Source organism: Kitasatospora kazusensis (genome assembly GCF_039529945.1).
Taxonomy (GTDB): domain Bacteria; phylum Actinomycetota; class Actinomycetes; order Streptomycetales; family Streptomycetaceae; genus Kitasatospora; species Kitasatospora kazusensis.
Window position 1 is genome coordinate 54,512 of sequence record NZ_BAAANT010000012.1, and the last position, 44,541, is coordinate 99,052.

At 71.7% G+C, this 44,541-nt stretch carries 39 protein-coding genes (1 of these 39 running past the window's edge); 32 read left to right on the top strand and 7 right to left on the bottom strand.

The features are described from left to right. On the top strand, positions 1-1,208 hold the 3' portion of the coding sequence (gene thrS / locus ABD330_RS13095; RefSeq protein ID WP_344464289.1) for a threonine--tRNA ligase. It extends 772 nt beyond the left edge of the window; 1,208 of the gene's 1,980 nt are visible here — the last part of the coding sequence; the start codon falls outside the window, past its left edge; the stop codon is at positions 1,206-1,208. Positions 1,209-1,357: 149 nt separating this feature from the next. Further along, complete coding sequence (locus tag ABD330_RS13100; RefSeq protein ID WP_344464291.1) at positions 1,358-1,918, top strand: HIT family protein; 561 nt, start codon at positions 1,358-1,360, stop codon at positions 1,916-1,918. Between the two features lie 74 nt (positions 1,919-1,992). Here the strand turns inward: ABD330_RS13100 and ABD330_RS13105 are convergent, their stop codons facing one another. After that, positions 1,993-3,636, bottom strand: coding sequence for a hypothetical protein (locus tag ABD330_RS13105; RefSeq protein ID WP_344464293.1), 1,644 nt, complete (start codon positions 3,634-3,636; stop codon positions 1,993-1,995). Positions 3,637-3,807: 171 nt separating this feature from the next. Between ABD330_RS13105 and ABD330_RS13110 the strand changes: the two genes are divergently transcribed. Then, positions 3,808-4,233 carry a thiol-disulfide oxidoreductase DCC family protein gene (locus ABD330_RS13110; RefSeq protein WP_344464295.1) on the top strand — a complete coding sequence of 142 codons (426 nt, stop codon included), beginning with the start codon at positions 3,808-3,810 and terminating at the stop codon, positions 4,231-4,233. 277 nt (positions 4,234-4,510) lie between these two features. On the opposite strand, the gene ABD330_RS13115 is transcribed toward ABD330_RS13110, so the two are convergent. Beyond that, positions 4,511-6,568 carry an elongation factor G gene (locus tag ABD330_RS13115; protein ID WP_344464297.1) on the bottom strand — a complete coding sequence of 686 codons (2,058 nt, stop codon included), beginning with the start codon at positions 6,566-6,568 and terminating at the stop codon, positions 4,511-4,513. Positions 6,569-6,779: 211 nt separating this feature from the next. On the opposite strand from ABD330_RS13115, the gene pgsA reads away from it, so the two are divergent. The 17 genes from pgsA (at position 6,780) to ABD330_RS13200 (ending at position 24,993) form a co-directional block, all read left to right on the top strand. Further along, positions 6,780-7,469: a phosphatidylinositol phosphate synthase gene (pgsA, locus tag ABD330_RS13120; protein WP_344464506.1), complete on the top strand. Its 690-nt coding sequence runs from the start codon at positions 6,780-6,782 to the stop codon at positions 7,467-7,469. After that, positions 7,466-8,383 (top strand): phosphatidylinositol mannoside acyltransferase, encoded by a 918-nt coding sequence (locus ABD330_RS13125; RefSeq protein WP_344464299.1) that lies wholly within the window; start codon positions 7,466-7,468, stop codon positions 8,381-8,383. The genes pgsA and ABD330_RS13125 overlap by 4 nt, the downstream gene beginning before the upstream one ends. Before the next feature lie 10 nt (positions 8,384-8,393). Beyond that, entirely contained in the window at positions 8,394-9,575 is a 1,182-nt protein-coding gene (locus tag ABD330_RS13130; protein WP_344464301.1) for a glycosyltransferase family 4 protein, read from the top strand. Positions 9,576-9,687: 112 nt separating this feature from the next. Further along, positions 9,688-11,889 (top strand): MMPL family transporter, encoded by a 2,202-nt coding sequence (locus ABD330_RS13135; RefSeq protein WP_344464303.1) that lies wholly within the window; start codon positions 9,688-9,690, stop codon positions 11,887-11,889. 100 nt (positions 11,890-11,989) lie between these two features. Continuing rightward, positions 11,990-12,352, top strand: a complete 363-nt coding sequence (locus ABD330_RS13140) for a 5-carboxymethyl-2-hydroxymuconate Delta-isomerase (RefSeq protein WP_344464305.1) — start codon at positions 11,990-11,992, stop codon at positions 12,350-12,352. A gap of 11 nt (positions 12,353-12,363) precedes the next feature. Next, on the top strand, positions 12,364-12,909 hold the full coding sequence (locus ABD330_RS13145; RefSeq protein WP_344464307.1) for a hypothetical protein: 546 nt from the start codon (positions 12,364-12,366) through the stop codon (positions 12,907-12,909). Positions 12,910-13,144: 235 nt separating this feature from the next. Next, the gene (gene pdxS / locus ABD330_RS13150; RefSeq protein ID WP_280715516.1) at positions 13,145-14,056 is read left to right on the top strand and encodes a pyridoxal 5'-phosphate synthase lyase subunit PdxS; all 912 of its coding nucleotides are present in this window, start codon (positions 13,145-13,147) and stop codon (positions 14,054-14,056) included. An 89-nt stretch (positions 14,057-14,145) separates the two neighbouring features. Further along, positions 14,146-14,784: a pyridoxal 5'-phosphate synthase glutaminase subunit PdxT gene (gene pdxT / locus ABD330_RS13155; protein ID WP_344464310.1), complete on the top strand. Its 639-nt coding sequence runs from the start codon at positions 14,146-14,148 to the stop codon at positions 14,782-14,784. Between the two features lie 105 nt (positions 14,785-14,889). Further along, positions 14,890-15,648 (top strand): YebC/PmpR family DNA-binding transcriptional regulator, encoded by a 759-nt coding sequence (locus ABD330_RS13160; protein ID WP_344464312.1) that lies wholly within the window; start codon positions 14,890-14,892, stop codon positions 15,646-15,648. Between the two features lie 185 nt (positions 15,649-15,833). Then, complete coding sequence (ruvC, locus tag ABD330_RS13165; RefSeq protein ID WP_344464314.1) at positions 15,834-16,388, top strand: crossover junction endodeoxyribonuclease RuvC; 555 nt, start codon at positions 15,834-15,836, stop codon at positions 16,386-16,388. Next, positions 16,385-16,996, top strand: a complete 612-nt coding sequence (gene ruvA / locus ABD330_RS13170; RefSeq protein WP_344464316.1) for a Holliday junction branch migration protein RuvA — start codon at positions 16,385-16,387, stop codon at positions 16,994-16,996. The genes ruvC and ruvA overlap by 4 nt, the downstream gene beginning before the upstream one ends. A 24-nt stretch (positions 16,997-17,020) precedes the next feature. Then, positions 17,021-18,055: a Holliday junction branch migration DNA helicase RuvB gene (gene ruvB / locus ABD330_RS13175; protein ID WP_344464318.1), complete on the top strand. Its 1,035-nt coding sequence runs from the start codon at positions 17,021-17,023 to the stop codon at positions 18,053-18,055. Between the two features lie 284 nt (positions 18,056-18,339). Next, the gene (gene yajC, locus ABD330_RS13180) at positions 18,340-18,762 is read left to right on the top strand and encodes a preprotein translocase subunit YajC (protein ID WP_344464320.1); all 423 of its coding nucleotides are present in this window, start codon (positions 18,340-18,342) and stop codon (positions 18,760-18,762) included. Positions 18,763-18,906: 144 nt separating this feature from the next. After that, a complete protein-coding gene (gene secD, locus ABD330_RS13185) occupies positions 18,907-20,724 on the top strand; it encodes a protein translocase subunit SecD (RefSeq protein WP_425555520.1) in 1,818 nt (605 codons plus the stop codon). 4 nt (positions 20,725-20,728) lie between these two features. Then, positions 20,729-21,841, top strand: a complete 1,113-nt coding sequence (gene secF, locus ABD330_RS13190; protein ID WP_344464322.1) for a protein translocase subunit SecF — start codon at positions 20,729-20,731, stop codon at positions 21,839-21,841. 23 nt (positions 21,842-21,864) lie between these two features. Beyond that, complete coding sequence (locus tag ABD330_RS13195; protein WP_344464324.1) at positions 21,865-22,419, top strand: adenine phosphoribosyltransferase; 555 nt, start codon at positions 21,865-21,867, stop codon at positions 22,417-22,419. A gap of 96 nt (positions 22,420-22,515) precedes the next feature. Continuing rightward, positions 22,516-24,993 carry a RelA/SpoT family protein gene (locus ABD330_RS13200; RefSeq protein ID WP_425555521.1) on the top strand — a complete coding sequence of 826 codons (2,478 nt, stop codon included), beginning with the start codon at positions 22,516-22,518 and terminating at the stop codon, positions 24,991-24,993. Between the two features lie 122 nt (positions 24,994-25,115). Here ABD330_RS13200 and ABD330_RS13205 read toward each other — a convergent pair whose 3' ends face one another. After that, positions 25,116-26,345: a DUF349 domain-containing protein gene (locus ABD330_RS13205; protein ID WP_344464326.1), complete on the bottom strand. Its 1,230-nt coding sequence runs from the start codon at positions 26,343-26,345 to the stop codon at positions 25,116-25,118. 278 nt (positions 26,346-26,623) lie between these two features. Further along, the gene (locus ABD330_RS13210) at positions 26,624-27,448 is read right to left on the bottom strand and encodes a peptidylprolyl isomerase (protein ID WP_344464329.1); all 825 of its coding nucleotides are present in this window, start codon (positions 27,446-27,448) and stop codon (positions 26,624-26,626) included. A gap of 300 nt (positions 27,449-27,748) precedes the next feature. On the opposite strand from ABD330_RS13210, the gene ABD330_RS13215 reads away from it, so the two are divergent. The 5 genes from ABD330_RS13215 (at position 27,749) to ppk2 (ending at position 33,112) form a co-directional block, all read left to right on the top strand. Further along, positions 27,749-28,456, top strand: coding sequence for an MBL fold metallo-hydrolase (locus ABD330_RS13215; protein WP_344464331.1), 708 nt, complete (start codon positions 27,749-27,751; stop codon positions 28,454-28,456). Between the two features lie 11 nt (positions 28,457-28,467). Beyond that, positions 28,468-29,730 (top strand): histidine--tRNA ligase, encoded by a 1,263-nt coding sequence (hisS, locus tag ABD330_RS13220; RefSeq protein WP_344464333.1) that lies wholly within the window; start codon positions 28,468-28,470, stop codon positions 29,728-29,730. Beyond that, the gene (gene aspS / locus ABD330_RS13225) at positions 29,727-31,517 is read left to right on the top strand and encodes an aspartate--tRNA ligase (RefSeq protein ID WP_344464335.1); all 1,791 of its coding nucleotides are present in this window, start codon (positions 29,727-29,729) and stop codon (positions 31,515-31,517) included. Before hisS ends, aspS begins: the two co-directional genes overlap by 4 nt. 100 nt (positions 31,518-31,617) lie before the next feature. Beyond that, entirely contained in the window at positions 31,618-32,124 is a 507-nt protein-coding gene (locus ABD330_RS13230) for a GNAT family N-acetyltransferase (RefSeq protein WP_344464337.1), read from the top strand. A gap of 181 nt (positions 32,125-32,305) precedes the next feature. Then, positions 32,306-33,112 carry a polyphosphate kinase 2 gene (ppk2, locus tag ABD330_RS13235; RefSeq protein ID WP_344464339.1) on the top strand — a complete coding sequence of 269 codons (807 nt, stop codon included), beginning with the start codon at positions 32,306-32,308 and terminating at the stop codon, positions 33,110-33,112. A gap of 57 nt (positions 33,113-33,169) precedes the next feature. Here ppk2 and ABD330_RS13240 read toward each other — a convergent pair whose 3' ends face one another. Next, positions 33,170-33,670, bottom strand: coding sequence for a VOC family protein (locus tag ABD330_RS13240; RefSeq protein ID WP_344464341.1), 501 nt, complete (start codon positions 33,668-33,670; stop codon positions 33,170-33,172). A 116-nt stretch (positions 33,671-33,786) separates the two neighbouring features. Between ABD330_RS13240 and ABD330_RS13245 the strand changes: the two genes are divergently transcribed. Both ABD330_RS13245 and rpsD read left to right on the top strand, forming a co-directional pair. Then, on the top strand, positions 33,787-35,133 hold the full coding sequence (locus ABD330_RS13245; RefSeq protein WP_344464343.1) for a replication-associated recombination protein A: 1,347 nt from the start codon (positions 33,787-33,789) through the stop codon (positions 35,131-35,133). A gap of 319 nt (positions 35,134-35,452) precedes the next feature. After that, a complete protein-coding gene (gene rpsD / locus ABD330_RS13250) occupies positions 35,453-36,067 on the top strand; it encodes a 30S ribosomal protein S4 (protein ID WP_344464345.1) in 615 nt (204 codons plus the stop codon). A 208-nt stretch (positions 36,068-36,275) separates the two neighbouring features. Here the strand turns inward: rpsD and ABD330_RS13255 are convergent, their stop codons facing one another. Further along, entirely contained in the window at positions 36,276-38,402 is a 2,127-nt protein-coding gene (locus ABD330_RS13255) for an ATP-binding protein (protein WP_344464347.1), read from the bottom strand. 268 nt (positions 38,403-38,670) lie between these two features. On the opposite strand from ABD330_RS13255, the gene ABD330_RS13260 reads away from it, so the two are divergent. The 5 genes from ABD330_RS13260 (at position 38,671) to mltG (ending at position 43,983) form a co-directional block, all read left to right on the top strand. Further along, a complete protein-coding gene (locus tag ABD330_RS13260; RefSeq protein ID WP_344464349.1) occupies positions 38,671-39,147 on the top strand; it encodes a DUF948 domain-containing protein in 477 nt (158 codons plus the stop codon). Positions 39,148-39,149: 2 nt separating this feature from the next. Further along, positions 39,150-39,569, top strand: a complete 420-nt coding sequence (locus tag ABD330_RS13265) for a DUF6167 family protein (RefSeq protein WP_344464351.1) — start codon at positions 39,150-39,152, stop codon at positions 39,567-39,569. Next, positions 39,569-42,238: an alanine--tRNA ligase gene (gene alaS, locus ABD330_RS13270; RefSeq protein ID WP_344464353.1), complete on the top strand. Its 2,670-nt coding sequence runs from the start codon at positions 39,569-39,571 to the stop codon at positions 42,236-42,238. Before ABD330_RS13265 ends, alaS begins: the two co-directional genes overlap by 1 nt. Then, the gene (gene ruvX / locus ABD330_RS13275) at positions 42,238-42,723 is read left to right on the top strand and encodes a Holliday junction resolvase RuvX (protein WP_344464355.1); all 486 of its coding nucleotides are present in this window, start codon (positions 42,238-42,240) and stop codon (positions 42,721-42,723) included. Before alaS ends, ruvX begins: the two co-directional genes overlap by 1 nt. 78 nt (positions 42,724-42,801) lie before the next feature. Then, the gene (mltG, locus tag ABD330_RS13280) at positions 42,802-43,983 is read left to right on the top strand and encodes an endolytic transglycosylase MltG (protein WP_344464357.1); all 1,182 of its coding nucleotides are present in this window, start codon (positions 42,802-42,804) and stop codon (positions 43,981-43,983) included. 187 nt (positions 43,984-44,170) lie between these two features. On the opposite strand, the gene ABD330_RS13285 is transcribed toward mltG, so the two are convergent. Further along, on the bottom strand, positions 44,171-44,541 hold a 371-nt coding region (locus tag ABD330_RS13285), incomplete at its 5' end, for a hypothetical protein (protein ID WP_344464359.1).

A 44,541-nucleotide genomic window follows, 5' to 3' on the forward strand; every position in this document is an offset into this window, starting at 1 on the left:
AGCGCGACCACCGCAAGCTCGGCAGCGAGCTGGACCTCTTCTCCATCCCGGAGGAGATCGGCTCCGGCCTCGCGGTCTTCCACCCCAAGGGCGGCGTCATGCGCCGCGCGATGGAGGACTACTCGCGCAAGCGGCACGAGGAGTCGGGCTACGAGTTCGTCTACACCCCGCACGCCACCAAGGGCACCCTGTTCGAGCTCTCCGGTCACCTCGACTGGTACGCCGACGGCATGTACCCCCCCATGCAGCTCGACGGCGAGAACGACTACTACCTCAAGCCGATGAACTGCCCGATGCACAACCTGATCTTCCGCTCCCGGGGTCGCTCCTACCGCGAACTCCCGCTGCGGCTCTTCGAGTTCGGCACGGTCTACCGGTACGAGAAGTCCGGCGTGGTGCACGGCCTGACCCGGGCCCGCGGCTTCACCCAGGACGACGCGCACATCTACTGCACCAAGGACCAGATGGCCGGCGAGCTCGACTCGCTGCTCACCTTCGTGCTGGACCTGCTGCGCGACTACGGCCTGAACGACTTCTACCTGGAGCTCTCCACCCAGGACCCGAACAAGTCGGTCGGCTCGGACGAGGACTGGGCCGAGGCCACCCAGGCGCTGGCCGACGCGGCCGAGAAGCAGGGCCTGGAGCTGACCCTCGACCCCGAGGGCGCCGCCTTCTACGGCCCGAAGATCTCCGTCCAGGCGCGGGACGCGATCGGCCGCACCTGGCAGATGTCGACCATCCAGGTCGACTTCCAGCTCCCGCAGCGGTTCGAGCTGGAGTTCCAGGGCGCGGACGGCAACCGCCAGCGCCCGGTGATGATCCACCGCGCGCTGTTCGGCTCGATCGAGCGCTTCTTCGCGGTGCTGCTGGAGCACTACGCCGGCGCGATGCCGCCGTGGCTCGCGCCCGTCACCGTGGTCGGCATCCCGATCACCGACGAGCACGTGCCGTACCTCCAGGAGGTCGCGGCCGAGCTGAAGAAGCGCGGCATCCGCGTCGAGGTCGACGCCTCGGACGACCGGATGCAGAAGAAGATCCGCAACGCTCAGAAATCCAAGGTCCCGTTCATGCTGATCGCGGGTGCCGAGGACATCGCGGCGAACGCCGTCTCGTTCCGCTACCGTAGCGGCGAGCAGAAGAACGCGGTGCCGCTCGACGAGGCGATCGCCGAGATCGTCGACGCCGTGGAGCGCCGCATCCAGGTGTGACGCGAGCCCCGCACGCGCGGGGGTGACTCGGGTGTCGCGCTGGAAGATGCGACGGCCGAGATGCGGCCCCGCGCTCGCGGGGGTCAAGGTGCGGGGCGGGCTCACAACGAGTCTGCCCCGCACTGCTTTGCATCCGGCCCACGGCGAATATGCTGATCAGCATGACGAGTGAGCCGGAACTGCAGCGGGGCGTGGGGGAGCCGGATGGCTTCAGGCGTCTGTGGACCCCCCATCGGATGGCGTACATCCAGGGCGAGAACAAGCCCACCGGCCCGGCTCCGAACGACGGTTGCCCGTTCTGCACGATCCCGTCGCTCAGCGACGAGGACGGGCTGATCGTGGCGCGGGGCAGTGCCGTCTTCGCGGTGCTCAACCTCTACCCGTACAACGGCGGCCACTTGATGGTCGTCCCGTACCGGCACGTGGCCGACTACACCGAGCTGGACGAGGTCGAGACGGCCGAACTCGCGGTCTACACCAAGAACGCGATGACCGCGCTGCGCACCGCCTCGGGCGCCCACGGCTTCAACATCGGGATGAACCAGGGCGAAGCGGCGGGCGCCGGCATCGCCGCGCACCTGCACCAGCACGTGGTGCCGCGCTGGGGCGGAGACACCAACTTCATGCCGGTGGTGGGGCACACCAAGGTGCTGCCGCAGCTGCTCGCCGACACCCGCAAGATGCTCGCCGAGGCCTGGCCGCAGGGCTGAGCGGCCGGCTACGGAGCGGGGCCCGTGCCATCCGGCACGGGCCCCGCGTACGTGCTCGCCGACCTGACCGGAGGTCAGCCCGCGTCGTAGTTGTCGGCGCGGAAGGGCCGGACGCCCTGCATCTCGGACTTCAGGATGCTGCCCCGGCCGGTGAAGCGCTCGACGTTGACGTCGTGCTCCTCCAGGAACTCGATGATCGCGACGAGCACCGCGTTCACCACCGGTGTCGCGCCGTAGATCACGTCGTCCGCCTTGAACCGGCTCTTCCAGGTCGGGTCGGCCCAGGACGCCCGGAGCGAGAACGGCTCCGGCAGCTTGATCGAACCGCCGAGCCAGGTCAGCAGGGTGGGCATCCCGGCGAAGGGCGCCCGGACGGCCTGGCGGACCACCTCGTCGTTGTCGATCAGGGGCAGCTGGACGGTCCGCTCCTCCCAGAACTTGCCCGTCTTCGGGATGTTCTTCTCCTTGGGCTTGGGCTTGGCCCCGAAGAACCCGTTCAACGGCCCGAGGGCGTACCCGGAGACCGAGACCCGGAGCGTGTTGCTCATCACCGTGACGCCGATCAGCAGGGTCGAGACCAGCTGGCCGTTGTGCAGCACCAGCTGGGTCGCGAGCCGGTGCCGGCTGTCGGTGCCGAGGGACTGCCGGTTGGCGATCTGCTGGATGCCGAAGTCGCGCATCCGGTAGCCGTCCATCTCCGCGCCGCCGGGACGGCCGATCTCGTCCGCGCCCTCCGGGATGTCCAGCACGACCCACTGCTGGACGGAGACGTGCGGCATCCCCGCGCCCGCCACCTCGCTGTGGCCGAGGCCGCCGAGGCGGGCGGTGATCCGCCGGGTCAGGTCCCAGGGGTGGAAGGCCCGGAAGTCCGGGTGACCCTCGGCGGGGCGCAGCTCCTCGACGACCTCCCAGACGCCCCAGCGCATGCCCGCCCCGAGGATGCCCTTCGAGCCGGCGTAGTGCTGGATGTTGGTCTCCTGCTCGGAGGTCAGCCGGTCCAGCTGGGCCCGCAGTTCGTTCGCCTTCTTGTCCATGTCGTCACGCGGCACCGCCTTGGGGACCGTCGCGGCGAGCGCGCTGCCGTCGACCAGCCCGCCCCAGCGGTCCCGCAGGCCCTGGACGCTGCGCAGACAGATCCGCTTGGCGACGAACCACCCGGCCACCGGCACCAGCATCGTCACGCGGAAGTAGACCGCGAGCAGCCCGGTGAACGGCGGCCGGATCGCGAGCAGGACCGCCAGCCCGGCGGCCGCCAGCAGGGCCAAGGTGCTGTAGAAGCCCTCGCGGGACGGGCTGGTCCGCCGGAAGTAGGCACGCACCTCGAAGAGGGCGAGCCAGACCAGCGTGCCGGGCAGGAAGAGCAGGCCGGTGAGCAGCGTCACCAGGGTGAGCTGCTGGTCCCGCACCCGGCGCAGCTCCTCGGCGGCGAGGCAGTGCTCGACCACCATCCGGGTGTCCGTCCCGAAGGACGGCACCAGCGGGTTGCGCTTGGGACGCAGCGTCCGGTCGATCACCGCACGGCTGAACGCCTCGCCGACGCTCGGCCGGAACAGGTCGTAGAACCGGCCCTTCTTGATGGTGATCCCGCCGACGCCGTCGAGGCCCTCGACCGGGAGGTCGCGGTACGCGGCGGAGGAGAGCAGCTGGGTCACCGCGGTCTGCGGTCCGACATCCGTGCGGGGTATCTGCGCACCGGGGGTCATGTCCAACTTGGTCACGGTGGTCTCCCCTCCTCCCCTTGTCAGCGGCAGATTACCGTGAGGCCGCCCCGCCGCGCGGAGCATCGGCTGAACATCGGTCACATCCGGCCGGGTACCGGTCTTTTCTGAAGGGTGCCCACTCCGGGGTCGTATCGATCCTCCCGGCGGCCGCGGTGAGAGGATCAGGGCATGGCTGAGGACATCACGAGGGATCCGGTCCTGATCTTCGACGGGGACTGCGGCTTCTGTACGACCTGCGTCATCACGGCGGAGCGCTACCTGCGGGCGAGCCTGGACTCCGCCGGGTGGGAGGCCGTCCCGTTCCAGTTCGCCGACCTGGCGGCGCTCGACGCCCGGGCAGGCGGCCGGGGGCTGGTCAGCCGGGAGCGGGCCGAGCAGCAGATCCTCTGGGTCACGCCCGGCGGCAAGGTGTACGAGGGGGCGCAGGCAGCGGCCCGGGTCCTGATGCGGGCGGGCGGCGTCTGGGCCTACCTCGGCGCGGTGCTGACGCTGCCGCCGGTACGGCCGGTCGCGGCGGCGTTCTACCGCCTGGTCGCCCGCAACCGGCACCACCTGCCGGGGGGGACGCCGGCCTGTGCGATGCCCAAGAGGTAGGGCGACCTCGGGGGAACGTACGCACTCGGGCAACCACGGCAGCGGCGCGGGACTGTGCGGCTCAGGGCAACCACAGCAGGGGCGCGGGACTCTGCAGCTCAGGGCAACCACAGCAGGGGCGCGGGGAACTGCGCGATCAACCGTGCACGGACGTCGTGCCCTGGTCGCGCAGTTCCCCGCGCCCCTGGGGGTAACCGGTCCTGAACGGTGAACCCGCGCCCCTGGGGGTAACCGGTGTTGAAGGGTGAACCCGCGTTTCCCCGGCCCCGGGCGGAGCTCAGGACGCGTGGGAGTACTGGGCCGCGAGGGAGGCCGGCATCAGGGCGTGGCGGACGTAGGTGCGGGTGAAGTGGCCGGTGCCGTGGGAGAGGGAGCGGAGTTCGACGGGGTAGCGGGTGAGTTCCAGTTCGGGGACTTCCGCGCGGACCAGGCTGAGGCCGGGGCCGCCCGGTTCGGTGCCGAGGACGTGGCCGCGGCGGGCGGAGAGGTCGGTGAGGACCGCGCCCTGGTACTCGTCGGGCAGCAGGACCTGGACTTCGTCCACGGGTTCCAGCAGCCGGATCGAGCCGTTGGCGGCGGCCTCCCGCAGGGCCAGTGAGCCGGCGGTCTGGAAGGCGGCGTCGGAGGAGTCCACCGAGTGCGCCTTGCCGTCGGTCAGGGTGACCCGGACGTCCACCAGCGGGTAGCCCGCGCGGACGCCGTGGGCGAGTTGGGCGCGGACGCCCTTCTCGACGGAGGGGACGAAGTTGCGCGGCACGGCGCCGCCGACGACCTTGTCGACGAACTCGAAGCCGCCGCCCGGCAGGGGTTCGACGGTGAGGTCGCAGATCGCGAACTGCCCGTGGCCGCCGGACTGCTTGACGTGCCGCCCGTGCCCGCTGGCGGTGGTGGAGAAGGTCTCGCGCAGGGCGACCTGGTACGGCACGGTGTCGACGTGGACGCCGAAGCGGCTCGCCAGCCTGTCCAGCACGACGGCCTGGTGGGCCTCGCCGGTGCACCAGAGGACGAGTTGGTGGGTGTCGGCGTTCTGTTCCACCCGCAGGGCCGGGTCCTGGGCGCTCAGCTTGCCGAGGCTCTGGGCGAGCCGGTCCTCGTCGGCCTTGCTGTGCGCCTCGACGGCGGTCGGCAGGAGTGCCTCGGGCTGCGGCCAGGGCTCCAGGAACGGCTCGGCCGCCGGGTCGGCGTAGAGGGCGTCGCCGGTGCGGGCGGCGGCGAGCCTGGCGAGGCAGACCAGGTCGCCGGGAAGGCCCAGCGGGACGGGGTGCTGCTGCTTGCCGAAGGGGATGCTCAGGGCGGTGACGCGCTCGTCGGGGTGGCCGGCCAGGTGGAGGACGGTGTCGGGGCGCAGGGTGCCGGTGAAGATCCGGACCAGGCTCAGCCGGCCGACGTACGGGTCCTCGCCGGTGTGCACGACCTGGACGGCTGCGGGGGCCTCGGGGTCGCCGGGCGGCAGGCCGTCGGCGCGTTCCAGCGGGGTGGGGAAGGCCTCGGCGATCAGGTCGAGGAGTTCGGCGGCGCCCGGCGCCGGACCGGCCGGGTCGGGCGGGGGAGCGGTGACGAGGACGGGGTGCAGGGTGCCCTGGAGAAACTCGCGGCGCAGGGCTTCGGTCAGCGAGGCGGGGTCGAGCTCCTCGCCCGCGACGTAGCGCTCCAGCAGGGTGTCGTCCTCGCCCGCGATGGCTTCGACCAGCTGCCCCCGGGCCGCTTCGGTGAGGGCGGGCTCAAGGTCGCCCGGCTCGCCGTACCGGCGGCCGGTGAGGAGCTCCAGCGAGCCGGCCGGGCGGCCGCCCTGCAGCACCGGGAGGTGCAGTGGCAGGACGGTGTCGGGGTGGCCGTCGCCGAAGGCGTCCCGGCAGGCCGCGAGGGTCTCGTCGAGCCGGACGTGGGCGGCGTTCAGGTGGGTGAGTGCGATGGCGGTGGGCAGTCCGGCGGCGCGGCACTCGCGCCAGAGGGCGAGGGTGGGCAGGCCGATCGGGTCGGCGGCGGAGACCACCAGGACGGCCGCCTCGGCGGCGCGCAGCCCGGCGCCCGACTCCCCGGTGAAGTCGGCGTAGCCGGGGGTGTCGAGCAGGTTGATCCGCAGGCCGCGCCAGTTGACCGGCACCACCGAGAGCTGCACCGACCGCTGCTGGCGGTGCTCGATCTCCTCGTAGTCGGAGACCGTGGAGCCGTCGGGGACGTTGCCGGCCCGGTTGACCGCCCCGGCGGCGAGCGCGAGCGACTCGGTCAGGGTGGTCTTGCCCGCGCCGGCGGCGCCGACCAGGACCACGTTGCGCAGCTGGGCGGAGTCCCCGACAGCGGGCTCCGGTGCGTGCGGTGTTCCCCGATCCGCCATGGCTGTTCTCCTGCCGTCACGTCCAGTGAGTGCGTAAGTGCTTTCGGTGAGCGCCAGTTGTGGCCGAATGCGCGCTCGCTGGCGTGGGGCGGCAGAGCGCACGAGCGGCGTGGATACCATTGTCCAGCCGGGCGGGCCGATCCGCTCGGCCGCCTGTCGCCCGCTGGGGCCGAGGGCGGACGCCGGCAAGATCGGGGCGGTCCGGAAGGCCATGCTCAACAAGTACGCACGTGCCTTCTTCACACGTGTCCTGACGCCCTTCGCCGCTCTGCTGCTGCGCTGGGGTGTGAGTCCGGACGCGGTCACGCTGGTCGGGACGGCCGGGTCGGTCGCCGGTGCGCTGGTGTTCTTCCCCCGCGGGGAGTTCTTCTGGGGCACCATCACGATCACCCTCTTCATCTTCTCCGACCTGGTGGACGGCAACATGGCCCGCCAGGCCGGCACCTCCAGCAAGTGGGGCGCCTTCCTGGACTCCACGCTGGACCGGGTCGCCGACTCGGCGATCTTCGGCGGACTGGCCATGTGGTACGCCGGCCAGGGCGACAACGACCTGCTCTGCGCGGTCGCGCTGTTCTGCCTGGCGAGCGGCCAGGTGGTCTCGTACACCAAGGCACGGGCCGAGAGCCTGGGCCTGCCCTGCAAGGTCAACGGGCTGGTGGAGCGGGCCGAGCGGCTGGTGATCAGCCTGGTCGCGGCCGGGGTCGCGGGGCTGCACACCTTCGGCGTGGACTACGTGGAGTGGCTGCTGCCGACTGCCCTGTGGGTGGTGGCGGCGGGCAGCCTGGTGACGGTGCTGCAGCGGATGCTGACCGTCCGCCGCGAGGCATTCGAGGCACAGGAGGAAGAGGCGCGGAACACCGCGGCCCGGACCTCGGGTGCGGCAGGGGAGGGGACGGCGTGAAGGAACGACTGGTCGACTCGGCGTACGCACTGGGCTGGGCGGCGCTCAAGCACCTGCCCGAGCCGGTGGCCGCGGGCCTGTTCGAGCGGATCGCGGACTCTGCCTGGCGCAAGCGCGGCAAGCGGGTGCTCCAGCTGGAGAAGAACCTCGGCCGGGTCTTCCCCGAGGCGGACGAAGCGCGGCTGCGCGAGCTGTCGCGCGAGGGCATGCGCTCCTACCTGCGGTACTGGAAGGAGTCGTTCCGGCTGCAGACCTGGAGCCGGGACGAGCTCGCCGCCGCCGTGGACATCAAGGGCATCGAGGAGCTGTCGGCGGCCATCGAGTCCGGCCGGGGCGTGGTCGCGGCGCTGCCGCACATGGCCAACTGGGACCTGGCCGGCGCCTGGGTGGCGGCCGTCAAAGGGCACCCGTTCACCACGGTGGCCGAACGGCTGAAGCCGGAGTCGCTGTTCGACCGGTTCGTCGCGTACCGGGAGAGCCTGGGCATGGAGGTGCTGCCGCTGACGGGTTCGCAGGTGTCGGTGACCGGCACGCTCGCCCGGCGGCTGCGCGCGGGACGGCTGGTCTGCCTGGTGGGCGACCGCGACCTGTCCGAGGCGGGCCTGCAGGTCGACTTCTTCGGCGAGCCGACCCGGATGCCCGCCGGGCCCGCCGCGCTCGCGCTGCGCACCGGCGCGGCGTTGATGCCCGCGACCCTCTGGTACGACGGCCCGGTGATGCGCGGGATCATCCACCCGGAGGTGCTGCCGCCCGAGGAGGGCGACCAGCGTGAGAAGGCCGCCGCGATGACGCAGGCGATGGCGGACATCTGGGCCGACGGGATCCGGGAGCACCCGCAGGACTGGCACATGCTCCAGAAGCTCTGGCTGTCCGACCTCCCGGTCCGTGACAGCGCCGCGAACGTCCAGGGCTGAGGGGGCCGGAGTGAAGATCGGCATCGTCTGTCCGTACGACTGGGACGTCCCCGGTGGTGTCCAGTTCCACATCCGGGACCTGGCCGAGCACCTGATCGCGCTCGGGCACGAGGTCTCCGTGCTGGCGCCCGCCGAGGACGAGTCGGCGCTGCCGCCGTACGTGGTCTCGGCCGGGCGTGCGGTGGCGGTGCCGTACAACGGCTCCGTGGCGCGGCTGAGCTTCGGCATCCTGTCGGCGGCCCGGGTCCGGCGCTGGCTGAACGACGGGCGCTTCGACATCCTGCACGTCCACGAGCCGGCCTCGCCGAGCCTGTCGATGCTGGCGGCCTGGGCGGCCTCCGGCCCGATGGTCGGGACCTTCCACACCTCCAACCCGCGCTCGCGGGCGATGATCGCCGCCTCGCCGATCCTGCAGCCGAGCCTGGAGAAGATGAGCGCCCGGATCGCCGTCAGCGAGTACGCGCGGCGCACCCTGGTCGAGCACCTGGGCGGGGATGCCGTGGTGATCCCCAACGGCGTGGACGTCGGCTTCTTCGCCGACGCCGAGCCGGAGCCGCGTTGGCAGGGCGGCGCCCTGGACGGCCGCCCCGGCACGATCGGGTTCATCGGCCGGATCAACGAGCCGCGCAAGGGCCTGCCGACGCTGCTCGCCGCGATGCCCAAGATCCTCGCCGAGCGCCCCGGCGTCCGGCTGCTGGTGGCCGGCAAGGGCGACGAGGAGGAGGCGGTGGCCGGGCTGGCCCCCGAGGTGCGGGGGCAGATCGAGTTCCTCGGCATGGTCAGCGACCGGGAGAAGGCCCGGCTGCTGCGTAGCGTGGACCTGTACGTGGCGCCGAACACCGGCGGCGAGAGCTTCGGCATCATCCTGGTCGAGGCGATGTCGGCGGGCGCTCCGGTGCTGGCGAGCGACCTGGACGCGTTCAAGCAGGTGCTGGACGGCGGCGGGGCGGGCGAGCTGTTCCCGGTCGAGGACGCGTCGGCGCTGGCCGACGCGGCGGTGCGGCTGCTGGCCGACCCGGACCGGCTGGCCAAACTCCGGGAGGCCGCCTCGCGGCACGTCCGCCGGTTCGACTGGGGGACCGTCGGGGCCGAGATCCTCTCGGTGTACGAGACCGTCACGGACGGCATGCCGCCGGTGGCCGAGGACGAGCGGGTCGGCTGGCGCGAGCGCCTCGGGCTGTCCCGGGACTGACCCGGCGGCGGGCCGGGCGGGGGCCGGCCGGTGCGGTCGGTCGGCGCGCGGCCGCCCGGACCAGGACGTAATGTCACCATTTGACTACCTTTGGTGACACCTGGGAGGACCGATGCCCTCGTCCGCTGACCGGACTGCTGCCGATTCCGCCGGACGGCTCCGGCGGCTCGGGGAGTGGTGCGCGCGGCACGCCGTCGTGGTCGTCGTCCTCTGGCTGGTCGGCCTCGGCGCCCTGCACGGGCTCCAGAACAGCTTCGGCGGCACCTACTCCGACGACTTCTCGCTGCCGGGGACGCAGTCGGACAAGGGCAAGCAGGTGCTCCAGGCGAACGCCCCGGCGGCGGGCGGCACCGGCGCGCAGGTGGTGCTGCACGACGCCCGGGGGCCGCTGACCGGCGTCCAGCCCCAGGTGAACCAGGCGGTCGCCGCCCTCCAGCAGCTCCCGCACGTGCTCTCCGCCAGCAACCCGCTGCCCGCCGCCGGACAGCCGCCGACCGGCGCGCTCTCGGCGGACGGCACGATCGGCTACATCACCGTCAAGTTCAACGTCACCCCGTCCACCCTCGGCCACGCCTACGTCGCCCAGGTGGACACCGCCGTCGCGCCGCTGCGCGCGGCCGGTGTCCAGGTCGAGTACGGCGGGCCGCTCGGCGAACTCGCCCGGCCCGAGACCCGGGACTTCACCAGCGAGGCGATCGGGTTCGCGGTGGCGGTGGTGGTGCTGCTGATCGGCTTCGGCAGCCTGATCGCGGCGGGGCTGCCGCTGCTCACCGCACTGATCAGCGTGATCGTCGGGCTGAGCTGCCTGAGCCTGGTGGCGATCGCGTTCACCTTCGCGAGCGTGTCGCCGACGCTGGCGACGATGATCGGGCTCGGCGTGGGCATCGACTACGCACTGTTCCTGATCACCCGGCACCGCCAGCTGGTGATGGACGGCGAGGAACCGGCGGTGGCGGCCGGCCGGGCGGTGGCCACCAGCGGACGGGCGGTGCTGGTCTCCGGCTGCACGGTGATCGTCGCGCTGGCCGGACTGTACGTCTCCCGGGTGAGTTTCATCGGGAAGCTGGGCGCGGCGGCGGCGGTCACGGTGGTCACGGCCGTGCTCGGCGCGCTCACCCTCGTCCCGGCGCTGCTGGGCCTGATCGGGAGGCGGATCGACCGCTTCCACGTCCGGACCCCCGTGGCGGAGGGCACCGGCGGGCCCGGCGGCCAGGCGCAGGGCGGCTGGCACCGCTACGCGCAGCGGGTCGAACGGCGGCCGTGGTGGTTCCTGGTGGGCGGGGTCGTGGTGGTGGGGGTGCTCGCGATCCCGCTGTTCTCGATCCGGCTCGGGCACATCGGCGACGGCGCGGACCCGACCAGCTTCACCGACCGGCGCGCCTTCGACCTGATCAGCACCGGGTTCGGGCCGGGCGCCAACGGCCCGCTGACCGTCGTCGTCGACCAGACCGCCGTCCCGGCCCAGGACCGGGCGGCGCTCGCCGCCAACCTGCAGAAGGCCCTCACCGGCGTCCCCGGCGCGGCGAGCATCAGCCCGCCGCAGCCGACCGGCAACGGGGAGGTGCTGGTCGCCACCGCGATCTCCACCACCGCGCCGCAGGACGCGGGGACGACCCGGCTGTTCAACCACCTCAAGGACGACGCGCTGCCGCAGGCGGTCGCCGGCACCCAGGCGAAGGCGTACCTGACGGGCACCACCGCCGCGCAGGTGGACTTCCTGGAGCTGATCTCGGCCCGGCTGGCGGGCATCATCGCCGTCGTGGTCGGGCTGGCCTTCGTGATCATCCTGATCGTCTTCCGGGGCCTGCTGGTCGCGCTCAAGGCCGCGGTGCTCAACCTGCTCTCGATCGCGGCCTCCTACGGCGTGGTGGTCGCGGTCTTCCAGTGGGGCTGGGGCGGGCCAGCGCTGGGGGTGTCCGGGACGGTGCCGATCGAGAGCTACGTGCCGATGATGATGTTCGCCATCGTCTTCGGGCTGAGCATGGACTACGAGATCTTCCTGCTGTCCCGCGTGCACGAGGCCTGGGAGCGCACCGGCGACAGCAAGGGCAGCGTCGCCCACGGGCTGGAGATCACCGCGCGGGTGATCACCTGCGCCGCGCTGATCATGGTCAGTGTGTTCGCGGCGTTCGTCCTGAGTGACAACATCGTGGTGAAGATGCTGGGGCTGGGGCTCGCCGTCAGCGTCCTGGTGGACGCCACCGTCGTCCGCCTGCTGCTCGTCCCGGCGGTGATGACGCTGCTCGGCAGCCGGGCCTGGTGGCTCCCCGCCTGGCTCGACCGCCTCCTCCCGCACGTCGACACCGAGGGCTGAGGGCCCGCCCGCCGGATGGTGCAAGTTCGGGCGGGCTGCGAAGCTGCGGCGCGGCCTCTTAGGATCTGAGGGTTGCCCGCCCCGACCGCCGGAGGTTCCCGTGCCGCAGATCACCGTCGACCGCTCACCGACCCTGCGGCTGGACCGGCGGCCGTTCGCCGCCGAGCTGCACCCGCTGGTCGCCTCGGTGATCGGCTCCCCGGCGGCCGACTGCAAGACCCGCTTCCGCCGGATCGAGGAGGCCTTCATCGGTGACGGCACGCCCGAGCGGGCCATGGTCCTGCTGGAGATCCGGCTGCTGGCCGGCCGCAGCGCCGAGGTGAAGACCGAACTCGCCGAGCGCGTCCTCGCGTTGCTGGAGAAGCACGCCGTCCCCGAGCCCGGGGACGAACTGCACCTGGCCGTCGAGGTGGTGGACGTCGACCGCGCCTCCTACCGCAAGAGCGTGTCCGCGGCGCGGTAGCGTAGCGCCCCGTGACTACCTGGATCTGGGCCGCCGTCGCGGTCGTGCTGTGCGCCGTGTACCTGAGTTGGACGGCGGGGCGGCTCGACAGACTGCACGCCCGGATCGACGCGGCGCGGGCCTCGCTGGACGCGCAGCTCGTCCGGCGGGCCTCCGTCGCGTTGGAGCTGGCGACCTCCTCGACGCTGGATCCGGCCGCCTCGATCCTGCTCTACGAGGCCTCGCACGCCGCGCGGCAGGCCGAGGACGAGCACCGCGAGGTGGCCGAGAGCGAGCTGAGCCTCGCGCTGCGCGCGGTGTTCGCCGAGCCCGAGCAGGTGGCCGCGCTGGCCGCCGCGCCGGGCGGCGAGGCGGCGTTGAAGGAGCTCACGGCCGCCGTGCGGCGGGTGCCGATGGCCCGGCGCTTCCACAACGACGCGGTGCGGGCGGCGCGCGCGGTGCGCGAGCACCGGCTGGTGCGTTACCTGCGGCTGGCCGGCCGGGCGCCGTTCCCGCTGGCGTTCGAGATGGACGACGAGCCGCCGTCCGCGCTCACTCCGCACGGCGCGGCCGGTTGAGCGCACCCCGGGTGCGGGCGCCTCGACCGGCGGACTCCCGTAATGTCGCCGGTGCCCTATTTCCGCAGGCGGGGCGCCGAAGAGTTTTCTAGGTTTTACAGCCTGTTTGTCGTATCCCGAACGCCCGGCTGGACCGGGTGGCGCATGGGCGCGAGGTGTTTCGGGCCTACGATAGGGCGATAGCACTGGTACATCTGGTTCATCAGCACTGGTACATCTTCGAGTGAGGTCTCACGTGTCCACCACCCCCATCACCGCAGACCAGCCGCAGATCGGCACCGCCCGGGTCAAGCGCGGCATGGCCGAGCAGCTCAAGGGCGGTGTGATCATGGATGTGGTCAACGCCGAGCAGGCGAAGATCGCCGAGGACGCCGGTGCGGTGGCCGTCATGGCGCTGGAGCGGGTCCCGGCCGACATCCGCAAGGACGGCGGCGTCGCGCGGATGTCCGACCCCGACATGATCGACGGCATCATCAACGCCGTCTCCATCCCGGTGATGGCCAAGTCGCGCATCGGCCACTTCGTCGAGGCCCAGGTCCTCCAGGCGCTCGGCGTCGACTACATCGACGAGTCCGAGGTGCTGACCCCGGCCGACGAGGTCAACCACTCCGACAAGTGGGCGTTCACCACCCCCTTCGTCTGTGGCGCCACCAACCTGGGTGAGGCCCTGCGCCGCATCGCCGAGGGCGCGGCCATGATCCGCTCCAAGGGTGAGGCCGGCACCGGCAACGTCGTCGAGGCCGTCCGCCACATGCGGCAGATCCGCGCCGACATCAAGCGTCTGACCACCCTGGACGAGACCGAGCTGTTCGTCGCGGCGAAGAACCTCCAGGCGCCGTACGAGCTGGTCAAGGAGGTCGCCCAGCTGGGCAAGCTCCCGGTGGTGCTGTTCTCCGCCGGCGGTGTGGCCACCCCGGCCGACGCGGCCCTGATGATGCAGCTCGGTGCCGAGGGCGTCTTCGTCGGCTCCGGCATCTTCAAGTCCGGCGACCCGGCCAAGCGTGCCGCCGCCGTCGTGAAGGCCACCACCTTCTTCGACGACCCGAAGATCATCGCGGATGTCTCGCGCGGTCTCGGCGAGGCCATGGTCGGCATCAACTGCGACACCCTGCCGGAGTCCGAGCGCTACGCCAACCGCGGCTGGTAGTCCCGAACTCCCGTCGGCCCGCCGCGCAGACCTCCTGGAGCGCGGCGGGCCGGCGCACGTATTCGTCCTGCACTGAAGAGGTAGCAACCGTGTCGAGCAGCACCCCAGTCATCGGCGTCCTGGCCCTGCAGGGCGACGTCCGCGAGCACCTGGTCGCGCTGGCCGAGGCCGATGCGCTGGCCCGTCCGGTGCGGCGCGCCGAGGAGCTGGCCGAGGTCGACGGGCTGGTGATCCCCGGCGGGGAGTCCACCACCATCTCCAAGCTGGCCCTCGCCTTCGGGCTGATGGAGCCGCTGCGCGAGCGGGTCGCCGCCGGGATGCCCGCGTACGGGTCCTGCGCGGGCATGATCATGCTGGCGGACAAGATCCTGGACGGCCGGGCCGACCAGGAGACCATCGGCGGCATAGACATGACCGTCCGGCGCAACGCCTTCGGGCGCCAGAACGAGTCCTTCGAGTCCGCGATCGCCTTCCAGGGCCTGACGCAGGACCCGGTGCACGGCGTCTTCATCCGTGCCCCCTGGGTCGAGTCGGTCGGCGCTGGCGTCGAGGTGCTGGCCGAGCTGCCGGCGGCCGACGGCCCGGAGAGCAGGATCGTGGCGGTCCGTCAGGGCAATCTGCTGGCGACCTCGTTCCACCCCGAACTGACCGGCGACCACCGGGTGCACGCGTACTTCGTCCAGATGGTCGAGAACGCCGCAGCCTCCGGCGCCGGCGGGCGCTCCTGATCCGGCGCCGACGCTCCTTGCGGTGCATGCCGCGCTGACAGCGCACCCGGCACCGGTAAGATCTCTCCTGTTCATTTCCCTTTTGGCGACGTAAAGGAGCTGGTGATGTCCGGCCACTCTAAGTGGGCTACCACCAAGCACAAGAAAGCCGTGATCGACGCCAAGCGCGGCAAGCTCTTCGCCAAGATGATCAAGAACATCGAGGTGGCGGCGCGCACCGGTGGCGCCGACATGGCGGGCAACCCGACGCTGCTCGACGCCGTTCAGAAGGCGAAGAAGAGCTCGGTCCCCAACAAGAACATCGACAGCGCGGTCAAGCGTGGTGCGGGTCTGGAGGCCGGCGGCGCCGACTACCAGACGATCATGTACGAGGGCTACGGCCCGAACGGTGTCGCGGTGCTCATCGAGTGCCTCACCGACAACCGCAACCGTGCCGCCTCCGACGTCCGGGTCGCGATGACCCGCAACGGCGGCAACATGGCCGACCCGGGCTCGGTGTCGTACCTGTTCAACCGCAAGGGCGTCGTGGTCGTCCCGAAGGCGGACGGGGTCGACGAGGACAAGGTGTTCGAGGTCGTCCTGGAGGCCGGCGCGCTGGAGGTCACCGACCTCGGCGACAGCTTCGAGGTGCTCAGCGAGGCGACCGACCTGGTGCCGGTCCGCTCCGCGCTGGTGGCGGCCGGGATCGACTACGACTCCGCGGACACCAACTTCGTGGCGGACCTCCAGGTCCCGCTGGACGTGGACGGTGCCCGCAAGATCCTGAAGCTGATCGATGCGCTGGAGGACAGCGACGACGTGCAGAACGTCTTCGCCAACTTCGACATCAGCGACGAGGTCGGCGCGGAACTCGATGCGGAGTAACTCGCGTTAGCGAGTGTGCCGACAGGGGCGCGGGGAACTGCGCGACCGGGGCTCTACGGAGCTGCACGGTCGCGCGCGCAGTTCCCCGCGCCCCTGTTGTGGTTTCCGTGAGCGGTTCCCTGCGCGCTCTTGTCCGACCCGGCGGGTAGCCTTCGCTGGTCGGACGAGAAGGGTGGGGCTTCGAGGTGCGGGTGCTGGGTGTGGACCCTGGGCTGACCAGGTGCGGCGTCGGGGTGGTCGACGGCGCGCCGGGCCGTCCGTTGAAGATGGCCGGGGTCGGCGTGGTGCGCACCCCGGCCGAGGCGGAGATCGGCCCTCGGCTGCTGCTGATCGAACAGGGCCTGGAGCTCTGGCTGGACGAGTACCGGCCCGACCTGGTCGCCGTCGAGCGGGTGTTCGCCCAGCACAACGTCCGTACCGTGATGGGCACCGCGCAGGCCAGCGCCGTCGCGATGCTCTGCGCCACCAGGCGCGGCATCCCCGTCACCCTGCACACCCCCAGCGAGGTCAAGGCCGCCGTCACCGGCTCCGGCCGGGCCGACAAGGCCCAGGTCACCGCGATGGTCACCCGGCTGCTGCGGCTCGACGCCCCGCCCAAGCCCGCCGACGCCGCCGACGCGCTGGCGTTGGCCATCTGTCACATCTGGCGCGGCTCGGCGGCCGGGAAGATCGCCGCCGCCCTCGCCCAACAGCAGCAGCAGACTCCCCGCCCGACCGTCCGTCAGGAGTACCGCCGGTGATCGCCTTCGTCCAGGGCCCGGTTGCGGCCATCACCCCCGGCAGCGCCGTGATCGAGGTCGGCGGTGTCGGCATGCTGGTCAAGTGCACCCCCCGGACGCTCGCCGAGCTGCGGATCGGTCAGCACGCCCGGCTCACCACCGCCCTGATCGTCAAGGAGGAGTCACTCACCCTGTACGGCTTCGCCGACGAGGACGAGCGCGCCACCTTCGACGTCCTGCTCACCGCCAGCGGCGTCGCCGCCACCATGGCCCTCGCCATGCTGGCCGTCTTCACCCCGGACGAGCTGCGCCGGGCCGTCGCCCAGGGGGACGCCAAGTCCCTGACGGCCGTGCCCCGGATCGGTCCGAAGCTGGCGCAGAAGCTGCTGCTGGAGTACAAGGACAAGCTCGGCGTGCCGCACGGCGGCGTCCCGGCCCAGAAGCCGGTCGCCGCAGGTCCGGCGCCGTGGAGCGAGCAGCTGCACGCGGCCCTGGTCGGCCTCGGCTACGCTCCGCGCGAGGCGGACGAGGCCGTCACCGCCGTCACCCCGGACGCCGAGGCGCAGTCCGTGACCGATGTCGGCGCGCTGCTCAAGTCCGCTCTGCGCACTCTCGCCCGCACCCGCTAACACCCCTCCCAGGAGCCAGCCCCGATGAGCCCGTACGACTCCGACCCCACCGACCGCCTGCGGGCCGATCCGGTGCTGGCGGCGGCTGCCGACGGCGAGGACCTGGCGGTGGACGCGGCGCTGCGCCCGAAGCTGCTGGACGAGTTCATCGGGCAGGAGCGGGTCCGCGAGCAGCTCTCGGTGGTGCTCCAGGCGGCCCGCAAGCGCGGCAGCACACCGGACCACGTGCTGCTCAGCGGCCCGCCCGGGCTGGGCAAGACCACCCTCTCCATGATCATCGCGGCCGAGCTGAACGCCCCGATCCGGATCACCTCCGGCCCGGCCATCCAGCACGCCGGCGACCTCGCGGCGATCCTCTCCTCGCTCACCGAGGGCGAGGTGCTCTTCCTGGACGAGATCCACCGGATGTCGCGCCCGGCCGAGGAGATGCTCTACATGGCGATGGAGGACTTCCGGGTCGACGTGATCGTCGGCAAGGGCCCCGGTGCCACCGCCATCCCGCTGGAGCTGCCCCCGTTCACCCTGGTCGGCGCCACCACCCGGGCCGGCCTGCTGCCGCCGCCGCTGCGCGACCGCTTCGGCTTCACCGGGCACATGGAGTTCTACGCCCCCGCCGAGCTGGAGCTGGTGGTGCACCGCTCGGCCGCCCTGCTGGACGTCGAGATCGACCCGGTCGGCGCCGCCGAGATCGCCGGCCGCTCCCGGGGCACGCCCCGGATCGCCAACCGGCTGCTGCGCCGGGTCCGCGACTACGCCCAGGTCAGGCACGACGGTGTGATCACCAAGGAGATCGCCGCCCAGGCCCTGCGGGTGTACGAGGTCGACGAGCGTGGTCTGGACCGCCTCGACCGCGCGGTGCTCACCGCGCTGCTGAAGCTGTTCGGCGGCGGCCCGGTGGGGCTGTCCACGCTGGCCGTCGCGGTGGGGGAGGAGGCCGAGACGGTCGAGGAGGTCGCCGAGCCGTTCCTGGTCCGCGAGGGCCTGCTGGCCCGGACCCCGCGCGGCCGGATCGCCACCGCCGCCGCCTGGCGGCACCTGGGCCTCGTCCCCCCGGTCTAGACCGGCCGGCGCCTGCCGGGCGGCGGTCCCCGGACCGGCCGTGGCACGGTGATCGCACGGCCGGGACCGTTCACCGGTAGGAGGGACACCTCGGACCGACCTCGCAGGTCGCTCCGGAAACGGTGTGGTCGGAGGGTCGCCACTTTTGGCAGCAGGATGACATGCTTGGCGTTGTCCGATCAGTGCGGGTCGCCTAGACTCCGCCGGACCGCCCCTCTCACCTGATGGGCCGACGACCACCACTGGCCGCCTCGTCGGGCGGCCCGTAAAGGACTCTGGCTGCTGTGTTTAACCTCCTTCTTCCCGTCATTATGATCGCCGCGCTCTTCATGCTGTTCCGGTCGAACAAGAAGCGACAGGAACAGTCCAAGGAGATGCGTTCGGCGATGGAGCCCGGCTCCGGGGTGCGCACCATCGGCGGCATGTACGCGCTGGTGAAGGCCGTCAACGAGGAGACCGTCGAGCTGGAGGTCGCGCCGGGCGTGGTCGCGCACTACACCAAGAGCGCCATCGCCGCCGTCCTGGACCCGCAGGAGTACGACGCGATCATCAACGGCCGGCCCGAGGAGGAGGAGCTCGCGGAGCTGGACGAGTCCGAGGAGGAGACCGCCGACGAGAAGCCGCTGAGCCTCGACAAGAGCGTTTCCGACAAGAAGGACGTCTCGGGCAGCGACGGCACTGACGGCGAGACCCCGGCTACCAAGTAGTACGGTCGGGCCAGAACCCGGCCCTGCGGCACCCCAGCCGCGAGCCCCACAGGACCTCAGGGCCGCCCGCGCCGTTCCCCCTGCCCAGCCACGAGCCGGGCGGGGGCCCGGCCGCGGCGGCATGGACAGGGAGAAACGAGCAAGGTGGCAACACCCAAGTCGCGCCCGCGCGACGGTCACCCGGGACGGGCGCTTGCCCTCATCCTGGCGGTGACCGTCGGCCTGGTCGCCCTCATGTTCGGGACGGGCCACACCACGCCGCGTCTCGGGATCGACCTCGCCGGTGGTACCAGCGTCACGCTGACCGCCAAGTCGGACGACCCCTCCGCGATCAACCAGTCCAACATGGACATCGCGGTCGGGATCATCCAGAAGCGCGTCAACGGGATGGGCGTCTCCGAGGCGGAGGTGCAGACCCAGGGCAGCAACACCATCATCGCCAGCATCCCCAACGGCGGTGACCGGGAGAACGCGATCCAGCAGGTCGGCACCACGGCCAAGCTGTACTTCCGTCCCGTGCTGGCGCTCGCTCCCACCGGTGTGACCATCCCGGCTCCCTCGGCGAGCCCCAGCGCCGCCGGCTCCAAGAGCCCGAGTGCCGCGCCCTCCGGCAGCGCCTCGGCCTCCGCGAGTGCCTCCGCCGGTGCGGCCTCCGCCGCGCCGTCCGCGAGCAGCACCAAGCAGGGCCGCGCCGTCTCGGACGCGCTCACCGACACGACGGCCTCGCCGTCCGCCCCGGCGAGTGCGAACGCGAGCGCCCCGGCCGCGTCCCCGAGCGCCCCCGCCTCGGCGGCTCCCAGCATGCCGAGCAACCCGGCCGAGATCTCGGCGGCGCTCACCCAGGGCACCGTCCCGCCGGAGCTGCAGGCGCAGTACACCGCGCTGGACTGCTCCAACCAGGCGCAGCGCAAGGACTACCAGACCACCCCGGACAAGAACGCCGTGGCGTGCAGCTACGACGCCGAGTCCAAGGTCTGGTACAAGTTCGCGCTCGGCCCGGTCGCGGTGCAGGGCTCGGACGTCTCCAGCGCGCAGGCCGGCTTCGACACCCAGCACGCCAGCGGCTGGCAGGTGAACCTGTCGTTCAACGACACGGGTTCCAAGGCCTTCGCCGCCACCACCGGCAAGCTCGCCACCCAGCAGAGCCCGGCCAACCAGTTCGCCATCGTGCTGGACGGCCAGGTCGTCTCGCACCCGTACGTCAGCCAGTCGATCACCGGCGGTTCCGCCACGATCTCCGGCAGCTTCGGCCAGACCGAGGCCAAGGGCCTCGCCAACGTGCTGAGCTACGGCGCCCTGCCGCTGACCTTCGACAAGAGCGACGTCACCACCGTCTCGGCCCAGCTCGGCGGTGACCAGCTGCACGCCGGCCTGATCGCCGGTGCGATCGGCCTGCTCCTGGTCGTCCTGTACTCGCTGGTCTACTACCGCGGCCTCGGCCTGGTCTCGATCGCGGGTCTGGTCGTCTCGGCGGTCCTCACCTACGCCATCATGTGCCTGCTCGGCGCGGGGATCGGCTTCGCGCTGAACCTCCCGGCCGTCTGCGGCGCGATCGTGGCGATCGGTATCACGGCGGACTCGTTCATCGTGTACTTCGAACGCATCCGCGACGAGGTCCGCGACGGCGCCCCGCTGCGCCCGGCCGTCCAGCGCGCCTGGCCGCGCGCCCGGCGCACCATCCTGGTCTCGGACTTCGTGTCCTTCCTCTGTGCCGCCGTGCTCTACCTGGTCTCGGTCGGCAAGGTGCAGGGCTTCGCCTTCACCCTCGGCCTGACCACCCTGCTCGACGTCGTGGTGATCTTCCTCTTCACCAAGCCGCTGATCACCCTGCTGGCCCGCCGGAAGTTCTTCGCCGACGGCCACCCGTGGTCCGGCCTGGACCCGAAGCGACTGGGCGCCCGCGTCCCGGTGCGCGGCCGTCGTCGCACCTCCACCACCGCTTCCGCCGCGAAGGAGGTCTGACGCCATGTCACGCTTCAGCAATCTCGGCCACCGTCTCTACCAGGGCGAGGTCAGCTTCGACTTCGTCGGCCGCCGCAAGATCTGGTACAGCATCTCCGGCGTCATCGTGCTGGTCGCGGCGATCGGCCTGGCGATGGGCCTGCACCTGGGCATCGAGTTCAAGGGTGGTGCCGTCTACACGGTCACCAAGCCGGGTCTGACGGTCACCCAGGCGCAGGACGTCGCCAGCAAGATCACCGGTAACGCCAACAGCCTGGTGCAGTCGACCGACAAGTCGATCAAGATCCAGGTCAGCTCGGACGTGAAGGTCGACTCGGTCACCTTCATCAAGGAGCTCTCGACCGACCTGGGCGTGAGCAGCGACAAGATCAACGCCCAGGTGGTCGGCCCGAGCTGGGGCCACGAGATCTCCCAGAAGGCCCTGACCGGCCTGGTGATCTTCATGATCCTGGTGACGATCTACCTGGCCATCGCGTTCGAGTGGCGGATGGCGGTCGCCGCCCTGGTGGCGCTGATCCACGACCTCCTGATCACCATCGGCGTCTACGCCCTGGTGGGCTTCCAGGTCACCCCCGGTACGGTGATCGGCTTCCTGACCATCCTCGGGTACTCGCTCTACGACACGGTCGTCGTCTTCGACACCGTGAAGGAGAACTCGAAGGGGATCACCAAGCAGAACAAGGTCACCTTCAGCGAGGCGGCCAACGCGGGCCTCAACCAGACCCTGGTGCGCTCCATCAACACCACGGTCGTCGCGCTGCTCCCGGTCGCCGCACTGCTGTTCATCGGCGGCGGCCTGCTGGGCGCCGGCACGCTGAACGACATCTCGCTCGCCCTCTTCATCGGCCTCGCGGCCGGTGCGTACTCCTCGATCTGCGTGGCCACCCCGCTGTACGCGCAGCTCAAGGAGGCCACCCCGGAGATGCGCGCGCTGGCCAAGCGGGTCGCCCAGCGTCGCGCCGCCGACGCGAAGGCCGCCGCCGAGGCGCCCGAGGGCTCGTCCGACGAGGACGAGGCCGAGGACGAGGGTGCCGAGGCCGATGCGGGTATGGTCGGACAGCGCAAGCAGCCGGTCAGCCGGTCCCGCTCCAAGGGCCGTCCGTCCGGCAAGCACTGATCCCCAGCTGGTAAGGAACCCCCGTGACCTCCCCCTCCGACCCCGCCCTGGCCGAGCTGCTGAACAGCCGGATCCGGGACGTACCGGACTACCCGAAGCCGGGCGTGCTCTTCAAGGACATCGCCCCGCTGCTCGCCGACGCCGAGGCCTTCGCGGCCCTCACCCAGGCGCTGGCGGACCGCGCGAAGGCGCTCGGGGCCACCAAGGTGGTCGGGCTGGAGGCACGGGGGTTCGTGCTCGCGGCCCCGGCGGCGTTCGCCGCCGGGCTCGGCTTCGTGCCGATCCGCAAGGCCGGCAAGCTGCCCGGCGAGGTGTTCGGGAAGTCGTACGACCTGGAGTACGGCTCCGCCACGCTGGAGGTCCAGTGCGACGCCTTCAGCCCGGGTGAGCGCGTCCTGGTCGTCGACGACGTGCTGGCCACCGGCGGCACCATCGCCGCCTCGCTCGACCTGCTCCGCCAGGCCGGCGCCCAGCTGGCCGGCGTGGTCGTCCTGATGGAGCTGGGCTTCCTGCCCGGCCGCGAGCGGCTGGCCGGGCACCTCGACGGCGCTCCGCTGGAGACGCTCGTCACGGTCTGATCCGTCCCGGCGGAGGGCGGCGGTCACCCCGGTGGCCGCCGCCCTCGGCGTTCCCGGGGGCGGGTGGCCGGACGGGCGGGCTCCGGGCTCGGTACCATGAAGGTTCATCCCTTCCCAGTTGTGCGAGGGGAAGGCACCGTGCCCCGAGGAGAGTCCTTGCCCGACGAGGTTGTGCCCACGGCAGAGGCCCCCACCCCCGACAACCGGCCCGCGCCCTCGGGGGCGGCTCCGGTACGTCCGGGCTCGCCGGCCTCCGCGCCTCGCCCCACCTCCTCCGGCGGTATGCGCGCCCGGCTGGCCCGCCTCGGCGGCCAGCGTAGTTCGCTGCTCAACCCGGTGCTGGAGCCGCTCTTCCGGACGATCCGGGCGCAGGACCCGAAGGCCGACCCGGCACTGCTGCGCGACATCGAGCGCGCGTACGCCGTCGCCGAGAAGTGGCACCGCGGCCAGAAGCGCAAGAGTGGCGACCCGTACATCACCCACCCGCTGGCCGTCGCGACGATCCTGGCCGAGCTGGGCATGGACGCCGCGACGCTGATGGCGGGCCTGCTGCACGACACCGTCGAGGACACCGACTACGGCCTGGAGACGCTGCGCCGCGACTTCGGCGACTCGGTCGCCCTGCTGGTCGACGGCGTCACCAAGCTGGACCGGGTGAAGTTCGGCGAGGCCGCGCAGGCCGAGACCGTCCGCAAGATGGTCGTGGCGATGGCCAAGGACCCGCGGGTCCTGGTGATCAAGCTCGCCGACCGCCTGCACAACATGCGCACCATGCGCTACCTCAAGCGGGAGAAGCAGGAGAAGAAGGCCCGCGAGACGCTGGAGATCTACGCCCCGCTGGCGCACCGGCTGGGCATGAACACCATCAAGTGGGAGCTGGAGGACCTCGCCTTCGCGATCCTCTACCCCAAGATGTACGACGAGATCGTGCGTCTGGTGGCCGAGCGCGCGCCCAAGCGGGACGAGTACCTGGCGACCGTCATCGACCAGGTCCAGGGCGACCTGCGCGGTGCCCGGATCACCGGCTCGGTGACCGGACGGCCCAAGCACTACTACTCGGTCTACCAGAAGATGATCGTGCGAGGCCGCGACTTCGCCGAGATCTACGACCTGGTGGGCATCCGGGTCCTGGTCGACACCGTCCGCGACTGCTACGCCGCACTGGGCACGATCCACGCGCGATGGAACCCCGTCCCCGGGCGTTTCAAGGACTACATCGCGATGCCCAAGTTCAACATGTACCAGTCGCTGCACACCACGGTGATCGGCCCCGGCGGCAAGCCGGTCGAGCTGCAGATCCGCACCTTCGACATGCACCGCCGCGCCGAGTACGGCATCGCCGCGCACTGGAAGTACAAGCAGCGCGCGGTGGCCGGCGCCTCCAAGGTCCGCTCCGACACGCCCTCCCAGGTGCGCAAGGAGGACAAGGCCGGCGCGGTCAACGAGATGGCCTGGCTGCGGCAGCTGCTGGACTGGCAGAAGGAGACCGAGGACCCGAGCGAGTTCCTGGAGTCGCTGCGGTTCGACCTCTCCACCAACGAGGTCTTCGTCTTCACGCCCAAGGGCGACGTGATAGCGCTCCCGGCGGGCGCCACCCCGGTGGACTTCGCCTTCGCGGTGCACACCGAGGTCGGGTACCGCTGCATAGGAGCCCGGGTCAACGGGCGGCTGGTGCCGCTGGAGTCGACGCTGGAGAACGGCGACGCCGTCGAGGTGTTCACCTCGAAGGCGGAGAACGCGGGCCCGTCCAGGGACTGGCTGGGCTTCGTCAAGTCGCCCAGAGCCCGGAACAAGATCAAGGCGTGGTTCTCCAAGGAGCGCCGCGAGGAGGCGATCGAGCAGGGCAAGGAGGCCATCGCGCGGGCGATGCGCAAGCAGGGCCTGCCGATCCAGCGCATCCTGACCGGCGACTCGCTGGTCACCCTGGCGCACGAGATGCGCTACCCCGACATCTCGTCGCTGTACGCGGCGATCGGCGAAGGCCACGTCGCGGCGCAGAACATCGTCCAGAAGCTGGTGCAGGCACTCGGCGGCGAGGAGGGCGCGACCGACGACCTCGCCGAGACGGCCACCCCGACGCACGACGGCGGCCGCGCGGCGCGCCGCCGGGCCAAGGGCGACCCGGGCATCATCGTCAAGGGCGTCGAGGACGTCTGGGTCAAGCTGTCCCGCTGCTGCACCCCGGTGCCGGGCGACCCGATCGTCGGCTTCGTCACGCGCGGCAACGGCGTCTCGGTGCACCGCTCGGACTGCGTCAACGTCGAGTCGCTGACCCAGCAGCCCGAGCGCATGATCGAGGTCGAGTGGGCGGCCACCCAGTCGTCCGTCTTCCTGGTCGCCATCCAGGTCGAGGCGCTGGACCGCTCGCGCCTCCTCTCGGACGTCACCCGGGTGCTCTCCGACCAGCACGTCAACATCCTGTCGGCGGCGGTGCAGACCTCGCGCGACCGGGTCGCGATGAGCCGCTTCACCTTCGAGATGGGGGATCCGAAGCACCTCGGGCACGTGCTCAAGGCCGTTCGCGGCGTCGAGGGCGTGTACGACGTGTACCGGGTGACCTCGGCACGGAAGTAGGGCTCCGCCAGGAGCCCGAAGGGGCGCGGGGAACTGCGCGAAGCGGGAGGCGGTGAGCCGCTGCCTTCCGAATCGCGCAGTTCCCCGCGCCCCTTGTGGTGACCCGATCAGGACCGGGTCACTCAGCCGCTGAACTCCTCAAGGCTCTTGAGGGCCTGGTCGAGCAGGGCCTGACGGCCCGCCAGCTCGGTCTCCAGCTTGGCGGCCTTGCTCGCGTTGTTCGCCGCGCGGGCCTTGTCCAGGTCGGCCTGGAGCTTGTCGATCGCGGACTGGAGCAGCCCGGTCATGCCGGCCGCGCGGGCCTTGGCCTCCGGGTTGGAGCGCTTCCACTCGGCGTCCTCCGCCTCGCGGATCGCCCGCTCGACGGTGTTCAGCCGGGCGTCCAGCCGGGGCCGGGCGTCGCGCGGGACGTGGCCGATGGCCTCCCAGCGCTCGCTGACCTCGCGCAGGGCGGCCTTGGCGGCCTTGAGGTCGGTGATCGGCAGGATCGCCTCCGCCTCGACCAGCAGGGCCTCCTTGAGCTTCTGGTTCTCACCCTGCTCGGCGTCGCGCTCGCTGAAGACGGCGGAGCGGGCCTGGAAGAAGACGTCCTGCGCGCCCCGGAACCGGGCCCACAGCTCTTCCTCGGCGTCCCGCTGGGCGCGCCCGGCGGACTTCCACTGCGTCATCAGGTCGCGGTAGCGGGCCGCGGTGTCGCCCCACTCGGTGGAGCCGGAGAGCGCCTCGGCCTCGGCGACCAGCTTCTCCTTCTCCGCGCGGGCCTCGTCGCGCTCGGCGTCCAGGGTCGCGAAGTGCGCCTTGCGGTGCTTGGAGAACACCGAGCGGGCGTGCGAGAACCGGTGCCAGAGCTCGTCGTCGCTCTTGCGGTCGAGCCGGGGCAGGGCCTTCCAGATGTCCACCAGGGCGCGCAGCCGGTCCCCGGCCTCCCGCCACTGGGTGGACTCGGCGAGCTGCTCGGCCTCGACGACCAGCTTCTCCTTGGCCACCCGGGTCTCGTCCTGCGCCTTGGCCTTGGCGGCCTTGCGCTCGACCTGCTTGGACTCGATCTCGGAGGCCAGGGTGTCCAGGCGCTTGGCGAGTGCCGCCAGGTCGCCGACCGCGTGTGCCTCGACGACCTGCGCGCGCAGGTGCTCCAGCGCTGCCAGGGCCTCCTTGGCGGCGAGGTCGGTCTTGCGTACGCGGTGTTCCAGCAGGCCGATCTCGGCTGCCAGCCCCTCGAACTTGCGCTCGAAGTAGGCGAGGGCCTCCTCGGGGGAGCCTGCCTGCCAGGAGCCGACGGCGCGTTCGCCCTCGGCCGTCCTGACGTAGACGGTCCCCTGCTCGTCGACACGGCCCCACGGATCGCTGGTCACAGCGCCTCCTCCACATGACGTCGCGCCCACGGACCCGTGGTGCGCGTACGTCGTCCACAGTTGATGTGCGGCGGACCGATGAGGTCCGCCGTCCGAGCCGTCGCCGCCCGAGGACCGGGCGAAGTTCTGCCGAGGGTGTCGGCCGACGGTCAGGGCACCCTATACAACAGCAACATAGGGGACCAGCGCCGGTGCTGTCCGCATCCGGGCCGGTCGACTTCACGCGGCGCTGCGGGGCGGCCCCGTCCGGGGCGGCCGGCCCGCAGCGCCGTGCGGGATCAACCCTTGACGGTGGTCACCGAGTTGAGTACGACGTTGGCGTTCGGCGCACCGTCGCCGGTGCCGCCCTGGACGCCGCCGGTGGCGATGTTCTGGAGCACGTCCAGGCCGCCGGTGATCTTGCCGAACGGGGTGTAGTTCGGGGGCAGCTGGGTGTCCTTGTAGACCAGGAAGAACTGGCTGCCGTTGGTGCCCGGGCCCGCGTTCGCCATCGCGACGGTGCCCGCCGGGTAGGTCGCGCCCGACAGGTTCTCGTCCTTGAACTGGTACCCCGGGCCGCCCGAGCCGCTGCCGGTCGGGTCGCCGCACTGCAGGACGTAGATGCCCTCGGTGGTGAGGCGGTGGCACTTGACGTGGTCGAAGTACTGCTCACCCGACAGGAAGGCGAAGGAGTTGACGGTGTGCGGCGCCTTGCCGGCGTCCAGCGTCAGCGTGACCTTGCCGCAGCTGGTGTCCAGCGTCGACGTGTAGGTCGCACCGGTGTCGACCGTCATGGCCGGCTCGGCCTTCCACTGCTTGCCGTTCGGCTGGCCGGCGGCCGGCGGGTTGCAGCCCTTGACTGCGACCGGAGCGGCCGGCGTCGAGGCGCCGGGCGTCGCGGGGGCGGAGGCGCTCGGCGCCGCCTGCGGGGTGCTGCTCTTGGCCTTGGAGTCGAAGGCCCCGGCGGCCCACGCGCTGCCGGCGGCGATGACGACCACGGCCAGGGAGCCGCCGATGATGCCGTTGCGGCGCCGGGCGCGCTGCTGAGCCTCGGCCCGACGCTGCATCTGCCGGTCGTACTTCTCGCGGGCGAGCTGGCGCCGCCGCTGTTCGCTGGTGACCACGGGGCCGTGTCTCCTACATATCTGCCGGACGTCTGAAGAATCTGAAGGTGTCGGATCCAAATGATGATGTTCCTGCGGATCATCGCACCTACAGGCGGCCAAGTGTAGGGACCTCGTCTGTGAGTACGAGATCACCGGTGAAAGTCCTAGGTCACAATTTCACCGGACCGGCCTAGGCCGACACCCGGGACGGATCGCCCGGATCTGGTTCGCTAGCGGTGCCGTACCGCCGGTAGGCTGCCCCGAGAGCCTGTATTCCGCCCGCCCGATCCTGTCCGCCCGACCCGATTGAGGACTCGCGTGTTCATCGCCGGATTTCCCGCCGGAGCCTGGGGCACCAACTGCTACCTGGTCGCACCGGCCGCCGGTGAGGAGTGCGTGATCGTCGACCCCGGTCACGAGGCGGCCCAGGGCGTCGAGGACCTCGTCCGCGAGCACGGGCTCAAGCCCGTCGCGGTGGTCCTCACCCACGGGCACATCGACCACGTCGCCTCGGTGATGCCGATCTGCGGCGCGCGCGGCGTCCCGGCCTGGATCCACCCCGAGGACCGCTACATGCTGGCCGACCCGGAGAAGGCGCTCGGCCGCTCGCTCGGGCAGCAGCTGATGGGCAGCCTCACCGTCGGCGAGCCGGACGACGTCCGGGAGCTGACCGACGGCAGCGTCCTGGAGCTGGCCGGCCTGCAGCTCACCGTCGACCACGCGCCCGGCCATACCAGGGGGTCGGTGACCTTCAGGACGCCCGCCGCGAACGACATCCCTCCGGTGTTCTTCTCGGGCGACCTGCTCTTCGCCGGCTCCATCGGGCGCACGGACCTCCCGGGCGGCGACAGCGACGCGATCATGGCCTCGCTGGCCCGGGTCTGCCTGCCCCTCGACGACGCCACCGTGGTCCTCTCCGGACACGGCGGCCAGACCACCATCGGCCGTGAGCGCGCCACCAACCCCTACCTCCAGCAGGCGGCGGGTGCGCTCGGCGCACCGGCCTTCCCGCGACGAGGAATGTGACGGAAGAGAAGTTGAGCACCTTCAGCGCCCCCAAGGGCACCTACGACCTGCTGCCGCCGAGCTCCGCCACCTTCCTGGCGATCCGCGAGCGGCTCAGCGCCCCGCTGCGCCGCTCCGGCTACGGCTACATCGAGACGCCGGTCTTCGAGGACGTCAAGCTCTTCTCGCGCGGTGTCGGTGAGTCCACCGACATCGTCAGCAAGGAGATGTACAACCTCACCACCAAGGGCGGCGACGAGCTCGCGCTGCGCCCCGAGGGCACCGCCTCGGTCGTCCGCGCGGCGCTCCAGGCCAACCTGCACAAGCTCGGCAACCTGCCGGTCAAGCTCTGGTACTCGGGCTCCTTCTACCGCTACGAGCGGGCCCAGAAGGGCCGCTACCGCCAGTTCGCCCAGATCGGCGCCGAGGCGATCGGCGCGGAGGACCCGGCGCTGGACGCCGAGCTGGTCATCCTGGCCGACGACGCCTTCCGCTCGCTCGGCCTGCGCGACTACCGCCTGCTGGTCAACAGCCTCGGCGACAAGCAGTGCCGCCCGGTCTACCGTGCCGCGCTGGTCGAGTTCCTGGCCGGGCTGGACCTGGACGAGGAGACCCGCCGCCGCGCCGAGATCAACCCGCTGCGCGTGCTGGACGACAAGCGCGAGTCCGTGCAGGCCCAGCTGACCGACGCCCCGCGCCTGCGCGACTACCTCTGCGAGGAGTGCAAGGCGTACGACGAGCAGGTCCGCGAGCTGCTCACCGCCGCCGGTGTCGCCTTCGTCGACGACCCCAAGCTGGTGCGCGGGCTGGACTACTACACCCGCACCACCTTCGAGTTCGTGCACAACGGCCTCGGCGCGCAGTCCGCGATCGGCGGCGGCGGCCGGTACGACGGCCTCTCCGAGATGCTCGGCGGGCCCGCCCTGCCGTCCGTCGGCTGGGGCCTCGGCGTCGACCGCACCTACCTCGCGATGGAGGCCGAGGGCATCGTCCTCGACCTGCCCGCCAGCACCTCGGTCTACGCCGTCGCGCTCGGCGAGGAGGCCAAGAACGTCCTGTTCGCCAAGGTCGTCGAGCTGCGCCGGGCCGGCGTCGCCACCGACCTCGCCTTCGGCGTCAAGGGCATCAAGAACGCCATGAAGTCCGCCGACCGGTCCGGCGCCCGCTTCGCCCTCGTCGCCGGGGACCGAGATCTCGCCGCCGGTGTCGTCCAGCTCAAGGACATGACCACCGGCGAGCAGACCCCCGTCGCCCTCGAAGCACTTGTCACCACCCTGAAGGAGAAGCAGCTGTGATCCGCACGCACGACGCGGGCACGCTCCGCGCGGAGCACGCCGGCACCACCGTCACCCTGGCCGGCTGGGTCGCCCGCCGCCGCGACCACGGCGGCGTGGCCTTCATCGACCTGCGCGACGCCTCCGGCACCGTGCAGATCGTGGCCCGCGACCTGGAGGCGATCGGCGACCTCCGGTCCGAGTACTGCGTCAAGGTCACCGGCGAGGTCCGGGTCCGCCCGGAGGGCAACGAGAACCCCGACATCGCCACCGGCGCCGTCGAGCTCGTCGTCGCCGAGCTGGAGGTGCTCTCCGAGGCCGCCGCGCTGCCGTTCCAGGTCGCCGAGTACGAGCCCGGCACGGTCAACGAGGAGGTCCGGCTGCGCTACCGCTACCTGGACCTGCGCCGTGAGGGCCCGGCCCGCGCGCTGCGCCTGCGCTCGAAGGTCAACCACATCATCCGCACGGTGATGGAGGAGAACGACTACCTCGACATCGAGACGCCGTACCTCACCCGCTCCACCCCCGAGGGCGCCCGCGACTTCCTCGTCCCGGTCCGCCTGCAGCCCGGCCACTGGTACGCCCTGCCGCAGTCGCCGCAGCTGTTCAAGCAGCTGCTGATGGTCGCCGGCATGGAGCGGTACTACCAGATCGCCCGCTGCTTCCGCGACGAGGACTTCCGCGCCGACCGGCAGCCGGAGTTCACCCAGCTGGACATCGAGGCCTCGTTCGTCGACCAGGAGGACATCCTGGCCCTCGGCGAGAAGGTCGTCTCCCGGATCTGGTCCGACGTGCACGGCTACGAGCTGCCCAGCCCGCTGCCGCGCATGACGTACGCCGACGCGATGAACCGCTACGGCTCCGACAAGCCGGACGTCCGCTTCGGCCAGGAACTCACCGACCTCACCGAGTACTTCAAGGGCACCGAGTTCCGCGTCTTCCAGGCGCCGTACGTCGGCGCGGTCGTGATGCCCGGCGGCGCCTCGCAGCCCCGCAAGCAGCTCGACGCCTGGCAGGACTGGGCCAAGGCGCGCGGCGCCCGTGGCCTCGCCTACGTCGTCATCGACGCCGAGACGGGCGAGCTGCGCGGCCCGGTCGCCAAGAACCTGAACGAGGAGCACCTGGCCGGCCTCGCGGCCGCCGCCGGTGCCAAGAACGGTGACGCGATCTTCTTCGCGGCGGGCAAGAAGACCGCCTCGCAGGAGCTGCTCGGCGCCGCCCGTCTGGAGATCGGCAAGCGCTGCGAGCTGATCGACGAGTCCCAGTGGGCCTTCCTCTGGGTCGTGGACTTCCCGATGTTCGAGCCGATCGAGGACGACAAGGGCGAGTTCCAGGGCTGGCACGCGGTGCACCACCCCTTCACCGCGCCGACCGCCGAGTCGCTGGCCACCTTCGACACCGACCCGGGCAGTGCGCTCTCCAACGCGTACGACCTGGTGCTCAACGGCTCGGAGCTGGGCGGCGGTTCGATCCGTATCCACCAGCGCGAGGTGCAGAAGCGGGCGTTCGACGCGATCGGCCTCAGCGAGGAGGAGGCGCAGTCGCAGTTCGGCTTCCTGCTGGACGCCTTCAACTACGGCCCGCCGCCGCACGGTGGTGTCGCCTTCGGCCTGGACCGCATCGTCACCCTGCTCGGCGGGTACGACACCATCCGCGACGTCATCGCCTTCCCGAAGACGTCCACCGGCGGCGACCCGCTCACCGGTGCCCCGACCCCGATCACCCCGGCCCAGCGCCGGGAGGCCGGCGTGGACGCCAAGCCCAAGGTCCGCGAGGAAGCCAAGTCGGAGTCCGCAGAGCAGGCCTGACGCCCTGTCGGACAGTTTCACCTTCGCGGCCCCGGCCCGGTGCGAGCCCGCACCGGGCCGGGGCCCGTCCACAACGGCGTGCGACACAGAAGGACCACCGATGACCGTCTCCACCAGAGTCGAACTCCCCTCCGACGCCCCGGCGACCAGACGTGTCCACATGGCGGCCTTCCCCGGCCCCGACGAGGCCGACCTGGTGGACGCGCTGCGCCGTGACCCGTCCTGGCTGGCCGGGCTCTCGATCGTCGCCGTCGACGAGCGCCAACTCGTGGTCGGCCACGCGCTGCTGACCCGGCTCCGGGTCGGCGACGGAGCCGCCCTGGCGCTCGCCCCGGTCGCGGTGGCGCCGGAGTGGCAGCGCAAGGGGGCCGGCAAGATACTGGTGCGGGCCGCGCTGGACGCCGCCGAGGCGGCGGGCGAGCGACTGGTGGTGGTCCTCGGCGACCCCGGCTACTACGGCCGCTTCGGCTTCACCCCGGCCTTCGAACACGGCGTGAGCGGACCCTTCCCCGTACCGGAGGCGCACTTCCAGGCCCTCCCCCTGCCCGCCTACGACGGCGGCCCACGCGGCCTGTGCCACTACCCGGAGCCGTTCGGGACACTTTAGGCACTCGGTCAGCCACAGATAGGGGCGCGGGGAACTGCGCCCCTATCTGTGGCTGACCGGTTACCAGAGCCCCTGGCTGTGGCTGATCGACTACCCGGCTGTCGGCGGAGCCGACCTGCGCGAGGGGGTGATCGGTCGTAGCGTGAGGGGGCATCAGCATCCGGTGGGCGGAGGTCGCACAGTGGCGGGTCCGGGACGGCTCCCCAAGAAGGCGTACGAGAAGGAGCTGCTCCAGCTGCAGCGCGAGCTGGTCAAGCTGCAGGAGTGGGTGCGCGCCGAGGGCGTGCGGCTGGTGGTGGTCTTCGAGGGGCGGGACGCGGCCGGCAAGGGCGGCGCCATCAAACGGGTGACGGAGTACCTGAACCCCCGGGTGGCCCGGATCGCGGCCCTGCCCGCACCGACCGAGCGCCAGCGCGGCCAGTGGTACTTCCAGCGGTACGTCGAGCAGCTGCCGGCCGCCGGGGAGATCGTGCTCTTCGACCGGAGCTGGTACAACCGGGCCGGCGTGGAGAAGGTGATGGGGTTCTGCACCCCCGAGGAGTACTGGCAGTTCATGCACCAGTGCCCGACCTTCGAGCGGATGCTGATCGAGGCCGGGATCGAACTGCGCAAGTACTGGTTCTCCGTCAGCCTGGACGAGCAGGAGCGGCGCTTCCGCTCGCGGCAGCTCGACCCGATGCGGCGGTGGAAGCTCTCACCGATGGACGCGGAGTCGCTCAGCCGCTGGGAGGACTACTCCCGGGCCAAGGACGAGATGTTCGTCCATACCGACATCCCCGAATCGCCCTGGAACGTGGTCGAGAGCGACGACAAGCGGCGGGCCCGGATCAACATGATCGCCCACCTGCTCTCCACCGTCCCCTACCGGGAGGTCGACCGCCCGGCGGTCGAGCTGCCGGCCCGGCCGCCGTCCAAGGGGTACCAGCGGCCGCCGCGGGACCTGCAGAAGTACGTGCCCGACCACGCGGAGCGCCTGCGGCGGTCCTAGGGCAACCACTTCGGGGGCGCGGGCAACCGCGCGCCCCCGCCGTGTGCGTACGGTTCCTCAGGTGGCGGAGCCCGCCGCGGCGCCGGTGGTGAGGTCGGGGCCCCAGCGGTCGATCGCGGCGGCGAGGTCGAGTGCTCCGGGGCGGGTGGTGGAGTCGGCGGCGGGCCAGTCCTCGCGGGGGACGCGCCACATCAGCTCGAACTCGTTGCCGTCGGGGTCCTTGGCGTAGAAGGACTTGGAGACCAGGTGGTCGGTGGCGCCGACCAGGGCGCCGAGCTCGGTGAGCTTGCGGCCGAGTTCGGCCAGCTCGCCGAGGGTGCCGACCTCCCAGGCCAGGTGGTACAGGCCGACCCGGCCCTGCTCGGGGCCGGGGGCGTCGGCGCCGATCGCGAACAGGCCGAGGTCGTGGTCGTTCAGGCTGCCGGGTGCGCTGAGGAAGGCCGCGCGGCCGGGTATCAGGTGGTCGACCTGGAAGCCGAAGACGTCGGTGTAGAAGGCGACCGAGCGGTCGACCTCGCGGATCCAGAGTACGGCGTGGTTCAGGCGGCGGACGGACATGGCGGAGCGCTCCCGGTGGTTCGTGGGCGGGTACGGGACCAGCGTACGTCAGCCAGGTTCAAATTTGAACAACTGGCGGAGTCCGGGTTGTCGGCCCACTCGCATACGCTTCCACCGTGGAACCGGACCTCTTCACCGCCGCAGCCGAGGAACGCCAGGCCAAGGAGCCCGGGCGGGCCCCGCTGGCCGTCCGGATGCGCCCGCGCACCCTGGACGAGGTGGCCGGCCAGCGGCAGCTGCTCAAGGACGGGTCGCCGCTGCGCCGCCTGGTGACGGCTTCGAGCGGTCCGGCCGCGACCAGCTCGGTGATCCTCTGGGGGCCGCCGGGGACAGGCAAGACGACCCTCGCGCACGTGATCAGCCAGGCCGTCGAAGGCCGCTTCGTCGAGCTGTCCGCGATCACCGCCGGCGTCAAGGAGGTCCGCGCCGTCATCGAGGGCGCCCGCCGCGCCGTCGGGATGAGCGGCCGGGAGACGGTGCTCTTCCTGGACGAGATCCACCGCTTCTCCAAGGCCCAGCAGGACTCGCTGCTGCCCGCCGTGGAGAACCGCTGGGTCACCCTGATCGCCGCCACCACCGAGAACCCGTACTTCTCGGTGATCTCCCCGCTGCTCTCCCGCTCGCTGCTGCTCACGCTGGAGTCGCTCACCGACGAGGACGTCCGCACCCTGCTGCGCCGCGCCGTCGCGGACGAGCGCGGGCTCGCCGGGGCGGTGGAGCTCTCGCCGGAGGCCGAGGACCACCTGGTCCGGCTGGCCGGGGGCGACGCCCGCCGGTCGCTGACCACGCTGGAGGCGGCGGCCGGGGCGGCGCTGGAACAGGGCGAGCGGACGATCACGCTCGCCACCACCGAGACGGCCGTCAACCAGGCCGCCGTCCGCTACGACAAGGACGGCGACCAGCACTACGACGTCGCCAGCGCCCTGATCAAGTCGATCCGGGGCAGCGACGTGGACGCCACGCTGCACTACCTGGCCCGGATGATCGAGGCGGGCGAGGACCCGCGCTTCATCGCCCGCCGCCTGATGATCTCCGCCAGCGAGGACGTCGGCCTGGCCGACCCGACGGCGCTCGCCACCGCCGTGGCGGCGGCCCAGGCCGTCGCGCTGATCGGCTTCCCGGAGGCGCGGATCATCCTCTCGCAGGCCGCCATCGCGCTGGCCCTGGCGCCGAAGTCCAACGCCGCCTACCTCGCCATCGACGCCGCCCTGGCGGACGTCCGGCAGGGCCTGGCCGGCGCCGTCCCGCCGCACCTGCGGGACGGGCACTACGGCGGCGCCGCCAAGCTCGGCCACGGCCAGGGGTACCGGTACCCGCACGACCTGCCGGGCGGCATCGCCGCGCAGCAGTACGCGCCCGACGAGGTGCACGGCAAGGAGTACTACCGGCCGACCCGGCACGGCGGCGAGGCCCGCTACGCCGACATCGTGGAGTGGACCAGGGGCCGGCTCAAGGGCGACTGAGCGGCAGGTATACTCGGTCGGAGTGCCATGTCCCGGGCACGGCAGCGGGTGAGAGCCCACTGACCGTCCGCACCAGCGGGACACCGGCCCGAAGCACCCTCGTGAGTTAGGGAGCTTCCAGGAGCGTTGCGCACCGTCATCGGTGTCGCGTGCGGACCACGACCGTCATCGGCAGTGAACCGTACGTGTGCAAGCACATGCGTGCCCGGCCTCGGAGAGCGGCTGATCACCCCTCGGGGTGGTTTTTCTCCGGGTCGCGAGGAGCGACCTCCGTCAACACCTGGTGAAGCCGTATTCACACGTAAGAGAGGTTTGGTTCATGGCGAACCAGAAGCGCCCCAAGGTCAAGATTGCCCGTGCCCTGGGCATTCCGCTGACCCCGAAGTCCGTCAAGTACTTCGAGGCGCGCCCGTACCCGCCCGGCCAGCACGGCCGTGGCCGCAAGCAGAACTCTGACTACAAGGTCCGTCTGACCGAGAAGCAGCGTCTGCGCGCCCAGTACGACCTGTCCGAGAAGCAGATGGCTCGCGCCTTCGACCGCGCCAAGAAGGTCGAGGGCAAGACGGGTGAGGCTCTCATCGCCGAGCTCGAGACCCGTCTCGACGCGATGGTCCTGCGTTCGGGCATCGCCCGCACGATCTACCAGGCCCGTCAGATGGTCGTCCACGGCCACATCGAGGTCAACGGTGGCAAGGTCAACAAGCCGTCGTTCCAGATGAAGCCGGGCTACGTCGTCACCGTGCGTGACCGTAGCAAGGAGAAGGTTCCGTTCCAGGTCGCCCGTGAGGGTGGCTACGCGGGCGAGGGCCAGACCCCGAAGTACCTCGAGGTCAACCTCAAGGCCCTGGCGTTCCGCCTGGACCGCACCCCGCTGCGTCGCGAGATCCCCGTGATCTGCGACGAGCAGCTGGTCGTCGAGTACTACTCGCGCTGACCCGCGGCCCAGCTTTGCGCTGGGCACCCTGTCGAGCCCTCGCAGCCCACGCGGCTGCGGGGGCTCGTCCCTTTTCCCGGGCCTCGCCATTCGGCCGGGCGCAAGCCACAATCAGGGGCGCGAGGAACTGCGCGAGATCGGAAGGTGACGACCTGTGCCCTTCCGATCTCGCGCAGTTCCTCGCGCCCCTGAATAGTGCAACTGGAGGTCAGCGGAGAGCGCGCCGCACCGCCGCGTCCAGGTCCAGCCCCGAGCCGGTCTCGAACGCGTCGAGAAACTCCTGCTCGGTCAGGCCGGCCCGGGCCCGGGCCTCGCATTCGCGGTACGGTCCGTTGAACGTCCGCGACCCGAAGAACGGCTTGCCGACCGCCTGCCAGATCCGGTGCGCCGCCCCTTGCAGCACCCGGGCCTCGACCAGGTCGGCCTCCGGGTCCTCCGTCCCCAGCAGCGCCAGCACGTCCATGGCCAGCACGATCCCCAACAGGTCGCGGAAGAGGTGGTTCAGCCGTACGCACTCACGCGCGTACGCACGGGCCGACCGCACCTCGCCGGCCAGCCACTCCGAGTACGCCATCGCGTAGAGCGCGTACGCGTAGGCCCACTGCTCGCCGTGCTCCTCGCAGATCTCCCGCACCCGCTCCAGCCAGATCTGCCCGGCGTCGGCGTCACCCTGGAAGAGGCAGGCGATGCCCAGTTCGAACATCGCCATCAGGACGTTGCTGTTGAGCTCGCCGATCGCGTTGTAGTGCCAGAGCGCTTCCTCGAACAGCTCGGTGGCGCGGACCGGGTCGTCGCCGATCAGCGCGGCGCAGCCCTGCCGGTGCACGGCGTAGGCCAGCGCCCGGTCGTCCCCGGTGTCGAGGGCCTGGCGGCGGCACTCCTCCAGTGCGGGACGCGCCCGGGCCAGGTCGCCCTGGAGGGTGGCCATGTACCCGGTCACCCAGAGGGCCTTCGCCCGGGCGGCGGTCGGCTCCGGGGCGAGCGCGAGGGCGCGGTCCAGCCAGTACCGGCCCTCGCCGAGGTGGCCGGAGCCGACCCAGTAGAACCAGAGCGTCCCGGCCAGCAGCAGCGCGAGCTGCTCCTCGCCCGGCTCGTCGAGGCAGAACTCCAGCGCCGCGCGCAGGTTCGGGTGGACCAGCCGGATCCGCTCGGCGGTCTGCGTCTGCCGGGGGCCGAACCACTCGACCTCGCCCCAGGTCGCCACCCCCAGGTACCAGTCGCGGTGGCGGCGGCGCAGCCGCAGCTCCTCCCCGGTGGAGCGCAGCCACTGGCCGCCGTACTCGCGCAGCGTGTCGAGCAGCCGGAACCGGACGACCCCGTCGCCCTCCTCGCGCAGCAGCACCGACTTGGCGACCAGCTCGCCGATCAGCTCCAGCATCCGGTCGGCGTCCAGGCCGTCGCCGGCGCAGACGTACTCGGCCGCCTCCAGGTCGAAGCCGCCCGAGAAGACCGCGAGGCGGGCCCAGAGCAAACGTTCCTGCGAACTGCACAGTTCGTGGCTCCAGCCGATCGTGGTGCGCAGCGTCTGGTGCCGCAGCGGTGCGGTGCGGGCGCCGCCGGTCAGCAGCCGGAAGCGGTCGTCGAGCCGGTGCACGATCTGCTCCACCGACAGGGTGCGGAGCCGGCCGGCCGCCAGCTCGACGGCCAGCGGGATGCCGTCCAGCCGCCGGCAGAGCAGCCGGATCTGCGGGGCGTTCCGCTCGGTCAGGGCGAAGCCGGGCAGCACCGCCGCCGCCCGGTCGGCGAACAGCGCCACCGCGTCCGGCGGCCCGCCCCCGGCCGGGGCGGCGACCGGGAGCGGTGCGACGGGCAGCAGGTGCTCGCCGGCCGTCTGGAGCGACTCCCGGCTGGTGGCCAGCACCCGCAGGCCCGGGGCGGCCCGGAGCAGTGCGGCGGCCAGTTCGGCGCAGCCGGCCACCAGGTGCTCGCAGCCGTCCAGCACCAGCAGCAGCCGCTTGTCCGCCAGCCGCTCCACCAGGACGTCGAGCGGGGGCCGGGCCGTCGAGTCGGTGATGCCCAGCGCCTCCAGCACGGCGTGCCCGAGCAGCAGCGGATCCTTCACGGCGGCGGTCTCGACCAGCCGGACGCCGTCCGGGAAGTCCCGGGAAGCCGCTGCTGCGGCCCGCAGCGCCAGCCGGCTCTTCCCCACGCCGCCGGGGCCGGTGACGGTGACCAGCCGTGCGGTGCCCAGCAGGTGGCCGAGATCGTCCAGCTCGGACCGCCGCCCGACGAAGCTGGTCACCTCGGCGGGCAGCCGCCCGGCCGCAGCGCTCCCGCCGTCCGTCGGGCGCAGCCCGGCGTCCTGCGGCTCGGCCGTCGCCGACTCTCCGGACACCTGCCGCCCCCGCTTCCTCTTCCGGCCGACTGCCTGAAGGCCGCACCGTCCAACGAGGTGGCCGGTGGGAGGTCACGGGGCGGGTTCCGGCGCCGGTGCCGCGTCCGCCGGGCGCGCCCCCTGGAGCGCGTCGGACCGGGCGCCGTGGCGGCGGCTGCGTCGCGCGCGGCGCCCGAGTCCGTGACGGGGTGATATCCGGTCGGGAAAGGCGACGTGGTCACGGTAGGGTTCCCCTCTGAGGAAGTGGCAAGGCGAGGGAGCGCGCAAGGTGTCCGTGGGAGAGCTGGCCGGGTTGTTGGTGGCCGTGTTCTGGGCGGTCCTGGTCACGCTGCTCGCCGTGGTGCTGGTACGGCTCTCGCGGGTGCTCAAGGAGGCGACCGTGCTGGTCTCCGCCGTCACCGAGCAGGCCGTGCCGCTGCTGGTCGACGCGGGCGCGGCCGTCCGCAGCGCCAACGAGCAGCTGGAGCGGGTCGACGAGATCACCGCCAACGTCCAGGACGCCGCCGCCAACGCCAACGCGCTCTCCTCCACCGTCGCCGCCACGCTCGGCGGCCCGCTGGTCAAGGTCGCGGCCTTCAGCTACGGCGTCCGCAAGGCCGTCAGCAAGCAGCAGGCCGGTCTGACGCTCCCGCAGCAGCCGGGCGAGCGCGAGGAGCTGGCGCGGCTGATCCGGGCCGAGGTCCGGGCCGCCACCGCACCGCGCGGCGGTCTGCTGGGCCGGGTCCGCCGAGCCGTGAGGGGCTGACCGTGGTGCGACGCATCTTCTGGATGGCGGTCGGCGCCGGCGCCACCGTCTGGGCCATGAACAAGGCCAACGAGGCCGTCCACCGGCTCACCCCCGACAGCCTCTCCGGCACCGCCGCGCGCGGCGCCCTGCACCTCGGTGACACCGCCAAGCGGTTCGCCGCCGAGGTACGCGCCGGGATGACCGAGCGCGAGGAGCAGCTCCGCGCCGACCTCGGGCTCGACGGCACCGCCGTCGTCGACCCGCAGCCGCGCCGGGCGCTGCGCCGCGACGCCGGGTACCGAGCTATCTCGGCGGCGCCGGGCTCCCCGGCCGCCGCCCTGCCCCCGTCCGGTACCCGCAGAGGTACCAGAGCTATCGAACCCACGCCCCGTCAGCTCGACGAGCTGCCCGGGGGCACCCCCAATCGGAAGGACCTGTGATGGAGTCGGCTGAGATCCGCCGCCGCTGGCTGCGCTTCTTCGAGGAGCGCGGGCACACCGTCGTCCCGTCGGCGTCCCTGGTCGCCGACGACCCCACCCTGCTGCTGGTCAACGCGGGCATGGTGCCGTTCAAGCCGTACTTCCTCGGCGAGGTCAAGCCGACCTTCAGCCGGGCCGTCAGCGTGCAGAAGTGCGTGCGGACGCCGGACATCGAAGAGGTCGGCAAGACCACCCGGCACGGCACGTTCTTCCAGATGTGCGGCAACTTCTCCTTCGGCGACTACTTCAAGGAAGGGGCCATCTCCTACGCGTGGGAGCTGCTGACCTCCTCCGTGGAGGCGGGCGGCTACGGCCTCGACCCCGAGAAGCTGTGGATCACCGTCTACCAGGACGACGACGAGGCCGAGAAGATCTGGCGGGACAAGATCGGCGTCCCGGCCGAGCGCATCCAGCGCCTGGGCAAGGCCGACAACTTCTGGTCGATGGGCGTCCCCGGCCCCTGCGGCCCGTGCTCGGAGATCAACTACGACCGCGGCCCCGCCTACGGCGAGGAGGGCGGCCCGGCCGTCAACGGCGAGCGCTACCTGGAGATCTGGAACCTGGTCTTCATGCAGTACGAGCGCGGCGCCGGCGAGGGCAAGGACGACTTCCCGATCCTGGGCGACCTGCCGAACCAGAACATCGACACCGGCCTCGGCCTGGAGCGTCTCGCCTCGATCCTCCAGGGCGTCGACAACCTCTTCGAGATCGACACCACCCGGATGATCCTCGGCCGCGCCGCCGAGCTGACCGGCCACCGCTACGGCGCCGGCCAGAAGTCCGACGTCTCGCTGCGCGTGGTCTCCGACCACATCCGCACCTCGGTGATGCTGGTCGCCGACGGCGTCACCCCGGGCAACGAGGGCCGCGGCTACGTGCTGCGCCGCATCCTGCGCCGCGCCATCCGCAACATGCGCCTGCTCGGCGCCACCGAGCCGGTCGCCCAGTCGCTCACGGACGTGACGATCGAGGCGATGGGCCCGCAGTACCCGGAGCTGTTCGAGGAGCGCAAGCGGATCGAGACCGTCATCGTCGCGGAGGAGGCCTCCTTCCTCCAGACGCTGCGCTCCGGCACCACGATCCTGGACACCGCCGTCGCCGAGACCAAGTCGTCCGGCTCCGCCGTGCTGGCCGGTGACAAGGCGTTCCAGCTGCACGACACCTTCGGCTTCCCGATCGACCTGACGCTGGAGATGGCCGCCGAGCAGGGCCTGTCGGTGGACGAGGACGGCTTCCGCCGCCTCATGAAGGAGCAGCGCGACCGCGCCAAGGCCGACGCCAAGGCCAAGAAGCACGGCCACGCCGACGTCTCGGCCTACCGCGCCGTCGCCGACTCCGCCGGTGCCACCGTCTTCACCGGCTACGCCGACACCTCCGGCGAGGCCACCGTCGTCGGTCTGCTGGTGGACGGCGTGCCGGCCCCGGCCGCGCACGAGGGCGACGACGTCGAGCTGGTGCTCGACCGCACCCCGTTCTACGCCGAGGGCGGCGGCCAGCTCGCCGACCACGGCCGGATCAAGCTCGACACCGGCGCCGTCGTGGAGATCCGCGACGTGCAGCAGCCGGTGCCCGGCGTCATCGTGCACAAGGGCTCGGTGCTGGTCGGCGAGGTCACGGTCGGCTCGGCCGCGTACGCGCAGCTGGACCTGGAGCGCCGCCGCGCGGTCTCCCGCGCCCACAGCGCCACCCACCTGACCCACCAGGCGCTGCGCGACGCCCTCGGCCCCACCGCCGCCCAGGCCGGGTCCGAGAACGCCCCCGGCCGGTTCCGCTTCGACTTCGGCTCCCCGACGGCCGTCCCGGGCAGCGTCCTGGTCGACGTCGAGCAGAAGATCAACGAGGTGCTGGCCCGCGAGCTGGACGTCACCGCCGAGGTGATGACCATGGACCAGGCCCGCAAGGCCGGTGCCATCGCGATGTTCGGCGAGAAGTACGGCGACGCCGTGCGCGTCGTCACCATCGGCGACTTCTCCAAGGAGCTGTGCGGCGGCACGCACGTCGGCAACACCGCCCAGCTGGGCCTGGTGAAGCTGCTCGGCGAGTCCTCGATCGGCGCCGGTGTGCGCCGCGTCGAGGCCCTGGTCGGCGTGGACGCGTACAAGTTCCTGGCCAAGGAGCACACGGTCGTCGCCCAGCTGACCGAGCTGGTCAAGGGCCGTCCGGAGGAGCTGCCGGAGAAGATCTCGGGCATGCTCGCCAAGCTCAAGGACGCCGAGAAGGAGATCGAGCGGTTCCGCGCCGAGAAGGTGCTCGCCGCCGCCGCCGGGCTGGTCTCGGCCGCCGAGGACATCCACGGCGTCTCGCTGATCGCCGCCCGCGTCCCGGACGGCACCGGCGCCGACGACCTGCGCAAGCTGGTGCTGGACCTGCGCGCCCGCCTGGGCTCGCGTCCGGCCGTGGTCGCGGTCTTCACCGTCGCGAACGACCGTCCGCTGACGGTGATCGCCACCAACGAGGACTCGCGCGCCCGTGGCATCAAGGCCGGTGAGCTCGTCCGCGTCGCCGCCAAGACCCTCGGTGGCGGCGGTGGCGGCAAGGACGACCTGGCCCAGGGCGGCGGCAGCAACCCGGCCGCCGTGGACGAGGCCATCGCCGCCGTCCGCGCCCTGGTCGCGGAGCGTTCCGCCTGATGGACGAGCAGCCTGAGGAGAAGGTCTTCCGCCGGGGCCGCCGGATCGCCGTCGACGTCGGTGACGCCCGGATCGGGGTCGCGTCCTGCGACCCCGACGGGATGCTCGCCACGCCGGTGGAGACCGTGCCGGCGGGAGGCCGCTCCCAGGCCCGGATCAAGGCGATCGCCGAGGAGTACGACGCGATCGAGGTCGTGGTCGGCCTGCCCCGCTCGATGAGCGGCAAGGAGGGCCCGGCGGCGGTCAAGGTCCGGGAGTACGCCGGGCGGCTCGCCGCACTGGTCGCGCCGGTCACGGTGCGGCTGGTCGACGAGCGGATGACGACCGTCACGGCGGCCCAGGGGCTGCGCGCCTCCGGCCGCAGTTCGAAGAAGGGCCGCTCGGTGATCGACCAGGCCGCCGCCGTCGTGATCCTGCAGAGCGCTCTTGAGACCGAACGGGTGAGTGGCCGCGCGCCCGGCGAGTGCGTCGAGCCGACCGGCTGACCGGTCTGGTCTAGCTTCCCGGTTGGGGGCCCGTGCGGACGCGTCCGCACGGGCCCCCAACTCTTTCCGGGAGGGGCCTTGACCGATCCGTACACCACACCGGGCCTGACCCCCGGACACCTCGGCGCGCCGGTGGCCGAGCCGGAGGGGCTGCCGCCCGGCGCGCCGTACGGGATCGAACCGCCCGACCCGCGCAGGCTGCGCACCGGGCTGGCCTGCTGCCTGAGCGTGCTGGCCCTGGCTGCGGTGCTCGGCGGAGCCGTTCTGACGGGGTATCTGCTCTGGCCCGCCGACAAGGCGCCGGCCGCCGACTTCCCCGGGCCGGGCTCGGGCGAGACCCAGGTCTCGGTGGTGAAGGGCGCCACACTCACCCAGATCGGCCAGGTCCTGCTGAAGGACGGGGTGGTGGCCAGCACGGCGGCGTTCACCGAGGCGGCGGCCAGGAGCCCGCTGAGCACCAAGATCCAGCCCGGCACGTACACGCTGCACCTGCGGATGGCCGCCGTCTCCGCGCTGAACGTGCTGCTCGACCCGGCCAACGCCAACGCGCTGACCATCCCGGAGGGCCGGCGGGCCACCCAGGTCTTCGCGGCGATCGACCAACGGTTGAAGCTGGCGGCGGGCACCACCCAGGCCACGGCGCAGCAGCACCAGGGCGAGCTGGGCCTGCCCGACTACACCGGCGGCAACGTGGAGGGCTTCCTCTTCCCCGCCACCTACCCCGTCACCGCCGACACCTCGGCGCTCGGGCTGCTCCAGCAGATGGTGCAGCAATCCGGCAGGGTCTACGGCGCCGAAGGCGTCGAGGGCGCGGCGGCCGGGGCCGGCCAGAGCCCGTACGGCCTGGTCACCATCGCCAGCCTGCTGCAGGGCGAGGCGGACAACCCGGACGACATGGCGAAGGTGGCCAGGGTGGTCTACAACCGCCTGGCGAAGGGGATGCCGTTGCAGTTCGACTCCTCGATCAACTACGCGCTCGGCCGCTCCTCACTGACCACGACCAGCACCGACACCAAGCTCGACTCCCCGTTCAACACCTATCTGCACGCCGGCCTGCCACCGACCCCGATCACCAACCCCGGCCGGGACGCGATCCAGGCCGCGGTGCATCCGGCGGACGGGGACTGGCTGTACTTCGTGACCGTGCGGCCGGGGGACACCCGCTTCACCGACAGCCTCGACCAGCAGGGCAAGAACGTCGCGGAGTTCAACGCCTACCGGGCGCAGCAGCAGTCCTCACCCACCGCCAGCGGCCATTGACACCGAGTCCACCGGACGGGCTACCCGGCTGCGGTACGGTAACGTCTCCCTCCTGGCGTCGCGCTAGCACGCCGGTTCGAGACGTAATCGGGACGCGGTCCCGGACGGCCGGTCTTGCCGCGCGGCCGTCTCCGTCGGCTTAAGGGGATCGATGACTGATCTGGGTGGGGGCTACGGCCCCCAGGGCTCACGGCCATGGCACCCAGGCGACCCCGGCTACGCCGGTGCGCCGGACGAGGCCGCGCAGCAACCCGATCCCTGGCAGCAGCAGCAGAACTACCAGCAGGTGCAGCAGCAGGGCTTCCCCCAGCAGCAACAGCAGCAGCAGCCGATGCAGCAGCAGCCGGGGCAGTTCGGCCAGCCGTCGTACGGTCAGCAGCCGCAGCAGGCTCAGCCGCAGCAGCAGGGTGGTTGGCCGCAGCAGGGTCAGCAGCAGATCCCGCAGCAGCAGGGCTTTCCTCAGCAGCAGCCGATGCAGCAGCAGCCGGGGCAGTTCGGCCAGCCGTCGTACGGTCAGCAGCCGCAGCAGGCTCAGCCGCAGCAGCAGGGTGGTTGGCC

What these genes read in the sequence shown, in the direction of transcription:
- ABD330_RS13110 (WP_344464295.1), top strand. Translation starts at nt 3,808, where the DNA reads ATGGCTGAGGACATCACGAGGGATCCGGTCCTGATCTTCGACGGGGAC.
- alaS (WP_344464353.1), top strand. Translation starts at nt 39,569, where the DNA reads ATGGAGTCGGCTGAGATCCGCCGCCGCTGGCTGCGCTTCTTCGAGGAG.
- pgsA (WP_344464506.1), top strand. Translation starts at nt 6,780, where the DNA reads ATGCTCAACAAGTACGCACGTGCCTTCTTCACACGTGTCCTGACGCCC.
- secF (WP_344464322.1), top strand. Translation starts at nt 20,729, where the DNA reads ATGTCACGCTTCAGCAATCTCGGCCACCGTCTCTACCAGGGCGAGGTC.
- ABD330_RS13135 (WP_344464303.1), top strand. Translation starts at nt 9,688, where the DNA reads ATGCCCTCGTCCGCTGACCGGACTGCTGCCGATTCCGCCGGACGGCTC.
- ABD330_RS13200 (WP_425555521.1), top strand. Translation starts at nt 22,516, where the DNA reads ATGAAGGTTCATCCCTTCCCAGTTGTGCGAGGGGAAGGCACCGTGCCC.
- ruvB (WP_344464318.1), top strand. Translation starts at nt 17,021, where the DNA reads ATGAGCCCGTACGACTCCGACCCCACCGACCGCCTGCGGGCCGATCCG.
- ABD330_RS13230 (WP_344464337.1), top strand. Translation starts at nt 31,618, where the DNA reads ATGACCGTCTCCACCAGAGTCGAACTCCCCTCCGACGCCCCGGCGACC.
- ABD330_RS13160 (WP_344464312.1), top strand. Translation starts at nt 14,890, where the DNA reads ATGTCCGGCCACTCTAAGTGGGCTACCACCAAGCACAAGAAAGCCGTG.
- rpsD (WP_344464345.1), top strand. Translation starts at nt 35,453, where the DNA reads ATGGCGAACCAGAAGCGCCCCAAGGTCAAGATTGCCCGTGCCCTGGGC.
- ABD330_RS13240 (WP_344464341.1), bottom strand. Translation starts at nt 33,670, where the DNA reads ATGTCCGTCCGCCGCCTGAACCACGCCGTACTCTGGATCCGCGAGGTC.
- ruvX (WP_344464355.1), top strand. Translation starts at nt 42,238, where the DNA reads ATGGACGAGCAGCCTGAGGAGAAGGTCTTCCGCCGGGGCCGCCGGATC.
- ABD330_RS13115 (WP_344464297.1), bottom strand. Translation starts at nt 6,568, where the DNA reads ATGGCGGATCGGGGAACACCGCACGCACCGGAGCCCGCTGTCGGGGAC.
- ABD330_RS13100 (WP_344464291.1), top strand. Translation starts at nt 1,358, where the DNA reads ATGCTGATCAGCATGACGAGTGAGCCGGAACTGCAGCGGGGCGTGGGG.